The 57,671-nt window shown below is 54.5% G+C and carries 46 protein-coding genes and 1 pseudogene (2 of these 47 cut by a window edge); 34 read left to right on the forward strand and 13 right to left on the reverse strand.

Annotated elements, in window-relative coordinates:
• Together AB1S56_RS05130 and AB1S56_RS05135 are read left to right on the forward strand one after the other, a co-directional pair.
• Positions 1-423: the 3' end of an ABC transporter ATP-binding protein gene (locus AB1S56_RS05130; protein WP_340873203.1), read on the forward strand. It extends 1,335 nt beyond the left edge of the window; 423 of the gene's 1,758 nt are visible here — the last part of the coding sequence; its start codon lies off the left edge, out of view; the stop codon is at positions 421-423.
• Positions 420-2,183, forward strand: a complete 1,764-nt coding sequence (locus tag AB1S56_RS05135) for an ABC transporter ATP-binding protein (RefSeq protein WP_340873205.1) — start codon at positions 420-422, stop codon at positions 2,181-2,183. Before AB1S56_RS05130 ends, AB1S56_RS05135 begins: the two co-directional genes overlap by 4 nt.
• 8 nt (positions 2,184-2,191) lie before the next feature.
• Here AB1S56_RS05135 and spoVB read toward each other — a convergent pair whose 3' ends face one another.
• Entirely contained in the window at positions 2,192-3,748 is a 1,557-nt protein-coding gene (spoVB, locus tag AB1S56_RS05140) for a stage V sporulation protein B (RefSeq protein ID WP_340873206.1), read from the reverse strand.
• Positions 3,749-3,981: 233 nt separating this feature from the next.
• Here spoVB and AB1S56_RS05145 point away from each other — a divergent pair, with 233 nt between their 5' ends.
• Both AB1S56_RS05145 and AB1S56_RS05150 read left to right on the forward strand, forming a co-directional pair.
• Positions 3,982-5,871 (forward strand): LTA synthase family protein, encoded by a 1,890-nt coding sequence (locus AB1S56_RS05145; protein ID WP_340873207.1) that lies wholly within the window; start codon positions 3,982-3,984, stop codon positions 5,869-5,871.
• A 16-nt stretch (positions 5,872-5,887) separates the two neighbouring features.
• Entirely contained in the window at positions 5,888-7,288 is a 1,401-nt protein-coding gene (locus AB1S56_RS05150) for an aldehyde dehydrogenase (protein ID WP_340873208.1), read from the forward strand.
• A gap of 84 nt (positions 7,289-7,372) precedes the next feature.
• Here AB1S56_RS05150 and AB1S56_RS05155 read toward each other — a convergent pair whose 3' ends face one another.
• Together AB1S56_RS05155 and AB1S56_RS05160 are read right to left on the reverse strand one after the other, a co-directional pair.
• Complete coding sequence (locus tag AB1S56_RS05155; RefSeq protein ID WP_340873210.1) at positions 7,373-7,666, reverse strand: Dabb family protein; 294 nt, start codon at positions 7,664-7,666, stop codon at positions 7,373-7,375.
• Positions 7,667-7,669: 3 nt separating this feature from the next.
• Positions 7,670-8,848, reverse strand: coding sequence for a sensor domain-containing diguanylate cyclase (locus AB1S56_RS05160; protein WP_340873213.1), 1,179 nt, complete (start codon positions 8,846-8,848; stop codon positions 7,670-7,672).
• Positions 8,849-9,053: 205 nt separating this feature from the next.
• On the opposite strand from AB1S56_RS05160, the gene AB1S56_RS05165 reads away from it, so the two are divergent.
• The 7 genes from AB1S56_RS05165 (at position 9,054) to AB1S56_RS05195 (ending at position 18,473) form a co-directional block, all read left to right on the forward strand.
• Complete coding sequence (locus AB1S56_RS05165; RefSeq protein WP_340873215.1) at positions 9,054-10,820, forward strand: histidine kinase; 1,767 nt, start codon at positions 9,054-9,056, stop codon at positions 10,818-10,820.
• A complete protein-coding gene (locus tag AB1S56_RS05170) occupies positions 10,817-12,430 on the forward strand; it encodes a response regulator (RefSeq protein WP_340873217.1) in 1,614 nt (537 codons plus the stop codon). The genes AB1S56_RS05165 and AB1S56_RS05170 overlap by 4 nt, the downstream gene beginning before the upstream one ends.
• Before the next feature lie 125 nt (positions 12,431-12,555).
• A complete protein-coding gene (locus AB1S56_RS05175) occupies positions 12,556-14,244 on the forward strand; it encodes a sugar ABC transporter (RefSeq protein WP_340873219.1) in 1,689 nt (562 codons plus the stop codon).
• A gap of 269 nt (positions 14,245-14,513) precedes the next feature.
• A complete protein-coding gene (locus AB1S56_RS05180; RefSeq protein WP_340873221.1) occupies positions 14,514-15,410 on the forward strand; it encodes an ABC transporter permease subunit in 897 nt (298 codons plus the stop codon).
• 28 nt (positions 15,411-15,438) lie between these two features.
• Complete coding sequence (locus tag AB1S56_RS05185; RefSeq protein ID WP_340873222.1) at positions 15,439-16,317, forward strand: carbohydrate ABC transporter permease; 879 nt, start codon at positions 15,439-15,441, stop codon at positions 16,315-16,317.
• Positions 16,318-17,202: 885 nt separating this feature from the next.
• Positions 17,203-17,559, forward strand: a complete 357-nt coding sequence (locus AB1S56_RS05190; RefSeq protein WP_340873818.1) for a helix-turn-helix domain-containing protein — start codon at positions 17,203-17,205, stop codon at positions 17,557-17,559.
• Positions 17,508-18,473 carry an IS3 family transposase gene (locus tag AB1S56_RS05195; RefSeq protein WP_367903355.1) on the forward strand — a complete coding sequence of 322 codons (966 nt, stop codon included), beginning with the start codon at positions 17,508-17,510 and terminating at the stop codon, positions 18,471-18,473. The genes AB1S56_RS05190 and AB1S56_RS05195 overlap by 52 nt, the downstream gene beginning before the upstream one ends.
• A gap of 218 nt (positions 18,474-18,691) precedes the next feature.
• On the opposite strand, the gene AB1S56_RS05200 is transcribed toward AB1S56_RS05195, so the two are convergent.
• Complete coding sequence (locus tag AB1S56_RS05200; protein ID WP_340872174.1) at positions 18,692-19,351, reverse strand: hypothetical protein; 660 nt, start codon at positions 19,349-19,351, stop codon at positions 18,692-18,694.
• 791 nt (positions 19,352-20,142) lie between these two features.
• Here AB1S56_RS05200 and AB1S56_RS05205 point away from each other — a divergent pair.
• The 8 genes from AB1S56_RS05205 (at position 20,143) to AB1S56_RS05240 (ending at position 28,569) form a co-directional block, all read left to right on the forward strand.
• A complete protein-coding gene (locus AB1S56_RS05205) occupies positions 20,143-21,348 on the forward strand; it encodes an ornithine--oxo-acid transaminase (RefSeq protein ID WP_340872172.1) in 1,206 nt (401 codons plus the stop codon).
• An 80-nt stretch (positions 21,349-21,428) separates the two neighbouring features.
• Complete coding sequence (gene rocF / locus AB1S56_RS05210) at positions 21,429-22,361, forward strand: arginase (RefSeq protein ID WP_340872171.1); 933 nt, start codon at positions 21,429-21,431, stop codon at positions 22,359-22,361.
• Between the two features lie 49 nt (positions 22,362-22,410).
• On the forward strand, positions 22,411-23,337 hold the full coding sequence (locus AB1S56_RS05215) for a proline dehydrogenase family protein (protein WP_340872169.1): 927 nt from the start codon (positions 22,411-22,413) through the stop codon (positions 23,335-23,337).
• Between the two features lie 32 nt (positions 23,338-23,369).
• Positions 23,370-24,917, forward strand: a complete 1,548-nt coding sequence (locus AB1S56_RS05220; protein WP_340872168.1) for a spore germination protein — start codon at positions 23,370-23,372, stop codon at positions 24,915-24,917.
• Complete coding sequence (locus AB1S56_RS05225; RefSeq protein WP_340872167.1) at positions 24,914-26,089, forward strand: Ger(x)C family spore germination protein; 1,176 nt, start codon at positions 24,914-24,916, stop codon at positions 26,087-26,089. Before AB1S56_RS05220 ends, AB1S56_RS05225 begins: the two co-directional genes overlap by 4 nt.
• 23 nt (positions 26,090-26,112) lie before the next feature.
• Positions 26,113-26,313 carry a hypothetical protein gene (locus AB1S56_RS05230; RefSeq protein WP_340872166.1) on the forward strand — a complete coding sequence of 67 codons (201 nt, stop codon included), beginning with the start codon at positions 26,113-26,115 and terminating at the stop codon, positions 26,311-26,313.
• Positions 26,314-26,329: 16 nt separating this feature from the next.
• Positions 26,330-27,439 (forward strand): GerAB/ArcD/ProY family transporter, encoded by a 1,110-nt coding sequence (locus tag AB1S56_RS05235; RefSeq protein ID WP_340872165.1) that lies wholly within the window; start codon positions 26,330-26,332, stop codon positions 27,437-27,439.
• Positions 27,436-28,569, forward strand: a complete 1,134-nt coding sequence (locus AB1S56_RS05240; protein ID WP_340872164.1) for a GerAB/ArcD/ProY family transporter — start codon at positions 27,436-27,438, stop codon at positions 28,567-28,569. Before AB1S56_RS05235 ends, AB1S56_RS05240 begins: the two co-directional genes overlap by 4 nt.
• Positions 28,570-28,720: 151 nt before the next feature.
• Here AB1S56_RS05240 and AB1S56_RS05245 read toward each other — a convergent pair whose 3' ends face one another.
• Entirely contained in the window at positions 28,721-29,623 is a 903-nt protein-coding gene (locus tag AB1S56_RS05245; RefSeq protein ID WP_340872162.1) for a 3'-5' exonuclease, read from the reverse strand.
• Between the two features lie 132 nt (positions 29,624-29,755).
• Here AB1S56_RS05245 and AB1S56_RS05250 point away from each other — a divergent pair.
• The 4 genes and pseudogenes from AB1S56_RS05250 (at position 29,756) to fumC (ending at position 33,748) form a co-directional block, all read left to right on the forward strand.
• Positions 29,756-31,008, forward strand: a pseudogene (locus AB1S56_RS05250) (multidrug effflux MFS transporter).
• 62 nt (positions 31,009-31,070) lie between these two features.
• Positions 31,071-31,382 carry a Dabb family protein gene (locus tag AB1S56_RS05255; protein WP_340872160.1) on the forward strand — a complete coding sequence of 104 codons (312 nt, stop codon included), beginning with the start codon at positions 31,071-31,073 and terminating at the stop codon, positions 31,380-31,382.
• Positions 31,383-31,499: 117 nt separating this feature from the next.
• Entirely contained in the window at positions 31,500-32,168 is a 669-nt protein-coding gene (locus AB1S56_RS05260; protein ID WP_340872159.1) for a bifunctional 2-keto-4-hydroxyglutarate aldolase/2-keto-3-deoxy-6-phosphogluconate aldolase, read from the forward strand.
• A 194-nt stretch (positions 32,169-32,362) separates the two neighbouring features.
• Complete coding sequence (fumC, locus tag AB1S56_RS05265; protein ID WP_340872158.1) at positions 32,363-33,748, forward strand: class II fumarate hydratase; 1,386 nt, start codon at positions 32,363-32,365, stop codon at positions 33,746-33,748.
• Between the two features lie 96 nt (positions 33,749-33,844).
• Here the strand turns inward: fumC and AB1S56_RS05270 are convergent, their stop codons facing one another.
• The gene (locus AB1S56_RS05270; RefSeq protein WP_340872156.1) at positions 33,845-34,411 is read right to left on the reverse strand and encodes a guanylate kinase; all 567 of its coding nucleotides are present in this window, start codon (positions 34,409-34,411) and stop codon (positions 33,845-33,847) included.
• A gap of 156 nt (positions 34,412-34,567) precedes the next feature.
• Between AB1S56_RS05270 and AB1S56_RS05275 the strand changes: the two genes are divergently transcribed.
• From AB1S56_RS05275 to AB1S56_RS05285, 3 genes are read left to right on the forward strand one after another with little or no spacing between them, the layout of a single operon-like run.
• Positions 34,568-36,487 (forward strand): ABC-F family ATP-binding cassette domain-containing protein, encoded by a 1,920-nt coding sequence (locus tag AB1S56_RS05275; protein ID WP_340872155.1) that lies wholly within the window; start codon positions 34,568-34,570, stop codon positions 36,485-36,487.
• Positions 36,488-36,540: 53 nt separating this feature from the next.
• A complete protein-coding gene (locus AB1S56_RS05280; RefSeq protein ID WP_340872154.1) occupies positions 36,541-36,762 on the forward strand; it encodes a hypothetical protein in 222 nt (73 codons plus the stop codon).
• Positions 36,763-36,785: 23 nt separating this feature from the next.
• On the forward strand, positions 36,786-37,421 hold the full coding sequence (locus AB1S56_RS05285; protein ID WP_340872153.1) for a fumarylacetoacetate hydrolase family protein: 636 nt from the start codon (positions 36,786-36,788) through the stop codon (positions 37,419-37,421).
• 155 nt (positions 37,422-37,576) lie between these two features.
• On the opposite strand, the gene AB1S56_RS05290 is transcribed toward AB1S56_RS05285, so the two are convergent.
• The 3 genes from AB1S56_RS05290 to AB1S56_RS05300 form a co-directional block, all read right to left on the reverse strand.
• Positions 37,577-38,023, reverse strand: coding sequence for a Dps family protein (locus AB1S56_RS05290; RefSeq protein WP_340872175.1), 447 nt, complete (start codon positions 38,021-38,023; stop codon positions 37,577-37,579).
• Positions 38,024-38,536: 513 nt separating this feature from the next.
• Complete coding sequence (locus AB1S56_RS05295) at positions 38,537-40,495, reverse strand: glycoside hydrolase family 15 protein (RefSeq protein ID WP_340872152.1); 1,959 nt, start codon at positions 40,493-40,495, stop codon at positions 38,537-38,539.
• A 4-nt stretch (positions 40,496-40,499) separates the two neighbouring features.
• A complete protein-coding gene (locus tag AB1S56_RS05300; RefSeq protein ID WP_340872151.1) occupies positions 40,500-41,528 on the reverse strand; it encodes a LacI family DNA-binding transcriptional regulator in 1,029 nt (342 codons plus the stop codon).
• Between the two features lie 549 nt (positions 41,529-42,077).
• Between AB1S56_RS05300 and AB1S56_RS05305 the strand changes: the two genes are divergently transcribed.
• The 4 genes from AB1S56_RS05305 (at position 42,078) to AB1S56_RS05320 (ending at position 47,282) form a co-directional block, all read left to right on the forward strand.
• Positions 42,078-43,388, forward strand: a complete 1,311-nt coding sequence (locus AB1S56_RS05305) for a maltose ABC transporter substrate-binding protein (protein WP_340872150.1) — start codon at positions 42,078-42,080, stop codon at positions 43,386-43,388.
• A 90-nt stretch (positions 43,389-43,478) separates the two neighbouring features.
• The gene (locus tag AB1S56_RS05310; RefSeq protein ID WP_340872149.1) at positions 43,479-44,792 is read left to right on the forward strand and encodes a sugar ABC transporter permease; all 1,314 of its coding nucleotides are present in this window, start codon (positions 43,479-43,481) and stop codon (positions 44,790-44,792) included.
• Positions 44,789-45,634: a sugar ABC transporter permease gene (locus AB1S56_RS05315; RefSeq protein WP_340872148.1), complete on the forward strand. Its 846-nt coding sequence runs from the start codon at positions 44,789-44,791 to the stop codon at positions 45,632-45,634. The genes AB1S56_RS05310 and AB1S56_RS05315 overlap by 4 nt, the downstream gene beginning before the upstream one ends.
• A 10-nt stretch (positions 45,635-45,644) precedes the next feature.
• A complete protein-coding gene (locus tag AB1S56_RS05320) occupies positions 45,645-47,282 on the forward strand; it encodes an alpha-amylase family glycosyl hydrolase (RefSeq protein ID WP_340872146.1) in 1,638 nt (545 codons plus the stop codon).
• Between the two features lie 98 nt (positions 47,283-47,380).
• Here AB1S56_RS05320 and AB1S56_RS05325 read toward each other — a convergent pair whose 3' ends face one another.
• The 3 genes from AB1S56_RS05325 to trxB all read right to left on the reverse strand — a co-directional run bounded on the left by AB1S56_RS05325 (position 47,381) and on the right by trxB (position 51,747).
• Positions 47,381-48,634 carry an MFS transporter gene (locus AB1S56_RS05325; protein ID WP_340872145.1) on the reverse strand — a complete coding sequence of 418 codons (1,254 nt, stop codon included), beginning with the start codon at positions 48,632-48,634 and terminating at the stop codon, positions 47,381-47,383.
• A 16-nt stretch (positions 48,635-48,650) separates the two neighbouring features.
• Positions 48,651-50,606 carry a glycoside hydrolase family 13 protein gene (locus AB1S56_RS05330; RefSeq protein WP_340872144.1) on the reverse strand — a complete coding sequence of 652 codons (1,956 nt, stop codon included), beginning with the start codon at positions 50,604-50,606 and terminating at the stop codon, positions 48,651-48,653.
• A 193-nt stretch (positions 50,607-50,799) separates the two neighbouring features.
• Entirely contained in the window at positions 50,800-51,747 is a 948-nt protein-coding gene (trxB, locus tag AB1S56_RS05335; RefSeq protein ID WP_340872143.1) for a thioredoxin-disulfide reductase, read from the reverse strand.
• Between the two features lie 184 nt (positions 51,748-51,931).
• Here trxB and galU point away from each other — a divergent pair, with 184 nt between their 5' ends.
• From galU to AB1S56_RS05350, 3 genes are all read left to right on the forward strand, one after another.
• Positions 51,932-52,813 carry a UTP--glucose-1-phosphate uridylyltransferase GalU gene (gene galU, locus AB1S56_RS05340; RefSeq protein ID WP_340872141.1) on the forward strand — a complete coding sequence of 294 codons (882 nt, stop codon included), beginning with the start codon at positions 51,932-51,934 and terminating at the stop codon, positions 52,811-52,813.
• A 221-nt stretch (positions 52,814-53,034) separates the two neighbouring features.
• Positions 53,035-54,291 carry an FxLYD domain-containing protein gene (locus AB1S56_RS05345; protein WP_340872139.1) on the forward strand — a complete coding sequence of 419 codons (1,257 nt, stop codon included), beginning with the start codon at positions 53,035-53,037 and terminating at the stop codon, positions 54,289-54,291.
• Between the two features lie 14 nt (positions 54,292-54,305).
• A complete protein-coding gene (locus AB1S56_RS05350) occupies positions 54,306-55,418 on the forward strand; it encodes a trypsin-like peptidase domain-containing protein (RefSeq protein WP_340872138.1) in 1,113 nt (370 codons plus the stop codon).
• Between the two features lie 88 nt (positions 55,419-55,506).
• On the opposite strand, the gene AB1S56_RS05355 is transcribed toward AB1S56_RS05350, so the two are convergent.
• A complete protein-coding gene (locus AB1S56_RS05355; protein ID WP_340872137.1) occupies positions 55,507-56,391 on the reverse strand; it encodes a hypothetical protein in 885 nt (294 codons plus the stop codon).
• Positions 56,392-56,590: 199 nt separating this feature from the next.
• On the opposite strand from AB1S56_RS05355, the gene AB1S56_RS05360 reads away from it, so the two are divergent.
• On the forward strand, positions 56,591-57,671 hold the 5' portion of the coding sequence (locus AB1S56_RS05360; RefSeq protein WP_340872136.1) for an extracellular solute-binding protein. 263 nt of this gene lie beyond the right edge of the window; 1,081 of the gene's 1,344 nt are visible here — the first part of the coding sequence; the start codon lies at positions 56,591-56,593; the stop codon falls past the right edge of the window.

Consider the following 57,671-nt stretch of genomic DNA (forward strand, 5'->3'; position numbering starts at 1 on the left):
GATTCTACCATTGTGGGGGTGCTCCGGGAGCTTGGCCTGCGAGAATGGTATGAGTCCTTGCCGCATGGCCTGGATACAAGGCTGGACTCCGGCGGGGGCAGCCTCTCGGCCGGCGAGGCGCAGCTGCTGGCGTTCGCCAGGGTGTTCCTGAACAACCCGGGACTTGTTGTGCTGGATGAAGCGTCCTCCCGGCTGGACCCGCTGACCGAGCATCGGCTTGAGCAGGCGGTGGACAGGCTGCTGGAGAGCAGAACCTGCGTCATCATCGCGCACCGTCTGGCGACGATCCAGGGGGCAGACCGTATCGTCATTCTGGAGCAGGGACGAATTGTGGAAGCTGGAGAACGAACGAAGCTCGCAAGCGATCCTGAATCAAGGTTCAGCCGTATGCTGGCGGCCGGCTTGGAGGAGGTGAAGGCATGAATACCTTTCAATTTATGCTGCGGTTGATCGGGTACCGCAAGGTCTGGTATACCGCCAACGCCATCGTGTGGACGATCATTTATTTGATGCCTATTGTCCCTGGCCTGATTACCAAAGCATTCTTCGATTCGCTTGAGCTGAACGGGGCCGTTGGCCTCGGAACCGGCATGCTTGTGGCGCTGCTCATAGGCGCGGCGCTGGCACGCAGCGCGACGATATGGATAGGCTTTATTACCGACGTTAACTTTCGGTTCCGTATGGGCATGCTTCTGCGTCGCAATCTGCTGGAGCATGTTCTCAAGGAGCCTGGCGCCAAAGCGATTCCGTGCTCTCCGGGCGAAGCGATCAGCTACTTCCGCGACGACGTCGACCAATCGGAGGAGGCGGTCAGCTGGTCAGTGGACGTGTTCGGCATGACCTGCTTCGCGGTGGTGTCCTGTATCATTCTGATTCGCATCGACGCGCAGATGACACTTCTGGTGTTCCTGCCGCTGGTCCTCGTCGTCATCGCGGCTCAGCTCGCGACGACGAGGCTGCAGAAGTATCGTACGGCCAGCAGGGAGGCGACAGCACAGGTCACCGGCGCGATCAGCGATATGTTCGGCAACGTGCAGGCGATTCAGGTTGCGGGCGCGGAGAAGCGAGTGGTGGGGCGGTTCCGGGAGCTTAACGACAATCGCCGCAAAACCATGCTGAAGGATAAGCTGATGACGGAAGGGCTGGACTCCATCTTTTCCAACACGGTGAATTTGGGGACAGGGCTCATCCTGCTGCTTGCGGGCTCCAAGATGCGGGGCGGCGAATTTGCGGTGGGGGATTTCGCGTTGTTCGTTTATTATCTGACGTTTGTGACACAATTCATCTCCAACTTCGGCAAGTTCCTGACCTATTATAAGCAGATGGGCGTGGCCTTCACCCGTCTAACGGAGCTGCTGCAGGGCGCTCCCGCGCGTGTGCTGACTGTGTTCAAGCCGCTCTACCTGAAGAACAAAGCGGCTGTGACTCCGGAGCAGGGGGCCCCGCTAGCAGCGGAGGAGCGTCTTCAGCAGCTTGAAGCATCGGGCTTGACCTACCGCTACCCCGAGACGGGCAGAGGCGTTACGAACATTGATTTGTCGCTTCGCCGCGGCTCCTTCACCGTTATTACAGGACCTATCGGCTCTGGCAAAACAACGCTTGTGCGAACGCTGCTCGGCCTGCTGCCGAAGGACGCCGGTACGGTGCGCTGGAATGGCGAGACGGTGATGGACGCCGGCTCCTTCTTCGTGCCGCCAAGAAGCGCCTATACGGCGCAGGTGCCGAGACTGTACAGCGACAGCTTGCGCGAGAATATATTGCTTGGGCGCGAGGACTCGGAGGAGGAGCTGCGCCAGGCGATCCACACGGCCGTGATGGATGAGGACCTGAAGCAGCTCCCGCAGGGGCTGGAGACGGTTATCGGCCCTCGCGGGGTGAAGCTGTCCGGCGGCCAGGCGCAGCGTACGGCGGCGGCGCGTATGCTGGTGCGCGACGCGGAGCTGTATGTGTTCGACGATTTGTCGAGCGCGCTTGACGTGGAGACGGAGCAGAAGCTCTGGACGCGATTGTTCCAGGAGCGGGGCGACGCGACCTGCCTCGTTGTCTCCCACCGCAAAGCGGCGCTCGCCAAAGCCGATCATATCCTCCTGCTCAAGGATGGGCGTGTAGAGGCGGAGGGCACATGGGAATCGCTGCTGGCAAGGAGCGAATCGTTCCGCCGGCTCTGGCAGGGTGACGAATAACGATTCATCTACCACGGAATAGAGAGCTTATGCCGTCTCTGGCTCCAAGTCAACGTCCCGGTGATGATGAGCGCAGCGATATACAGGACCAGGGAGCTGGCGATGGCGGCGATGACGCTCCAGTTCGGATGCCAAGTATGATTGTTGAGCAGATAATGATACATCCAGTGTCCGCCTATTCCCATCAGCATGGTGCAGATGCCTACCTTGATGAACGGTCGAATGCTGGAGTAGAAGCCAATGGAGCCTGCAATGGAGAAGAAATTAAGCGCCGTCTGAATCGCGATGCCGATACCGATGCCGTACGCTACGCCGCTTATGCCGAGCTGGCTGCCTAAGATGAAGATCAATACGCACTTGCAGGCGGTGGCGATCACATAATTCCACAGCATCGCCCGCGCGCGGCCGAGGCCAAGCAGAATCGCGTGCAGCGGCGCGTCGAAATAATGAAGGAAGAAGATAGGCGCCAATATTTGGAGCAGGATGCCCGCCTCCGGCGAAGCATAGATTAATGTCGTTAACGGAGTGGCCCATTCGTACAGGATAAGAGTCGCCGGCGCTCCGATCACCAGCCCCAGGAGAATGGCTTGATTCATTCGCTCATGAATGAGCAGGCTGTTCTTGTTCGCTGCCGCTTCCCCAATCGCGGGAATAAGCGCGGTGGACAAGGAGTGCGTAATAAAGCTCGGCATGAACAGCAGAGGGAAGGTATACCCGGCAAGCAGGCCGAATTGCTGCGTTGCCGCTGCTGTGCCAATGCCGGCCAGCGCCAGGCTGGTTGTAATCATAAGCGGCTGGAAGGCGTTGTAGAGCGAATGGATGACGCCATGCCCGGTCGTGGGCAGTCCAATCTGCAGCAGCTCCCCGAGCGTGCTTCTGCCTTGCCGCAGGTGGCTCGCCCATGTCTCGCCAGGGAGCTTCGCTTCGCCGTTCAGCTTGTAGCTCGCCATCAGGAACAGCAGGCTGATCGCTTCGCTCGCGACGGACGCCGCCATGGCTCCGGCAGCCGCGTAGGCGACGCCATAAGGCAGCAGGAGGTGGACTAGCGCGAGCACACAGGCGATCTGTACGGTATGCTCCAGCACATCGGAGGCGGCTATCGTCTTCATCCGCTGCATCCCGCGGAAATAGCCCTTCAATACGGCGGATATGGCAATAATGGGGGCGATGGGCGTAATCGCCAGCATGGCGTAATAAGCGCGCTGATCGCTTAACAGAATGGAGGCGATCCACTCTGAGCCGATTAGCGACAAGGTTGTAAGCGCCACGCTCAGCACGCTGGTGACGGCGAGAGACACATGAAGAATTCGCCGCACCTTCTGGCGTTCGCCGCGAGCATGGGCCTCCGCGACCAGCTTGGAGATGGCGACAGGCAAGCCAAGCTCTGTAAGGGTAATAACGAGCGGGACGAGGGGATGCGCCATCATCAAGAGGCCGATCCCCTCCGCACCCAGCGCGCGGGCGATGTACATGCCGCTGATAAATCCTAGAATTCGGTTGATGAAGGCAGCAATAGACAAGACAAGCGTGCCTCTCATGAACGTTTGCCCTTGTTGTGGCATCATTCGTGTCCTCCTGTTTGTTGAATACTTAAGTGTATTCAGCAAACGCCAAACGATGCGAACAAGCCGGTGACTTCACAGGAATGACTTTTGTTCCCTATTTATTTCTTACACAGAATACGTTAATATGGACTTAACATTTGTCCTGTGCGCTGCCGTCGCTCGTCGACGGTTTTTCTTATGGGATGGGATGATTAATAGAGTGAAGCTTGTTTAAGCAAGGAGTGAATCCGAAGATGAATATAATAATGAATGCATATCGCAAATCGCCGTTCTGGGCGACTTTTATTCTCCTCATGGTAAAGATGGCCTTATTCCGTCAATTTACATTCGAAACGGTGCAAATCAGCAGGCTGCTGAGCGACGCCGCAGCTGTGCTGGTCGTGCTCTGCGTGCTGGAGCTGATCACATCCTCGCGCTGGAAGACAGCCGTGATGACTGCAGGCAATGCGATTGTATCGCTTATCCTGTTCGCTTGCTGCGTATACTTCTCGTTTTTTGGCAGCATTCCATCCTATACGGCGCTCCATGGCCTGGATCAGGTGGGGCAAGTGAAGGAAAGCGTGGAGTCGGCGATTCATGTCAAATTCTATGCGCTGTTCGCGGATTTCGTGGTATTGCTCGGCTTGTATTTGGCTACAATGGTGGCGTCGCGTAATAATACGGACAAGCCGAAGAGCCAGCCAGCCGCCAAGCCGCTTTATGTTGGCATCGCGCTTGCGGTGTCGCTGGCCGCGTCGTTCCTGTACATCCGTGCGGATCTGGATATACCGAATGAGCTCGTGAAGGCGGAGCGCCTTGGTGTGCTGAATTATCAGGTCGCGATCGCCATTAACGAGAGACAAGAGAACAGCGCCATCAAGCATGGCTCTGCCGATGACACCAGGGAAACGCTTGAGGAGCTGGAGGAAGGCTTTATTGGAGAGGATGGCGTTGTGGAAGCCGGCACTCCGAATTTCTTTGGCGTGGCGGAAGGCCGGAATGTCATTGTCATCCAGCTGGAGTCGTTCCAAAACCTGATGCTTGGACTTGAGGTGGACGGCCAGGAGGTGACGCCGGTGCTCAACGATCTTATTGAACAGGGAAGCTTCTACTTCCCGAAGGTGTTCCAGCAGATCGGCCAAGGCAACACCTCCGATGCCGAATTCATCAGCAATACGGGCATCTATCCAACGGGCACGATCGCCATGTCCAAGGGGTACGGCGACCGCGAAATTCCATCGCTGCCGCGCCTGCTGGGAGAGCAAGGCTATGTGTCGAACACCTTCCATGTGAATGATGTGACGTTCTGGGACCGCAACATCCTTTATCCTGCCCTTGGTTTTACAAAATATTACGACAAGCCTGCGTTCGTCGATGACGAATTTAATGGCTTTGGTGCCTCGGACGGGGAGATGTACCGTGTGGGCCTGGAGAAGCTGACGGAGCTTCATCAGGAAGGCAAGCCGTTCTACGCGCAGTTTGTGACGACCTCCAGCCATCATCCCTTCTGGGTGAAGAAGGAGTTCTTGAACATCAACGTTCCGCAGCGCTTGAGCGGCACGCAGCTCGGCCACTATGTGGCGGCTACCAACTATACCGACAAAGCGCTGGGAGATTTCATTGACAATCTGAAGGCGAACGGCATGTGGGACAATACGATCCTCGTTGTATATGGCGATCATATGGGCTTGCAGCAGAAGGAGAACGATCCAGCCTGGGTCGAGGAGGTTCTCGGCGTTCCGTATCATGAAACGATCAGCCGCTTCAACATTCCGTTCCTCGTGCACGTGCCGGGTGTGGAAGGGAAAACGATGAAGGGCGTCGGCGGCCAGGTCGATATGATGCCGACTGTGGCGAATTTGATGGGCATCTCGCTGGAGCAGGAGGGCTATACGGTCTTCGGCAGAGATCTGCTTAACACTAAGAAAAACGTGATTGGCATGCGCTATTACATGCCGACGGGCTCGTTCTTCAACAACGATGTGATGTTTGTGCCGGGCAAGGGCTTCGAGGACGGCACGGCGTATGATCTGGACACGTTCGAGCAGGTAGAGGACTTCAGCATGTACCGCGAGGATTACGACTATATTCTGGAGCTGATGAAGCTCTCGGATAATTATATGAAGCTATTGCCGAAGCGTTAAGCGGAGGGAAACGACAATGACAACCCATGAATCGGTTCATCGTATGCTGGAGGAGCACAGGGCCTTCTTCCGGAATGGGCGTACGGCGGAGGCGGCGTTCCGAATCCAGCAGCTGACCAAGCTAAAGCAAGCGATTGTAAGCTATGAGAGAGAGCTGCTGGATGCCCTGTATCAGGATTTGCGCAAGAACGAGGCGGAGGCTTACGGCTCAGAGATCGGCATCGTCCTCAGCAGTATCACGCATATGACGAAGAAGCTGAGGGGCTGGATGAAGCCGCGCAGAATAAGAACGCCGCTGCAGCTGTTCGGAACGAGCAGCAGGGTGATGATGGAGCCTTACGGGACTGTGCTGATTATCGGTCCCTTCAACTATCCTGTCCAGCTGGTGCTGGAGCCGCTGGTTGGCGCGATCGCGGCAGGCAATTGCGCGATCGTCAAGCCATCGGAGAGCACGCCCCGCGTGTCGGCGGTGCTGGCAAGGCTTGTTGCGGATACGTTCGATCCCGGTTATATTCGGGTCGTGGAAGGGGAGAAGGAGATTACCTCCGCTCTCATACACGCCCCATTCGATTATATCTTTTTTACAGGGAGTACTGCCGTAGGGAAGCTCGTGATGGAGGCCGCTGCGCAGAACCTGGTGCCGGTGACGCTGGAGCTTGGGGGCAAAAGTCCCGTTATCGTGGATCGTACGGCCAATGTGGCGCTCGCCGCTAAACGGATTGCGTGGGGTAAGCTGATGAATGCGGGGCAAACCTGCATAGCGCCGGATTATGTGCTTGTCGAGAAGTCCGTGAAGGAGGCGCTTCTGAAGGAGCTGCGGGAGACCATCCGGACCTTCTACGGCGACAATCCGCAGGAAAGCGGCGACTATGGCCGAATGGTCAACGCGAGGCAATACGACAGGCTGGCAGCTATTCTGGATGCGGATCGGGATATGATCGTATCCGGAGGACGAACAAGCCGTGGGGATCTGTATATGGAGCCAACGCTGCTGGATCTGGGTGACGCGTCGGGGAAAGCGGCGGACGCGGCTTCGATGGCTGATGAGCTGTTCGGTCCGATCTTGCCGGTCATAAGCTATACACATCTGGATGAGGCGCTGGACTGGGTGCGCAATCGAAGCAAGCCGCTGGCGCTATACGTATTCTCGGAGGACCGCGCCGTCCAGGATCGTGTGCTCGGCTCGCTGTCCTTCGGGGGCGGATGCGTGAACGATACGATCTCGCATATCATTAATCCCAGCCTGCCATTCGGAGGTGTCGGCGCGTCCGGCATGGGAGCCTATCACGGCAAGCATAGCTTCGAGCTGTTCTCCCATCGGAAGAGTGTATTGAAGCGCAGCACGCGTTTCGAGACGGGCATTCTGTTCCCGCCGTATGGCGATAAGCTGAAGTGGATACGCAAGGTGCTTAAGTGATAGACGAGATATACGCGCCAAAAGATAAAGGTACAGGCTCTTCCATGAGAGGGGAGAGCCTGTACCTTTTGCGTATGCATGCAGCTACACCAACATATTGGCGGCGATGCTGTCTTCCCGGCCGTATTCGCGGATAAGCGCGGCGACGGCTTGATGCTCCGGATTGGGGCCGTAAGCCTCCAATGCAGCTTGGTCCTCGAAACGGACGCGAAGCACGAGCTGATAGCCCTTGTTGTTGTCCGAGAAATTAATGCCGGCGTTAATCTCAATGACACCGGACAAATGCTGCTTCAGCGCCTTGAACCGATCCACGATTTCTTGCAGCTGCTCCTCTGTTGTGTGCTCCCCGAATTTAACGAGAATGATACGATCAATCATGTGTTAATCCCTCTCTCTGTTCTTATCGTTGGCCTTGGCTTGTTTTTTGGCCCGGTACATCTCATTATCCGCTATTTTGACCAGCTGATCCAGTGTGCTGCCATCCTCAGGCGTTACGGCGATGCCGATACTTCCCGTCACGTGAAGCGTATGCCCCCCTATGAAGTAAGGCTGGGCGATGGCCTCCTGCAGCTTCCGCATCAACGCCTTCGCCTCCGACCTGCTCCGGATGCCCGCTTGCAGAATAGTAAATTCGTCGCCGCCCCACCGAGCCACCACGTCCTGATGCCCCACGACCGTCTTCAGCCTGCTCGCCGTTTCCATCAGAAGCAGATCGCCGACATCATGCCCATAGGTGTCGTTCACTCCCTTGAACCCGTCCAGGTCCATCAGCATCAAGCCAAGCTGCTGCCCGGAATCAAGCTGCTCCAGCAGCTCGATAGTGCGCTGCTTGAACAGCCTACGGTTGGGGAGATCGGTTAAGCTGTCGTGGAGCGCTTGGTGCCGAATGGTCTCCTCCGCCTCCATGCGCTCTGTGATGTCACGCCCCACACCGATCGTTTGCACAATTTGTCCAGCTTCGTCACGGATATATTCAATTGCCGTCTCATACCAGCGGTAATAGCCTTCTTTGTGCCGCACCTGACCGGTGAACCGCATCGTATTCTGATCAATGAACAAGGCGCTCCGGTGCTCCTGCAGCTTCTTGTTCGTGTCCGGGTGATTGAAGAGGAGCGCAGGCTGTCCGATGACTTCATGCTGCTCGTAGCCCAGCAGAGGCTTCACCGAGGGGGAAATATAGGTGAATAATCCCTCAGCCGATATAGACGAAATAATGTTCTCGGATTTCTCCGATATAAACGCGAACATCTCCAGCACGTTGGAAATCTCTTTGCTGGGATTGCGCTGCTCGGTGAGATCCTCCAGCCGAACGAGACTTCCCGAGGGCTGTTCCCCTGCTCCAAGCGGAATGGTGGTCAGACGTACAGGGCGACGTGAGCTGTTAAGCAGCTTGTCCAGCGTCGTGTGCGCCAGCTCCTCCTGCGCCAGACCGAACATGGACAGGAGTTTGTCGTTTCCATATAACAAATAACCGCAAGCATTTACGACGCCTATTCCGTCCGGATGGCTGCCGAATAGCTGCGGCAAGGACTGCTCGAGCAAATGGTTGTCATGCTTCATATAGGAGTCCACCTTTTACACCGCGGTTAGTCCCATTATATCCTCTATCGGGATGAATCTAAAGCATTGTTTTTAGGAAAAAAGACCCGCACTTGTCGACAAATAGCTTCAAAAAGTGCAGAAATATTGCCATACTAACATATGGCTATCTGTGCGAGAGCTTTAAAATAGATATGCTTAACGCCACGGCGGGGAGAGGTGCGATATGCCCAGATCCAATTTGTTCAAAAAAATGATGGCACTCATTATCGTGATGCTGATTCCTATTATGGGTCTGTATGTGTATTCCAACCAGACCAGCACGGATGTGCTGCGCGAGGAGCTTCATGAATCCAGCCGCAATCAGCTGCAGTTTTTCCAGCATCAGGTAGATACAATGATTCAGTCCATCAGCCTGTGGCCCAATCTGCTGCTCCATGATCCCGATATATCCAATCTAAAGGATATGAATGCGACTGGGGGAGCCTATCTGGACCTGGATACGATGACGCTGGTAAAGCGGATTCAGCAGAAGATCAGCATTCAGGAAAATTCGCTGAACTGGGAAAGCTCTCTAATGATCTATTCGCCGTCCCTGCAGCGCGTCATTACGGCAAGCGATGTATCGAGCTATGACCATGCGGAGCTGAAGAGCAGGCTTAAGCAGGGGTGGCAGGTGAAGCCGCTGGAATCGGCGGGAGGGGCGGCCGATTATGTATTTTCGCTAATAACCGTATCGCCTTATTCCTCCTTCCATCGGCCGGAGAACGCCAACCTCATTATCGAGGTGCAGTTCAAGAGCGCGAACATCCAGCGTATGCTGGATACGTTCAAGGGTGATGGACAGCGGAATCCGTTCTATTACAAGGCTGATGCTGGCATTATTTTCAACAGAGCATCCGACCAGCCGTTTGCCGAGGAGCTTGTAGCGCATCTGGATGATGAGAGCCTTGTGCCGGGGGGACATAAGGTCGTCGAGCTCAACGGACAATCCTATCTTGTGAACGATGAGGTGTCCAGCACAACAGGCTGGACGCTTGTCGATTATTTGCCGCTGTCAGAGGTGATGTCGCCGATCGAGAAGTCGAACCGGCTGTTCTATACATCGGTTGTTGGGCTGCTCCTTATGGGCTTGATTGTGGTGTACATGCTCTATGCTCAAGTGCAGGTGCCCATGCGCCAACTGGTCACCAGCTTCCAGAAGCTGAAGAATGAAGATTATTCCGTCAGGCTTCAGCCCAAAGGAAACAGCGAATTCAGCTTTCTGTTCACGCGCTTCAACTCCATGGTGGCGCAGATTCAGGATTTATTCGGACGTGTTTATTTGGAGAAGATACATGTGCGAGAGGCTAAGCTGAAGCAGCTTCAGTCGCAGATTAATCCGCATTTTTTCTACAACTGCTTCTCCTTTATATCCAGTATGGCCAAGCTCAAAAATTATGAGGCGATTATTGCCATGTCGCAAAATTTGTCTCATTACTACAGGTACACGACGAGGCAGGAGAGGGAATTCGTTGCGTTGTCGGAGGAAATGGATTTGATCGTCCATTATTTGGATATCCAGCAGATGCGCATGAAACGGCTCAGCTTCGAGATGCATCTGCCGCCATGGCTGAAGCATAAGCAGGTGCCGCCGCTTGTGATACAGCCGCTTGTCGAGAATGCGGTGCTGCACGGCATAGAGCCGAGCTTGGAGGCAGGGCGCGTGATCGTGCGAGCGGAGGAGGAGGACGGCGTGATGACCGTCACGGTCGATGACGACGGAGCGGGCATGACGGAGCAAGAGCTTGCGGCGCTGACGAAGAAGCTGTCGCTGCCGATGGATGAAGAGATGAGCTGCGGGCTGTGGAATGTGCATCAGCGGCTTCATCTGCGATATGGAGAAGGCGCGGGATTGACGCTTGCCAGGTCTCCGCTGGGAGGCCTGAGGGCGACACTTACGTGGCTGGATTCGGACCATGCCAAGAAACGGGAGCAGGAGGAGCTAACATGATAGAAGTATTGCTGGTCGACGATGAAACCTATGTAACGGAAAGCTTGAAAGCTACCATCCCCTGGTCGGAGCTGGGGGTCGAATACGTATACCAGGCGGCCTCGCCATCTGAAGCCATTGCTATTATGGAGGAGCAGTCCATTGATATACTGGTGACCGACATTCGAATGCCGGAGATGAACGGACTCCAGCTCATTGAGCTGGTGGCGGAGCGCTGGCCGGATACGAGATGTATGCTGCTTACGGGCCATTCCGATTTCGATTACGCCAAAAAGGCGATTCAGCTGCACGCGGTCGATTATTTGCTCAAGCCTGTGAACGATGACGATATGGTGAAAAGCCTATCGGCTTGCATTGCTTCGCTCAAGGAGGAGTGGGAGCGGGACGACCAATTGAATCAGCTCGTCTATACGATGAAATCGGACTACTCCGTGCTGAAGCAAAACCTGCTGCAGGAGCTGCTGCTCGGCAGGCAGCTGTCCGCCTCGTCGATTAAGGCGAAGCTGGAGCAATACGAGGTGAAGGTGCGTCCGGAGGATACGGCTATGCTGCTTGCCGTGCAGCTTGGGGCCTATTTCCAAGGAATGGACGAGGGGTCCGTTGCCTTGATGGAATATGCGATCGGGAACATTGCAGAGGATATTTTTGCCCAGCCCTATCGGGTATGGCATGGCAAGGCCCCTCATGATTGTGTGGCGATCATCGTATCCGCGCCATCCCACGGCGATTCCTCCGTGTTCCGCAAGGAGCGTATTCGCTCACTGGGCTTATGGTTCCAGGAGACGGTCAACGACTTCCTGAAGGGCAATATCTCCATTGTGTTCTCGGATTGGTTCCATTTCCCCCAGGAGGTTGCGGGGATGTACCGCAGCGTGCAGGCGGCGATGTACCGGATGAATCAAGAGGACGAATATTTGGTGTTCCTTGACGATCTGCCGGAGCGGAGAATAACGAGCCTCAAGGTGATCGAGGAGCTGTACAAGCCGCCGACTCTGCTGCAGCTGCTGGAATCGGGACAATGGGAGGGCGTCGAGGAGAAGCTTCGCGTCCTGTTCCTGGCGTTGTCCAGCTCACAGGTATCGCGTGAGCAGCTTTACGAGGTATTTTTGTCCATATCCAATGCCTATCTGTATGTTGCCCACAAGCGAGGTGTCGATTTGTATAGTGTGAAGGCCGGCGGCGTTGATCTGGTGCTGGACCGCAGCATGCTGCAATCTACGGACAAGCTGGAGGCATGGTCAAGCGGCGTGCTGGGCATTCTTCGGCAGGAGTGGGCGGATGATGAGAAGTACAACAAAAACCATATTATCAAGCAGGTGCAGGAGCTGGTGCTCTCCGATCTTGGCGGTGAAACCTCGGTGAAGACAATCGCGGACAAGGTGTATTTGCATCCCGTCTACTTATCCAAAATTTATAAGAGCGAGACAGGGGAGAGCCTCGGCGACTACATTATCCGGATGCGGATGGAGAAGGCTGTCTATATGCTGAAGTCGACGAACAAAAAAATATACGAAATCACCGCAGAGCTGGGCTATCAGAATCCGCAATATTTCAGCAAGGTGTTCAAGAAGCATTACGGCATGACGCCCAACGAATTCAGGGATCAATAAGGGCTTCCTAAGCAACAGATTGGGAAAGGTGCAGAAATGTTCTCATAGTGTCATAGGCTGCGCTATGGGACGCCCCTATAATGAGAAGTGTAGCAACTATAACCGCAAGGGGGAACGATAGACATATGAAAGCCTTTACGAAAAAAGGATTCGTGCTCGCTTTGGCTTGTATGATGAGCGTCTCGCTGCTTGGCGCGTGCGGGAAAGCGAATAACGATGGCAATACGGCTGATAACCCGGGCAACGCTGGCAGCACATCGAACGAGAACGCGTACCAGGACAAATACGATCCACCGGTAACCATCTCCACTGTATGGGGCATTGACCCCGAGCTGAAATTCAAGAACGGCGAAACGATCGAAAATAACGTGGCAACGCAATGGGCAAAGGATACACTCGGCATTGATATCCAATCGATCTGGTCCGTCACGGACTCCAATAACGCGTTTGCGACCAAAATGCGTCTTGCGCTGACGTCCGGCGAACAAATTCCCGACGTTGTTACCATCGGGGACGCTCAGCTGGCGCAGGACTTGATCGATTCCGGCCTGTTCCGCGAGGTAGGCTCCTTGTTCGATCAATATGCGAGCGACACGTGGAAGGCCGCTATGGCAATCGACGACAATGTATGGAATCCCTACACTCGCAATGGCGAGCGTATGGGTATCCCGGTGCTGGATTACGCGTATAACCATGACTACCTGCTGTGGATTCGCCAGGACTGGCTCGACAAGCTGAACCTTAAGGCGCCTGCCACGCTGGCAGAGCTGGAGACGGTCATGGAGAAGTTCAAAAACGCCAATCCGGACGGCCTGAGCCCGGATCAAGTAACGCCTCTCAGCATCGGCTTCAAGAATAAGCTGAGCTCATGGATGGGTGACCCGTCCTGGATCTTCGGAGCTTACGGCACGCTGCCTGAGCAGTGGAATCTGAGCGCGGACGGCACGCTGGAGTACGGCTCTGTGAATCCTGCAATGAAGCAAGGCCTGGCAACGATGAAGAGCTGGCTGGAGAAGGGCTACATTCCTGCCGAGACGGCGCTGTGGGATGAGAACAAGACATCCGAGCCCGCTGTAGCAGGTACGGCTGGCATTATTCCTGGCCCGTACTGGATGAGCGGCTGGCCGCTGTCCGACACCGTGAAGAACGCTCCCAATGCGGTATGGAAGCCTTATGCGATTCCTGCAGGCCCAGAAGGCAAAGCGATGCGCCATGGCACTCATTTCACGAACGGCGTCACGCTGATCAGCAAGGATATGAAAAACCCAGAGGCTTTGTTCACGTACCAGAACTATATGTTCGAGAACTATGCAGATCCCAAGCCGGGTGGCGTGTTCGACAACGGCCTGTTCAAAAACTACGACTACGACATTGCAGAGGATGGCAAGCTGCTTCGTTGGGATGACATTCCTGGCGGTTATGTGAACGCCGTTCGTTACCTGCTGGTTCGTGACGGCGCGCGTATTCCGGACGCTCAGATGAAAGCTCTCTTGAATCTGGCGGATGGCAAGGAAGCGACTACCCGTCTGGAGAAGGAAGTGCAAAGCGCTTATGGCGCCGAGACGCCTGCGGCAGCGAAGGTGCTGCTGTCTCAGGAGGACATTTCGTTCAAAAACCTGTATACAGGTCCTCCAACGGAGACGATGAGCTCCAAGCTGGACTACCTGAACAAAATCGAGCTTCAAACGTTTAATGAAATTATTTATGGCAAAAAACCGATTGAAGCGTTCGACGAGTTCGTCTCTACCTGGAAAGCGGGCGGCGGCGACAAGATCTCGGAAGAGGTTAACGCTTGGTATAATTCCGTCAAATAATGGAATGAGATAGCAGCCCTCCGTTCGGCCTCATGGCCGAGCGGGGGGGCTTTTTGCAGATTTTTTGCAACAAAAAAGGATAGGGAATAAGCGTTCTCCATAGCAGGCTTCTATAGTAACGGTAACGTCTGCTGCGCGCTAGGCAAAGATGTTGCAAACGTGCCATGAATGTTGGTTTTGTGAGCTACCTGAGGATAGAGTCTGCTCGGTATACTTGATGTAATACTTGAAGCAGATCAGCTGCTGCGGACAATTAAGGGGGTTCAAGAATGAGAGGCTTAAGACGCAATTGGCAGTTTCACCTTATGATATTGCCGTCTCTTCTTTTTCTAATTGTGTTTGCATATTTGCCCATGGCGGGCATCATCATGGCGTTTCAGGACTTTAAGCCTTGGGATGGCATATTCGGTTCCGACTGGATCGGCCTGGAGAACTTCCGCACGATGTTCGAGAGGGATGACAGCATCCAGGTCATCTGGAATACGTTTATCATCGCCGCGCTCAAAATCATATTCAACCTCGTGGCGCCGTTCACGTTCGCCATTCTGCTGAATGAGATCCGCAAGGCGTTAATCAGTCGTACCATTCAGACGTTAGTGTATTTGCCGCATTTCCTTTCCTGGGTTATTCTTGGCGGCATTCTGCTGAACATTCTGTCCACGGATGGCGGACTGGTCAATCGAATGCTGAGCTCCTGGTTTGGCATTCAGCCTATCTTTTTCCTTGGGGACGGAGAATGGTTCCGCTTTACGGTGATCGCTTCGGAGGTATGGAAGGAATTTGGCTATGGCACGATTGTTTTCCTAGCGGCGCTGGCGAACATTAACCCTTCGCTGTACGAAGCGGCCGAGGTGGACGGCGCGTCCCGCTGGAAGCAGACGCTTCACATTACGGTTCCATCGCTTATCCCAATGGCGATTGTAGTGGGTACCTTGTCGCTGGGCAATATTCTGAATGCGGGCTTTGACCAAATCTTCAACCTGTACAATCCGCTTGTTTACGAGAAAGGCGATATTCTGGACACCTTCGTATACCGCACGGCGATCGAGGACGGCAAGTTCGGATTTGCGACGGCAGTTGGGCTGTTCAAGTCAGTGGTCAGTATGGTATTGATTGTTGTCTCTTATCGGATCACCTACAAGCTTGCGAATTACCGCGTGTTCTAGACTCGAAGCGGAAATGGAGTGAACCATCATGTATCATAAAACAACGTCCTATCGGGTGTTCAACGTATTCAATACCGTATTTCTTCTTGTGCTTGGCCTCATCTGCGTGCTGCCGCTCCTTCACGTGCTGGCGGTATCGTTCAGCGCCAAATCGGCGGCCGACGCCAATCTGGTCAACCTGTGGCCGGTTGATTTCACAACCGTCGCTTATGAGAAAACGATCAACAATCCCGTGTTTTTGAGCTCGGTATGGGTATCTGTGAAGCGGACCGTCATCGGCACCCTTCTGACGCTCGCGCTGGCTTGCCTGGCGGCTTATCCCATGTCCAAGGAGAGCTCGACGTTCAAGGCGCGAAATATATATGCCTGGATTTTTGTGTTCACGATGATCTTCCAGGGCGGCTTGGTGCCGTTCTATGTCGTGATTCAGAAGCTGCATCTGATGAATAACTTCTGGGTGCTTGTGCTGCCGGGCGCGGTCAATGTCTGGCTGACGATTCTGCTGCTGAACTTCTTCCGCGGCGTGCCGAAGGAGCTGGAGGAAGCCGCGTTAATAGACGGAGCGGGCCATTTCCGCACACTGGTCAGCATTTATTTGCCGGTATCGCTGCCGGCGCTGGCGACGCTGGGATTGTTCAGCATGGTGTTCCATTGGAACTCCTGGTTCGACGGCTTGCTCTACTTGAGCAACAAAACGGATTATCCGCTGGCCACCTTCTTGCAGACGGTTATCGTGCAGCGCGACATGAGCTCGATGTCGTTTAATCCGAAGGAGATGGAGCTGCTGTCGCAGAAGACGGTGAACGCGGCCCAAATTTTTTTAGGCGCCTTGCCGGTGCTCGTTGTATATCCGTTCCTGCAGAAGTTTTTTGTCAAAGGTCTTGTGCTGGGCTCGGTCAAGGAATAGTAAGAATGGGAAAGCGCAGCCTCAGGCTGCGCTTTATCTATGTTTGGGGGGCGATAGTGATCTCACGTGTCGTTATGGCGCCGCCCTAGCCCTCTCTATGTCCGATAGCCACACGTCAGATTGTTGTTGAAGTAATTAGCTGTGTTTGAGGGGGCGATAGTGATCTCACGTGTCGTTATGGCGCCGCCCCAGCCCTCTCTATGTCCGATAGCCACACGTCAGATTGTTGTTGAAGTAATTAGCTGTGTTTGAGGGGCAATAGCGATCTCGCGTGTCGTTATGGCGCCGCCCCAGCCCTCTCTATGTCCGATAGCCACACGTCAGATCGTTGTTGAAGTAATTAGCTGTGTTTGAGGGGCGATAGCGATCTCACGTGTCGTTATGGAACCGCCTCAGCCCTCGCTATGTCCGATAGCCACACGAGGTGTCGTTGTTGAAGTAATTAGCTGTGTTTGAGGCGCGATAGCGATCTCACGTGTCGTTATGGCGCCGCCCCAGCCCTCTCTGTGTCCGATAGCCACACGAGGTGTCGTTGTTGAAGTAATTAGCTGTGTTTGAGGCGCGATAGCGATCTCACGTGTCGTTATGGCGCCGCCCTAGCCCTCTCTGTGTCCGATAGCCACACGAGGTGTCGTTGTTGAAGTAATTAGCTGTGTTTGAGGCGCGATAGCGATCTCACGTGTCGTTATGGCGCCGCCCCAGCCCTCTCTATGTCCGATAGCCACACGAGGTGTCGTTGTTGAAGTAATTAGCTGTGTTTGAGGCGCGATAGCGATCTCACGTGTCGTTATGGCGCCGCCCCAGCCCTCTCTCTATCAAGCCCCCTAATTAAGTTGGAGAATACCTAGGGAAATAAGGTACCATTTAGATAGGGGGCTGGAGGAAATGAGGCAGCGTAACAATACGTTCAAAGAAGTACGTTACAAGGTAGCGCAAGAGGCATTGGCTGGCATCAAGGTGGGAGTACTCGCCCGGAAATATGAGGTTTCCCCAAAGACGATTCGGAACTGGGTGAAGGAGTTTCAAGAGACGTTTGGTGAAGATGCAGTACCGACCATTGATGAGCGCCTGGACGAGTCGAAGCGGTTGGCCGAAATGGAAGAAAAGTATAACCGGGCATTGAAAGCCTTAGGGGAAAAGGAACTAGAAAACGAAGTGCTTCGAGAGCTCGTAAAAAAGGTGAACCCTGCTTGGAAGACCGACTCCACGTCGCACAGACGTTCATCGGGCAGGGACACGTAGCGGCCACCGTGCTCGCGTTTACAGGAGTTTCATCTTCCACCTACTACGAGCGCAAGGAGCGCTATGGGAAAGCGGTGAACGAAGGGACCGTAGTATCAGTCCCTCGCCCAGGCCGTCCGCTAAGCACGCACTCGCGCACCCAATCTGGGCAGATCGTCAGCGATGCTCAAATTGAGGAGTGGCTGATGGAGCTGGCAGCTGGCGAGGAGCATGGATACGGGTATCTTCTGTTGAACGAGTGCCTGCGCAACCAGCACGCCTTGGTAATCAACAAGAAGAAGACGTACCGTCTCTGTAAGAAGCTGGGCCTTCTTCACCCGCAGCGCCGAAAAATAACGCACTACCCACGTCGCTTGGCACGTAACGCGGAAGTGACGGCATCCAATGAGCAGTGGCAGTTAGATATTAAATACGGTTACGTTGCAGGGTACGACCAATTCTTTTACATTGCGGATATGATCGACGTCTTCGACCGTACGCTTGTAGGCTACCACATTGGCTCCTGTTGCGAGGCGAAGGATGTTTGCCGAATGGTTCGGGCAGCGCTGGACGCTCGTCTGGGGCCTATGGCAAAGCCGCCGGTAATCCGCACAGACAACGGGCCGCAGTTCGTCAGCAAGGCCTTTGGAGAGCTGTGCGAAGAGCGGCAGATTACCCACGAGCGCATACCGCCGAAGACACCAAACATGAACGCGTACATCGAATCGTTCCATGCGACACTTGAGCGTGACCTGCTCAGCAAAGAAACTTTTGATACGTTCCAGGATGCGTACAAGGCTGTAGAAAACTATATCGAGTTTTACAACAACCGGCGGATGCACAGAAGCCTCGGGAAACGCTCTCCTGCTTTGTTCATGGCATGGGCCAAGACAAAGACGCGGGAAGAGCTGGAACCGTTCAAGCGAACGGTGTAAATGAAGCAAACGAGAGTAAAATGGCGAAATATGCAGCTGTGTTACGCCAACTCAGTTTTACATAGGTAATACTCCGGAATTAGGGGGTCTGACCGCTCTGTGTCCGATAGCCACACGAGGTGTCGTTGTTGAAGTAATTAGCTGTGTTTGAGGGGCAATAGCGATCTCGCGTGTCGTTATGGCGCCGTCTCAGCCCTCGCTATGTCAGATGATCTTAGCTAAGTCTGCACTAAATTATTGGCTCCAAGCTCGGCTAATACATAGGTGTAGTTTCGTTTTTTATTTGGTTTTACTGGTACGATTTTTGATTTGGAATAGAGAGATTTTAATACTTTTCTTGAAAAAACTTCACCTTTACCTATACACGACATGACGTCAGATATATGAATGGGACGGTTTATGTATGCCGCATATCGCAAGACTGCTCTTTCATACACGTTTAGCTCCTCTTGATTTGAGACTTGCAGTCTCCCAAATAATTCAAACAAACTCGTTCTGCATTTATCAGGCTTTTTGTTCATCTCGTCCCAAGTGAAAGGGTAATATAGGTATCCTTTGTTTGCTAATGTTCGAACTCTAAATCGCTCGAAGTCGAATCGGTCTCGTGTGATACCCTCCGAATGTGCAACGAAGCCTTCACTTTCGAATGCAATCCCCAAAGGCATATAAAAGATATCCACAAAAATAGTGATTCCAGTGAAAGTGATAATTTCATATTGCAAAATAAACCCCTTAAATGACTGAAACGTTGGCCAAAGTATTTCCTTAAACAGTTTCTTTTCGGCTGTCATATCTTGAGAAAGCATCTCAAGACGTCTTCCGGATGCATTTTTTAGCTGTTCTCTAAAAAACTGATCGTAAGCTTCCTCGAAAGTCATATTCAACCTCTCCCGTCTGATAATAAAAAAACGCCGTTTATCCCAAATTGGGACAAACGGCGTGTGCTTCACGCATAAAAAACAGATTGCTTTTATTATATTAAATTTTCAAAAATCTGCAACTGGAAATATAGGAATCATTACATTCTATGACGACGCGAGGTGTCGGTAATGCCCCGATCGGAGGATGAAAGCGTGCGTTAACCACACGAGGTGTCGTTGTTGAGTCGCGAGAGCGGTTCGTATGCTCAATAGCGACACGAGGTGTCGTTGTTGGGCCTCGAGAGCGGTTGGTAGGCTCAATAGCCACACGAGGTGTCGTTGTTGGGCCGTGAGAGTGGTTGGTAGGCTCAATAGCGACACGAGGTGTCGTTGTTGGGCCGTGAGAGCGGTTGGTAGGCTCAATAGCGGCACGAGGTGTCGTTGTTGGGCCGTGAGAGCGGTTGGTAGGCTCAATAGCGGCACGAGGTGTCGTTGTTGGGCCGTGAGAGCGGTTGGTAGGCTCAATAGCGGCACGAGGTGTCGTTGTTGGGCCGCGAGAGCGGTTGGTAGGCTCAATAGCCACACGAGGTGTCGTTGTTGAGTCGCGAGAGGGGTTCCTATGCTCAATAGCGGCACGAGGTGTCGTTGTTGAGTAGCGAGAGCGTTTTGTATGTCCGATAGCCACACGAGGTGTCGTTGCTGCGCCGCAGGAGGAGCTCCTAGTGCGATCGTGACACACGAACCAGAGGGTTACCGCTTGGGCCGCTGCTGAATACAATGTAGTATTCCAGCGCGAGGAGGTCATGCGGATGAAGGGCGACGACATGCAGCCGGCGATCCAGTTGGCGGAACGTTACGGAGCGCATAATTATAATCCGTTGCCGATTGTGATTGCGGAGGCGGAGGGTGTGTGGGTAAGCGATCCCTCGGGGAGACGTTACCTGGATATGCTGAGCGCTTATTCGGCGCTAAACCAGGGGCATCGTCATCCCTCCATCATCAAGGCGCTGAAGGAGCAGGCCGATAAGGTCACTTTGACTTCGCGAGCGTTCCACAACGAGCCCAGCGGTTCCTTATACGCCAAGCTGGCCCACTATACAGGCAAATCGCGAATATTGGCGATGAATACGGGGGCTGAGGCGGTGGAGACAGCGCTGAAGGCGGCCAGAAGATGGGCATACCGCACGAAGGGGATCCCCCAGAACAAAGCGGAGATTATCGTCTGCGAGGGTAATTTCCACGGCCGCACGATTACCGTTACCTCCTTCTCATCGACGGAGACGTATAAGCGGGACTTTGGTCCGTTCACGCCTGGGTTCAAGATTGTGCCATACGGGGACGCGTCCAAAATAAAGGAAGCGATTACACCCCATACGGCGGCGCTTCTCCTGGAGCCTATTCAAGGCGAAGCGGGCATTGTCATCCCGCCGGACGGCTACTTGGCAGATGCTGCGAGGCTGTGCCGAGAGCATAACCTGTTGCTGCTGGCCGACGAAATCCAGACAGGCTTCGGCAGAACAGGCAGACGGTTTGCGTCGGACTGGGAGCGAGTAACGCCAGATGTATACATCCTGGGCAAAGCTCTGGGCGGAGGCGTATTGCCCGTATCGGCCATTGCGGCGAACGACGACGTGATCGGCCTGTTCGAGCCCGGCTCGCATGGATCGACATTCGGCGGCAACCCGCTTGCGTGCGCGGTAGCCGAGGCGGCTCTCGATGTGACGATACAGGAGCGGCTGGCGCAGCGTTCCGATGAGCTTGGACGCTACTTGATGGAGCATCTCCGGCACATGCATTCACCACATATTCGGGCCCTCAGGGGAAGAGGGCTGTTTATCGGCATAGAGCTGACGAGACCAGCCAGACCCTTCTGCGAGGCGCTGATGGATAGAGGACTTCTGTGCAAAGAAACACATGAGCACACGATACGGCTTGCCCCGCCCCTTACGATTAGCCGAGAGGAGCTGGATTGGGCGATTCCGCGAATCGCATCGGTTCTATGCTCAACAAGCTAGCAGTCTAAGCCTGCGAGTCTTGAACACGGTTCTATAGCCGAGATGGGGGAACGGCGTTTACGGCAGAAAGGAGAGTCATCATGAGACGTAAGGAACGGCAGCCCATTGGCATCATCAGCGCTCCTTTTGGTAGAGGAGGAGCGGTGCCTGGAGCGGAATACGGACCCGCTGCGCTGCTCCAGGCGGGTTTGGAGGAGAGACTTAAGGCGTTGGGCAGGTCCGTTCAACGGTCGGAGGCCAGCATTCTGGCCAGCATTCCGCATATCGACACTCCAGCGGCGCAAGCCCCGGCCCAAACACAAGCGATGAAGCACGAGGCGCAAATCTTGCAAATGAGCCGCAGCGTGGCCGCGAGCACGCGCGAAGTGGCTTCCTCCGGCGCATTCCCGCTCCTGCTTGGCGGGGATCACAGCGCAGCGCTGGGCTCGCTCGCCGGGCTGTCGCGGGGCGGCAGGCGGCTAGGCGTCATATGGCTGGATGCCCATGGCGACATCAATACGGAGCTGACCTCGCCCTCCGGCAACGCCCATGGCATGGTGCTTGCGGCGTCCGTGGGATTGTCACGCTTCACCCTGCGCGACATTGATCCGCGCTGTGAGCTTGTTCAGGCCCATCGTATCGTCATCGTCGGCGCCAGAGATCTGGATGAAGGAGAGAAGCGTCTACTGGCGCAGCATGGCATTCGCTGCTACACGATGACCGATGTGGACCGTCTGGGCGTGGGCAGCGTCGTCCGAATGGCGATCGCGGCGGCTAGCAATGGAACGGACGGCATCCATGTCAGCTTGGACTTGGATGTGCTTGATCCGCTCGAAGCGCCGGGCGTCGGCACCCCTGTTGAAGGAGGCTTAACCTACAGGGAGGCCCGTTACGCGATGGAGCTGCTGAATGCTTCCGGCGCAGTCACCTCTATGGATATCGTCGAGGTGAACCCAAAGCTCGATCCCTCAGGACGAACAGCGAAGCTCGCAGTGTCGCTGGCGGAGACTATGTTCGGCAAATGTCTGAGGTAGCACGGCTGCAGCTGGTCAAGTCAACAAGAGAAAGGAGTGAACGGATGCCATGCTTAGAAGCTTATTGCTGGCGATTGGACGGAACAAAGCGGCAGCCCGCTTCATGCGCCGATATGGTGCCAGGCTGGGAGCAGCCCGATTTGTAGCAGGCACGGAGCTGCGGGATGCAGTAGCTGTAGTGAAGCGGCTGAATGCGGAGGGACTGGAGGCGACGCTTGACCACCTGGGCGAATTCGTCAGCTCGGAGCGGGATGCCAAGCACGCAGCCGGCATGAGCCTGAAGACGCTGGAGAGCATTCACGCCGAGGGGCTTAGGGCCAATCTCTCACTGAAGCTTACGAGTCTCGGACTGGATGTGGATCCGCGCTTGTGCGAGCGTTATATGAGAACGATCCTGTCGAGAGCGCGCGAGCTTCAGCTGTTTGTTCGCATCGATATGGAGGATTATGCGCATTGCCAGCCAGCGCTTGATCTATATCGCAGGCTTAGAAGGGATTATCCCAATGTGGGCATTGTGCTGCAAGCCTATCTGCGCAGAACAGAACGGGATGTGAGAGAGCTGGGGCGGGATGGAGCTAACCTTCGATTGGTCAAAGGCGCGTATCGCGAATCCCCGCAGGTTGCGTTTCCCGACAAAAGGGAGGTGGACGCCAGCTTCACCAAGCTGATTCGCCGTCAGCTCAGACAAGGGTATGCCGCCATTGCAACGCATGACGAAGACATCATTCAGGATACGCTGCACTGGATCGGCCAGAACGGCATAGCCCGTGAGCGGTTTGAGTTCCAGATGCTGTACGGCATACGGGAAGACCTGCAGCGGCTGTTGGTTGAAGGGGGCTATAGGGTTCGAGTCTATGTGCCGTATGGGCAGGACTGGTTCGGCTACTTCATGCGGCGCCTGGCGGAGCGTCCCGCAAATGTCTGGTTTCTGATCAAAAATATGAAGAGACATAAAATGGGGGCTATTGGCAAATAATGAGTTCATCCGTTTATTGGGAGATGAACGTCATGTTTCGTACAATATTTCAGACTGGCGCTGCAAAAGCGAATAGCGAGCATTACGAGGTGCCCGAGCCGGATATCGGCTTTTCGCTGGATGCCAGAATAAGCTGGCTGCATGAACGCATGCAGCCAGCCTTCGATCTTGTCATTCACGAATTTACAGTGCTGGACAATATGCGGGCTTCCGTTATTTATATTTCCAGTATGATTGACATGGTGACGCTTCAGGATCATATCTTGCAGGAGCTTACAAGCTCAGATTTTGCATCGACCCGCGAAGAGCTTCTGCAGCATGTATTCGAGACGAATAAGCTCAGCGTGGGAGCCTGTGTCGTAGATTCCAGCATGGTCCAAGCTCTGCAAGCCGTCCTGGAAGGCCATATTGTGCTGCTTATAGATGGAGAGCCGCGAGTTGCGATGTATCCGCTGGCCTCCTTCGAGAAGCGCCAGATCAGCGAATCGAAGAACGAAAGCGTCATTAGAGGCCCGCAGGAAGCGTTTGTGGAAGACATCAGCACGAATATTACAATGATACGGCGCAGAATCAAGCGGTCGGAGCTGAAATTTGTTCAGCTGCAAGTAGGGGAATATACCAAAACAGATGTGATTGTCGCCTATATTGACGGCCTGTGCAAGCCAGAGCTGGTCGAGAATGTGAAGGCTCGCATAGAGAGCATCAAGATCGACAGCGTCATCGGAAGCAGCTACATTGAGGAGTTTATTGAAGACAATCCCTTTTCGTTTTTTCCTCAGCTGCAAAATACGGAGCGAGTCGATACCGCCTCATCCGCGCTCATGGAGGGGCGTGTCGTCATTGCTGTGAACGGCACGCCGATCGTGCTGATCGCTCCGGCGACCTTCTTCGTATTTATCCAGACGGCGGAGGACTATTACCAGCGTTCATTCGTATCTACCTGGCTTCGGTGGATCCGGTTTTCGTTCCTTATTATATCGGTGCTGCTGCCGTCCCTGTATATCGCGTTGACGACCTTCCACCCGGAGATGATTCCGACGGCTCTGCTCATCAGCCTCGCGGCGGCTAGGGAGACCGTGCCATTCCCGGCGATCGTAGAAGCGTTCATTATGGAGATTACGTTCGAGGCCCTTCGAGAGGCGAGCATTCGTATACCGTCCGCTATCGGACAAGCCGTATCCATTCTGGGCGCTCTTGTTCTGGGAGACGCGGCGGTCAAGGCGGGAATCGTATCCGCTCCCATGGTTATCGTCGTTGCATTGTCCGGGATATCCTCCTATATCGTGCCGAACTTCAGCATGGGTCTGTCGCTGAGATTGCTGCGCTTTCCCATTATGATTCTGGCTGGTAATTTCGGCTTAATCGGAATCGGCGCGGGTCTTAGCGTCATTATGCTTCACTTCGTTTCCTTGCGCTCATTCGGCGTGCCATACTTTGCGCCGATTGCTCCGCTTAATCTGAAGGAGCTGGGCGATATCTTCTGGCGCTCGTCAAGAAGATTTATGAACCAGCGTCCCACCACCTTTGGAGGCAGAGGGGGAGCGCGGGTCCATGGCGCGCCGGAGGAGGATGGGGATTGAACAGCAAGCGAGTGGCAATGCGTCTGCTGCGATGCGCGCTTATGGCCCTTCTCTTGCTGCCGCTGGCCGGCTGCTGGTCGCGCGTGGAGGTCAATGATCGAGCGTTCGTCATGTCCATGTATATCGATGCGGCGCCCAACAACAAGGTGGAGCTGACCGTTAATTTCCCGTTGCCCAACCATTTGACGACGCAGACGAACGCAGGAGCCTCCGCAGACTCCCCGCCGTTCGCCTCCGTCAGCGCAAAGGGCATGACGCTTGCTGAGGCTTACCGGGAATTGAATTCCGATCTGTCCCGCGAAATTTATTGGGGGCAGACCAAGACGATTGTAGTCGGCAAAGCCTTCGCCGAGAGAGGCATTGCGCCGCTGCTGGAATTTATATCGCGCAATCCCCAATTCCCGATCAAAACCTTCGTCATGGTCGCTCCCGGCAAAGCCAAGGAGATTTCGACGATTAAGCCAAGACTGGAGACGCAGCCCTCCGACGTATTCCGTGAATACGCGAATCGGAGAGTCCTGCTCGACACGAGCATCCGGGATTGCATGATGGCGGAGGAATACGGCAGCAACTTCATAATCGGCATGCTGGATATTCGCAGAATCAAGGAATTTGATAAGACGGAGCCTCGTGTCATTACAGATGGGGGAGCGTATTTCAAGGGGGGCAAGCTTGCTGCAATCATTGACGAGCGAGGCATGCGCGGCGCGATGTGGCTGATGAATCGGATGGAGGATGCTGTTATCACAGTTCCTTCACCCTCTGACGGCAAGCCGGTAAGCATTATTATTTATCGGACGCATACCTCAATCAAGCCGCGTATGGAAGGGGATCGGCCTGTGTTCCATGCTGTCATGAAGCCTATCGCGCAGATTATGTCCATTGATTCGGAAGTGGATTACGGGAGCCCGGAGCGGGTGGAGGAGATCGAGCAGGCTTTTAATGAAGATATTAAAAAAAGAGTGATGACGGCATTCCAGCTTTCCAAATCCTTGGGGTCGGATGTGTTCCAGCTTGGCGCTTATTTGAATTGGCATATGCCTAGGCAATGGAAGCTGCTTGAACCAAGCTGGGAGGAGCTTTACCGGGAAGAAGCGGTCCTTGAGGTTGAAGTGCAGACGAGGCTGGAGCTGCCAGGCATGCAGGCTCGCAAATCAAGCCATCGACAATAAAGGCTGGAAGGAGGAGGGGCAGGATGCTGCTTGTTACATTGCTGTTCGCCTTGATCGCCTATATCGAATACAGGCATCTGAGGATCCATGGACGGAAGCGCAAAACTTATGTGAAGGTGTTCGGTCTGATGACAGGCGTCTACATCTACTGTGTCCTGTTCATTCTTCTGCCCGCGCCCTCCTTCACCGCTATGCTGATGGCTGTCGCGCGAATGCTGAAGTAGAGAGAGGAGGTTGGCTATGCAGCAGGGAATTACGCCTGGAGGAGTGTTCTTCTTATTGTTTGCGTACCATACGGCGAATTTGAACCGCATATTGTCGCCTCTGCTGCAAGTCTCCGGATTTGCTGCGCTTCTTGGACTGGCGGCCAGCTTTCTGGCGGGGGGCTTCTTTGTATGGGCGGCGCTAGGCCTTATGCGTCAATTGCCGACGGGGGATTGGTACGCGGACGGGGCTGCCATTGTGGGGAGATGGCCTCACCAAGCGGTTATGCTTCTTGTTCTTCTATACTTCCTGCTGCGCGGCGCGCTGGAGCTGAGGGGCATGGCCGTCCAGATCCATATGCTATATCTGCCTCAGACGCCCAGTGCCGCGCTGACGTTTGTTTATTGCGCCGTCGCGGGCATCGCAGTCCGATACGGGATTGTGAATATCACTTATTTCGCTCAATATTTTTCGCTTTACACGATACCCTTAATTGCTCTGGTCATTGGTTTATCGTTTTCGATGCCGCTGAACTTCAGCATGCTCGTCGCGTTGTTTACGCATATGGCTACGCCGCAAGCGACGGAAGCTGTGCTTGGAGGCTTTATGCAGGGACATTGGGTCGCCGAGCCCTTTTTTTTATTGTTTTTGGCTTCCGGGCTGTCGGATTTGAAGCTCACTCGGAGGGCAGTGCTGGCGAGTATGCTGCTCTTTTTTGTCCATACAGGAGCTCATCTTGTTTCCATTCTGCTGTCATTTGGTCCAGTTGTCGCCGCGAATATGTCTTACCCCGTGGTAGAGCAGCTTCGGTTCATTCGGGTCGGCGATTTTTTTGAAAATATGGATCCCGTTATCATGCTGATCCTTATGCCAATCATTATGTTAAAAATCAGCATTTACCTGTATATCGCGACCCTGACAATGGGGCATCTGCTGAAGATCAAGGATATTCGTCCGCTGGCATTTACAACCGTGACTCTGGCGGGCATGTTCTCGCTTCAATTTGTATCGCGCGCCACCGAAATTGAAATGTTCGTTCAATTGTTCTGGAGATGGTTCGCGTGGCTTGTGCTTGGTATTCCGCTTCTCTACTCCTTAATGGCGAGGTGGAGAGGGATTAGCAGACGGAAGGAGAGGGGAGCATGAATCGCTTAACGCCGAGCCAAGTGTTCTGTCTGCTGTTTATGATGAATTCTGGTAATTTGAACAGTATCATTGCGGCTCTCATTCCAACTGCCGGCTTTGCTGCTGTCCTGGGTCTCGCTGCTTGTATCGGGACTGCTCTTGTTGTCGTCTGGATGGCCTTTAAGCTTATGCGGCGCTTGCCGACAGGGGACTGGTTCGCAGACGGTGCGGCCATCGTTGGCAAGGCGCCTCATAGAACGGCGGTGGCTGTGTTCCTGCTCTATTTTCTCCTTCGATCGGCCATAGAGCTTAGGGGAGTGTCCTATCAGGTTATATCGATCTATCTTCCCAAAACGCCGGATGCGGCGATTACGGCGATGTTCGCCCTTGTGGCGGGATTTGCGATCCGATATGGCTTCATGAGCATCTCTTATTTCACGCAATATTTTGCCCTGTATTTGTTCCCGGCTTTCTTGATCGTAGTGGGCTTCTCGTTCTCCATGCCGTTGAAATATGATATGATCATTGCTCTGCTTACGCATCTGGGAACGCAGGAAGCGCCGAAGGCGGTGCTGAGCGGGATCGTGCAGGCGCATTGGCTCGCCGAATGTATATTGATTTTATTTGTGGCCGCCAAGCTCTCCGATATGAAGAAGGCGCAGAAGGCAGCTATCCTTGTGCTGGCGCTGTATTTCATTCAAGCGGGCAGCCATTTCATCTCAATTCTGCTGTCATTCGGGCCTTCAATCGTCTCCAACATGGCCTTCCCGCTGACGGAGCAGCTCCGCTTTATACGGGTAAGCGATTTTCTGGAGAACATGGACCCCTTCCTGCTTATATTATTGTTTCCGATCTTTTTGATTAAGCTCAGTGTGTATTTGTATATGGCAACCTTGATGACGGCGCAGCTTCTGAATATGAAGGACCATCGCCCTCTTGCGTTCTCCATCACGACGCTGTCGGGCGTGCTCTCCTTTCAATTCGCCTCGCGCTATGTGGAGATTGCGGCATTCATCCAGCTGTTCTGGACATGGTTCGCATGGTTCGTCGTATGCATTCCCATCGTTTATTTAATCGCGGCCAAGCTGAGAGGCATCCAGAGACGGACTGAAGCGGGCGATCAGGCGCTCACTTCACAGCCCCAGCCGTAATGCCGTCTGCTGGCTGTCAAAGCCTATTTGCTGCCAGCTGCCGGGCTTCCTGATCCATCGCCAAAAAGGCATGTCCAGCCGATTCCGGGAGGGCATGCCTTCTTGCTGTATACTTCATGTTGAACGGCTTGCGCAAGGAGGGGGCTGCCGCTTAATCAGCTTGAGCAGCGTGATCATCGGGCTCGCCTGTCGCATCTGCTGCTTTTGCCGCGCCCGGGGACAGCCCCTCGCCTTCCTCAGCTTCCGTGCCTTCCGCGCCTTCCTTCCGCTTGCTTCGCGGCTTTATTGCAGGAACCGGCTTCGTGCTTTGCTTGGCCAGCTCGGTCTGGAAATAGTCTCTCAGCTCCGCCGCCTTGCGGGGATCGTCGAGCTTCACCTTGTCCTTCAGCACATGCTCGACGAACGCTTCCCAGGTCGCTTCGAGCTTCTGGGCGCGCAGCAGCCGAATGGCGTTCTTCACAAGCCGGCGCTCCTTGGCGTTCGTGAATTGATCCTTGTAATGCGTCACGTAGCTGAAGTCGAGCGAGGCGTATACGCTCCGGAAGATGTCGGCGGTCATACGGGCATCGTCCAGCGCGCGGTGCGCGGAGCCCTCCGAGGATAAGCCAAGCTCCGTCAAAGCGGCCTCCACGCTGACGTCATTGCTTAGTCCGCGAACACGCAGGAAGCCCTTCAGCAGATCGAAGCAAGGAATGGCGAGCCAATACGCGTCGTCGAGCTTGTGCATGCGCGTATCCAATACGATCCGCTTCAGATCCTCGCCGCCCCAGGTGATGAGCATCGGCTGCTGGCTTCTTCCGAGCCAGGCGAGAAATTCACGAATGACCTTCGGGAAGCTGGCGGCGGAGTCGATGGATGCCTGCGGAATGCCTGTTTTTTTCTGAATAAAAGAGTTCAGCTTGGCGAAGTAGACCGGCTTAATAAAGTCGGTAAACTCGTCAATCACATTTAAGTTCGCGTCCAGACGCACCGCGCCGATCTCGATGACCTCCATCGGCAGCTCGCTGGCGAATTTCCGGCCGTTGAATTCAATATCTAATACAATGTAGTCCAAGTGGATAACCTCCGATTTTAAGCTCGCACCCTTTATTTTACCACATTAGAATGAATAAGCTATCCAAGCAGTCGGATTCCTTCGGCTAAGTCGTAGGCCGAGCGGTTGTCAGATGGGCGGCGGGGGTTTACAATGTTCTTTTTGCAGCAGCTATTAGGGAAGGGAGCACTATCATTGAACAGTCATTCACAGTCTTCGGCATCCGTATCTCGTTCGCGAAGGTTGACTATCGCCGCTATATTAGGAGCGTTGTCGGCGATCGGGCCGCTTAGCATTGATATGTATTTGCCTGCCCTGCCAGCGCTTGGAGAAGCTTTTGGAGCACCCGATGCCGTCGCCCAGCTCAGCTTAACCGCCTGTCTGCTTGGCATAGCGATGGGCCAATTGGTTATGGGACCGATCAGCGACGTCAGAGGCAGACGGGCGCCGCTGCTGCTCGGCATCTCGCTGTATGCAATCGTATCGCTGCTATGCGCAGCGGCGCCATCTATAGAGGCGTTTATCGCGCTTCGATTTGTTCAGGGCTTTGCCGGAGCCGCCGGCATTGTGATTGCAAGGGCAAGCGTTCGGGATCTGTATGCCGGTCCGGAGCTAACCCGTTTTTTTGCGCTGCTGATGCTTATTAACGGAGCGGCTCCAATCTCGCGCCTGTGATGGGGGCGGAAATATTAGCTTTTACCTCCTGGAGGGGCGTATTCGGAGTGCTTGGCGTATCTGGGCTGCTTATGCTGGCGGCTGTCTATTACGGCTTGGAGGAGACGCTGCCCCAGCCTAAACGGTCTGCAGGCGGCTTGCGAAATACGCTGGACACCTTCAGGGAGCTGCTGGGCCATTCGGCGTTTATGGGCTATGCCTTGACGCAAGGGCTCATTATGGCGGCGATGTTCGCGTATATATCGGGCTCGTCGTTCGTCCTGCAGGAGGTCTATGGCGTGTCGCCTAGAGAGTACGCCATGGTGTTCGCGCTGAATGGTGCAGGCATTATCGTCGCAAGCCAAATGGCTGGCAGGCTCGCCGGCAGAGTGGACGCTCGGGCCATGCTTGGAGCAGGTCTCAGCATTTCGCTTGCAGGCGCGCTGCTGCTTCTCCTCACCCTTGTGGCAGGTGGAGGGCTCGCGGGTATTATTCCGGCGTTTTTCCTCGTTGTGTCCAGCGTGGGCATCATTTCGACGACAACGGCCTCGCTCGCGCTTCAGGAGCAAGGGCAGCGGGCGGGAAGCGCGTCCGCTCTGCTCGGCATGCTGTCCTTCATCTTCGGGGGAGCGGCTGCGCCTCTGGTGGGGCTCGGCGGCGAAGGATCGGCCATGCCGCTTGCCATTGTTATTCTGTTGCTTTCTGCTGGTGCGTCGTGCTGCTTTGCGGTTCTCACGAGAAGAAGAACGTGACGGTGACGGCAACCACTCCGTTTGTTAATATAGCAATAGATGAACGTAAGGGAGCGATTAGAATGGTTAACCAGAATAGCGAGTGGATTTTGCATTCCGTCATATTTACATTGAAGCATGAGAAGGGTTCCGAGCAAGAGAGGGTGTTTCTGGAAGATGGGGAGCGGATCCTGACCTCGATTCCAGTAGTCCGCAACTTCAAGGTATACCGTCAGGTCAGCGTCAAAAACGATTTTCACTTCGGTTTTGTGATGGAGTTTGAGAACCAGCAGGATTACGACGCTTATAACGATCATCCCCTGCATGAGCAGTTTGTGAACGAACGGTGGCTAAAGGAAGTCGAGAGGTTCCTCGAGATCGACTATAAGCGCTAAGATATATTGCTGGCTGCGCCAAAAAGGGCTATAATGGGCGCTAGGAATGCGAACGAATTCGCACAAAGACGCACCTAAAGTCACCAAAAGTCACCAAAAGGGAAGAGGGACGGTTGAATGAAGAAGCTTAGAGTGTTGCAGCAGTTGTCTGAGGCAGGAGTCGTTGCGGTGCTTCGCGCGGACTCTCCGGAGGAAGTGGCGGAGATGGCAAGACGCGCCATCAAAGGCGGGATCAAAGCCATTGAGATTACAATGACCGTACCGTTCGCTTTGAAAGCGATTGAAGAGCTGTCCAAGGAATATTCCTGCGACGCAGCCAAGGACGCGGACAACTACGCTATTATTGGCGTAGGCACCGTTCTGGATCCGGAGACGGCTCGCGCGGCAATTCTTGCGGGGGCGGAATATGTGGTTGCGCCGGCGCTTAATCCCGACACGATCAGACTTTGTAACCGCTATGCGGTGCCGGTTATGCCGGGCACGATGACCATTGCGGAAATTCAGAGCGCGTTGGAGCTGGGCGTGGACGTTGTGAAGCTGTTCCCAGGCAATCTGTATTCGCCTAGCGTGATTCCTTCGATTAAAGGACCACTGCCTCAGGCGAATATTATGCCGACGGGCGGCGTGTCGCTGGACAACCTGAAGGACTGGATCAAAGCTGGCGCAGTGGCTGTTGGCATCGGCTCCGACCTTACCAAGGACGCTGTGAAGACGGGAGACTTCTCCTTGATCGAGCAGAAAGCTGCAGCGTATATCGCGGCTTACCGCGAAGCCAAGGGACAATAGGATCAGCCTCGCAAGGAAAGAGGGGAGACGCCTTTAAGCGGCATACGCTTTTAGGCGTCTTTGCCGATTATGAAGGTGCAGGCTCTAAGCCCAGGGAAGTGCTGGTTGCGGCTTGCTTCTGGGCGTGATTAGCGTTATAACAGAAAAAGGGTTGTTTCTTGGTCTAATATAAGCGTAAAGGAGTCGTTACTGTAATGGATTACCGTATTGAGAAGGATACGATGGGCGAAATCAAGGTGCCGTCTGACAAGCTGTGGGGAGCACAGACGCAGCGCAGTCTGCAGAACTTCAAGATTAGCGGAGAGAGAATGCCGATCGAGGTCGTATATGCTATGGCGATTGTCAAGAAGGCTTCCGCCTTCGCCAACCGCAAGCTAGGCGTGCTGGATGAGGAGAAGGCTGCTGTTATCGGTGAAGCGGTCGACGAGATCCTTAGCGGCAAATGGGACGAAGAATTCCCGCTTGTTGTCTGGCAGACGGGCAGCGGCACGCAGACGAACATGAACGTGAACGAGGTTGTCGCGCGGCGCGCGAACCAAATTCTGGAGTCGAGAGGCAGCGCGGCGCGTATTCACCCGAACGACGATGTCAACCGTTCCCAAAGCTCGAACGACACCTTCCCTGCAGCGATGCATATCGCTGGCGTTATTGCGGTGGAGGACCGGCTGCTGCCTGCGCTTGATCTGCTGAACGGCACTCTTCGCGCCAAAGCGGAGAAGTTCGATAATCTGGTGAAGATCGGCCGCACGCATCTGCAGGACGCGACTCCTATTACATTCGGCCAAGAAATCAGCGGCTGGTATTCCATGCTTGACAATACGCGCGCAATGCTTGTTCAGAGCGTGGATACGATGCGAGAGCTGGCGCTCGGCGGCACAGCCGTCGGCACGGGATTGAACGCGCATCCCGACTATGCGGTAGCGGTAGCAGAAGAAGTGACGGCAATCACAGGCAAGACGTTTATTACAGCGCGCAACAAATTCCATTCCCTTACGAGCCATGACCAAATGGTATATACACACGGCGCGATCAAGGCGCTTGCCGCGAATCTGATGAAGATCGCCAACGACGTGAGATGGCTGGCGAGCGGTCCTCGCTGCGGCATCGGCGAAATTACGATTCCGGAGAACGAGCCGGGCAGCTCCATTATGCCAGGCAAAGTGAACCCGACACAAAGCGAAGCGATGACGATGGCGGTATGCCAGGTCATCGGCAATGACGCGGCAATCGGCATGGCCGCAAGCCAAGGCAACTTCGAGCTGAACGTGTTCAAGCCGGTTATTCTGTACAACTTCATTCAATCGGTTGCCCTGATGGCCGACTCCATGATTTCGTTTAATGATAACTGCGCGATCGGCATCGAGCCGAACGAAGACGTCATCAAACGCAATCTGGATCAGTCCCTCATGCTCGTGACGGCGCTGAATCCGCACATTGGCTACGAGAACGCAGCCGCTATCGCGAAGAACGCTCATAAGCAAGGGCTGACGCTGAAGGAATCCGCTATCGCAAGCGGCTTGCTGACATCGGAGCAGTTCGATGAGTGGGTGCGTCCGGAGAATATGATCGGCAGACGTTAATGTTGTAGATATGACCGAAGGGCTGGAGCTTCGTCTTGGACGAGGCGCCAGCCCTTGCTTGTTGTGGCCGAAGCGTGGTGCTTGGAGAGGCGGGGGTTATTTTGAGCTTAGATAGCCGTCTATTATTGCCTTGATTTGTGTAATGGTATGTTCAATCGACACATTCACAATGACATGCTCGCAAAGCTTCCGATAGGTCACTTCGTCGTTGTAGTGGCGCAGGTAGCTGTCGATGACCTCGTAGGAGGTGCCTTTGGCCTCCAGACGCTCTTGCACGGTGGCCTTGTCCACGTACAAAAAAATGCGGACGACCCTGTTGCCGTACAGCTCGCGGATAGCATCGCTGCCTTCCCGGTTCAGGATCAGATAAACATGCTGGTTCGATTGCGCGGCCATGTCCAGATAACGTCTGCCGATGCCGTAATGATAATTGTCGATTCGTACGGTCTCCGCAAAAAAGTCGCTTCTGCGCATGAGCTCGAATTGCATTTCACTGACGTAACGATAATCGCTGTCGGGATGCTCTCTGCTCCTTGGCGGACGGTCCGTGCAAGAGGGGATGTGAACAATGCCGCTGCCTTTCAGCGCACGATGAGCGGCTGTCTTGCGACCTGAACCGCTGGTGCCGGTGAATATAAAGATGTAGGGGGATGGAGGGACCATATGAACACGCTCCTTTCTCTTACTTCTTATATCGGCGGTAACGCTTTCAAATATAAGAGCAGGGAGCTGCAGCGATGCGCCAGAACCAGCAATTATGCTATGATACATATAGCCGCGCGAGCGCGGCCTATTCTGAATCATAAAGTAGGGTAGCGAATGCATCTATTATCGGTCGAACATATATCCAAGACGTATGGGGAAAAAGTGCTGTTCCGCGATGTCACGTTTGGTGTCGAGGAAGGGGACAAAATAGGCATTATCGGCGTAAACGGAACAGGCAAATCAACGTTTCTCAAAGTCATTGCCGGCGTTGAGCCTCCAGATTCCGGCACGATTGCGGTTTCGGGCAAAGCCGTTGTGCGCATGCTTACGCAGGATCCGGTATTCCAGCCTGGCGAGACGGCGCTGGAGCATGTGCTTGGCGGAGATTCGCCGCAGCTGAGAGCCGTTCAGGCTTACGCGGCTGCAATGGAGGCGATTGCTCTGAATCCGGCAAGCGAGAGGCTGCAGCAGGAGCTGGTCGCCGCCAACGCGCGTATGGACGAGCTTGGCGCGTGGCAGCTGGAGAGCGAAGCGAAGACGGCGCTCTCCAAGCTCGGCATTCAGCAGTATGATGCCTTGGTGGATACGCTGTCTGGCGGCCAGCGCAAGCGCGTTGCGATGGCGGCGGCCCTGCTGCTGCCCAGCGATGTGCTTATTCTGGATGAGCCCACTAACCATATTGACAATGATTCTGTCGCGTGGCTGGAGGGAATGCTGCAGAAGCGGCGGGGCGCCCTTCTGATGATTACCCATGATCGGTATTTCCTGGACCGGGTGAGCAACCGCGTCATTGAGCTGGATCGGGGGGAGGCTTATTTCTATCAAGCCAACTACAGCCGATTCCTGGAGCTGAAGCTGGAGCGGGAGGAGCGAGAAGCCGCTTCCGAAGCCAAGCGTCAAAACCTGCTGCGCAACGAGCTGGCATGGATACGCCGCGGCGCGAAGGCGCGAACAACCAAGCAGAAAGCGCGTATTGACCGCTTCGAGGAGCTGAAAGCGTCGGCACCCAAGGCAGCGGACGGTAAGCTTGATGTGTCCGTCGCTTCGACACGGCTCGGCAAGAAGATTCTGGAGGCGGAGAGCGTCACGAAGAGCTATGGCGATCGAACGCTGATTCGTGATTTCAGCTACATCGCCGTTCCTGAGGATCGAGTAGGCATCGTTGGACGCAACGGCAGCGGCAAGTCGACGCTGCTGAAGCTGCTCGCGGGCAGGCTTGCGCCGGATTCCGGCCTGGTGGAGCTAGGGCCAACGGTGAAGCTGGGCTGGTTCTCGCAGGAGCGGGAAGAGATGGATGACTCATTAAGGGTCATCGAATATATACGCGAAGCGGCGGAGCAAGTGAAAACGGCGGACGGCACAACGATTTCGGCAGGGCAGATGCTGGAGCGTTTCCTGTTCTCGCCGACGATGCAGTGGACTCTGATCTCCAAGCTGTCGGGCGGGGAGAAGCGCAGGCTTCAGCTGCTCCGTGTCCTTATGGACGCTCCAAACGTGCTGTTCCTGGATGAGCCGACCAATGATCTCGACATCGCGACGTTAACGGTGCTGGAGGACTATTTGGACGATTTCCCTGGCGTTGTGTTTGTCGTCTCCCATGATCGGTATTTCCTGGACCGCACCGTGGACAAAATTGTGGCTTTCGACGGGGACGGCGGGATATCGCTGCATACAGGCAACTACTCGGAATATGCGGAGCGTCAGCCAGTACTGGCGGCTTCGGCAAAGACGTCGACGACTGTGAAGGCGGCGGAGCAGCCCTCTCTTGATGAGAAGCAGCCGGCCAAGGAGCGGTCGCTGAAGATGTCCTACAAGGATCAAAAGGATTTCGAGCAGATCGACGACTGGATTGCGGACGCGGAGGCTGGACTGACGCGTATCGCGGAAGAGATGGAAGTGGCAAGCAACGATTCCGTCAAGCTGCAGGAGCTCGCTGCGCGCCAGCAGGAGCTGGAAGTCAAGCTGGAGTCGCTGATGGACCGGTGGACCGAGCTGAATGAGCTGGCGGAGAAAATAGCGGCCCAGAAGAAATAGGGGCGGGGCAAATAGACGTGCCAGAAACGTCTAAACGTGCCGGAGCGGTGGTTTTGAAGCAAATAGAAGTGCCAGAAACGTCTAAACGTGCTGGGACGGGTGTTTTGGAGCAAATAGACGTGCTAGAAACGTCTAAACGTGCTGGAGCGGTGGTTTTGGAGCAAATAGACGTGCCAGAAACGTCTAAACGTGCTGGAGCGGTGGTTTTGGAGCAAATAGACGTGCGAGAAACGTCTAAACGTGCTGGAGCGGGTATTTGGTACCAAATAGACTGACGAGATGAAGGGCGGAATAATGGATGGCTAGTCAACCAAGCATTCAAAATATATATTGTATCGGAAGGAATTACCGGCTGCATGCGCTTGAGCTGGGTAATGAGGTGCCGGAATCGCCGATGGTGTTCACGAAGCCGACCCACGCGGTGACCCCAATGAACGGAGGGACAATTGCCATTCCCGGCGATGCTGGCGAGGTGCACTTTGAGCTGGAGATTGTGCTTCGTGTGGGAGACGGCTACAAGGTGGGTATGCCTGTGGACGCGATATTCGACGCCATGACGCTGGGGCTTGATCTGACGCTGCGGGATGTGCAGTCGAAGCTGAAGGCGAAGGGCCATCCTTGGCTTGCGGCCAAAGGCTTCAAGCATTCGGCGCCAATCGGCGAATGGATTCCATTTGTAGGCGAGGAAGCGCTGGCAGCAGGCGAGTTCAAGCTTCTGCGGAGCGGCGAAGTGGCTCAGATTGGTTATCCAAAGGACATGCTGTTCGGGGTGACGGAGCTTGTCCAACACATTGAGGCCAGCTATGGTCTCGGTCCGGGCGACCTCATCTTCACGGGAACGCCAGCCGGCGTAGCCGCGCTGCGCGATGGCGACGTACTGGAGTCGTTCTGGGGCAGCCAGAGACTGGGGCATTGTACCATTTCGATGAAATAGGGCATCCATTCAAATAGAAGAAGACCGCCATAGCTGCGGTCTGCTTCTCATTTTAACAGACAAGTCGTCACGTTAGCCTATCTATATGGAACATGCAGAACGGTAACGGACATATGGTCTCATTAGGGTCTCATTAATGAACCACTGCAGTCCGCTTACTTGCCGTTGAACGCGCTAAGCATCCATACATGCTTCTCCAGCGAAGTGTGAATAGCAAGCAGCATGTCTGCAGTCGTCTCATCGCCTGCTTCCTCCGCCGCTTCCATGCCTTCCTTCAGCTCATCGATGACTGTGGAGAAGTCCTTGATCAGCTGGTCCACCATTTGCTCGGCGGATTCCTTGCCGCTTGCTTCCTTGATGGTGGATTCCTCCAAATATTCGCTCATCGTAGCGATAGGCTTGCCTTTGACAGCAAGGAGACGCTCTGCGATCTCGTCGACATGAAGCGCGGCCTCCTCATAGAACTCCTGGAACTTGGCGTGCAGCGTGAAGAACTGGGAGCCCTTCACATACCAGTGGTAATTATGAAGCTTAATATAGAGAACGCTCCAGTTCGCAATTTGGCGGTTCAGGTGATCTTGAACGGTCATTTTTTTGGTCATTTGTTTGGTAGCCATATTCAATCTTCCTTTCGTTTATGGGGATTTATTTGATTTCTACTTACACGTGAAGCTGAGCTTTGAAACAGCAGTATGTCCATGTATTTAGATCAATTCCTTGTTTATAATTATTACAAAGTAATATCGGATTGTCAAGTCTCTACACCAACCTGGACGACGCCAAGCGTACCATTGAAGCTTCTTACGGACATAAAAAACCTTTAGCCCATTCCAATCAGTCGCCCGAAATGATAACGGACATTTTTGAACGTTAAAACGACACTTGAGAGATAGTTGGTGCTTTTACGACGGCTAAGCGTTTAATGTGACCGTTCCATGCTGGAAAGCACAAAATTGGAGCTCTAAGTGCGTTTTATGTCCGTTACGTTTTGCACATCTCAACCAGAAACTCGCTTCACCCCGAAATTTTATAAACTCTGAAAAAAACCGCACAAGGTCAATTTGACCTCTGAGCGGCTTTTTCATTCATGCTCAAATATGGATACAGCAATGAAGCTAAGAGACTTTGGAGGCTGCTTCCGCTTCCGCAATCATAAAGACGGCAAGGACGAACATGGCGTGCGACCATGTGAGCGGCACAACCCATGCGGTTTCGCCTGTCGTCTTGTCAATCTGCTCCGGCAGCAAGCCGGATTCTGTCCGATGACGAACTGCCCAATCCAGCAGCTCGCGTGCAGCGGCAGCGTCTCCGGTCGCCACACGGTAATGAGCCAGCCAAAGCGTAGTCAGAATCCAAGGGTTGCCGCCGATATAGTGGTCGTCCTCGTAGCGCTTAATGCCGCCTACGCCAGGCACCGTAAGCGAGACCTCAACCGCTTCAGCGGTCCGTTTCATCCGTTCATGCTCGGGCGCGACGGCGCCGAATGGGACGGCGATGCCCAGCAAGCTGATGTCGATAATAGGGTCGTGGCGAAGCACATGCTTGACATAACCTTTGTCCAGCTGCTGGATCCATCCCTCGGCGCCAGACGCGACAGCTCTCTCGTAATGCTCCGCGCCAACCTTCAGATTCACGCCTCTGTAGAAGCTTCCGCGATCCTCGTTCCAGCAATCCGACATAATTGAGGCTGCAATTCTCGCAGCCGCTTCACGCCAGCTTGAGGCTAGAGAGCGTTCCTCCATCAGCTCAGCGAAGCTGGCGGCGGCGGTTAAGCCGCCATATACCGCCGCAGAGGAATAAGTATGGGATGCTTCGCGCTCCTCCCATAAATCGATGCTTGGCTTCGGCAAGCCCGAGGACTCGTCGATAAAGCTTAGCAGAAAGGAGGCTCCGCGGCTTACCGCAGGCCATACTTGTCGGGCGAAATCCATGTCGCTTCTCTCCATGTAATGCTGCCACATGCCCCATATAATGGAGGAGCCTTCATCAATTTGCAAGCCCCACGAGGGAGCAAGTCCGCCGTCATGGTAATGACGCTGCTGCCAGGAGCCATCAGGCGATTGGGCCGTCAGCGTCCAAGCGTAGAAGCGGTCAGACAGCTCGGACAGCCCCGCCTTGTCCAGCGCAGTTGTAATGAAAGCCGCGTCCCTTCCCCAGCAGTAGGAGTAACCGCCGCAGCGGGAGAACGTCTCGTCGAATTCCGGCGCGGCGATAATGCTGCCCGTTTTCTCGTCGGACATCAGCTTGAACATAAGAATGGATCGCTCATACAGCGCCTTGATCTCTTCGCCCTCAAGCGGGCATGGTACCGCTGCGGCTACATAATCGGCCCAATAACGATGGGTAAACGCAGCATGCTCGTCACTGGACGCGCTTCGGGCATTCGCAAGCTCCTCCAACGCCTGCGCTTCATCGTGTCCAGCCGCGATATAGACGGGGATGGTCACGCTGGCTCCTGGAGACAGGTCATGAATAGCCCACGACAACGCGCCGTCAGGGCGCATGTCAATAGGGTTGCCATTCAGCATGCCGCCATGCTGTGCTTGCTCCCAGGGCAGTCCAGCCTGGAACTTTGCGCACACGTTTGCGCTTCCGACCGCAAAAAAATAACCGTTGCGGAAATGAATCAAGGCATCCGCATCCGAATGGAACATGGTTGTATTATATAAGCTGTTCTCGGCAATCTGGAAGGAGGAGTGGAGCAGAAAGCTGAAGCTCAGCGGCTGGCTGGAAGTATTCGTGAATGTATAAGCGCGGACGAGCAGGTTACTTCCCGGCACCGCGAAGTGCAAGCTGTCGACGGCTGCGCCTTGTTCCGCCGAGCGGGCGGTAACGCGATAGGCGTTGCTGCGTTCCACATAAGCGGCATGATGCTCCCAGCCATCCTCTTGGCTGTCGAACCAGGTGAGGCTGCCGTCCGCCCACTGCAGGGCAGTACGCATGGTGTCGACATGCTGAGGCATATCAATGTTGGGCCACCACAGACGATACAGTCTGCCTGTGCGGCCCATGGATGCTAGAAGGGCAGAGTTGCCGATAATGGCGTCTACCAGATAAGGCTTGTTGCTATTCATAGGTTCAGCTCCTTTTGGTCATGGCTTGAATCGAGGATTCTCGAACAATTAGCCGGTGGGGGATAATCATGCGCGATTGATAAATTTCTTCTTCGTTAATGTGTCTAATTAACATTTGGGAAGCGGTATAGCCCAGCTGATAGGTACCGATATCGACGGAGCTGATGGGAGGCGTCGCAAGCTCTGACAGGGCGATGTTGTTAAAGCTCACCAGGCTGATGTCATTGGGCACGGAATAGCCCAGCTCGTTCAAGCCGCGCAATACGCCGAAGCCGACGACATCGTCAATGACAACAAGACCGCTCGGACGCTCCGGCAGACCCATCATAAACGACATGGCGCGGTAGCCGGATTGCTGCAGAAACTCGCCCTCGACGATCCACTCGGCCCGAATGGGCAGACCCGCGGTTTTCATCGCTCGCCGATAGCCTTCCATTCGATCATGGGAGACGGTCAAGTCTGGCGGACCGCTGACGAAGCCGATCCGTTCATGTCCCTGAATAATCAGATGCTGTGTCGCATCGAACGCGGCTTGCTCGTTATTGTTGTCAACCGACAATATGTTGGTATGATCGTCCGATCTGCCGATTAGCACGGTCGGGAAGCTGTGCTGGCTGAGCAATTCAATTAACGGGTCGTTCTTCCTGGCGGACAGCAGAATAACGCCGTCTACACGTCTGCCGAGCACAAGCCGGGAGATCGTCTCGCTTTCGTCCTGCGGCGAGGTTGCAGCGGCAAGCAGCATGTCATAGCCCGCCCGAGTCGATTGCGTCAGTATGCCTCGCAGCAGCTCGCCGAAGAAGAAATCCTGAAACAGCTCTTCGGCTGGACGCGGCAGCATAATAGCCAGCGTCTTCGTCGTTTTGGAGACGAGGCTTTTGGCCATGATGTTGGGGTGGTAGCCCATCTCTTCCATTATTTTTTTGACCTTCTGAGTCGTAGCTTTGCTTATTCTCGGGTGATTGGATACGACCCTGGACACCGTGGAAGGCGAGACTCCCGCGGCTTTCGCTATATCTTTAATTGTAACCATGGCTTGCGTCCCCCAATGTGCAACGTAATGAGGCTGGCATATCATACAAGTTCAAAATGCTGTAAGGAATATTATGTCCATCCTAATGCAACAGTTGCCCACATGTAAATATAAATGTTCGAAGCACAAATAACAATTGCCGAAATACTGAGCCAATGAGAGAAAACTGAAGAAATAAAGAGACAGGAATCGGTTGTTGGGCAAAATTGAACTGTGCAAACGTTTTAACAAACGGATGGTCATGATGTATATTAGATTTACGAATAGAACGCTTTCAACGGTGGTTTAATCCTTTTGAAATGACGATGTCGATCCAGTTACCTGTCGATAGTCGTTTTTTTTGAGAAAAAGGTACAAACGTTTGCGCAATGCGGCGTATGCCGCTGCTCCACGATGGACTGCCTTAAGCCATCTTGCAGCAGCTGGCACACCTGCATAAAGCTCGCTTATTTAAAGCATTTTATGAAGAAGCGCGTTTGTTGCCATTTGATCGGAAGCGGGCGTCATTCGGACATGAACATCTACAGCTTAGGAAGGGGTACATCAGACATGAAGAAATGGCTTGTTATGACGATGATCGCAGCTATGTTCGTCGTTGCCGCTTGCGGCGCAAACAATAACGGAGGCAACACAGGCACTAACGCCAATACTGGCGCTACAGAGGCTCCGTCCAACAATGCGGGCACAGCGGGTGATGGAGAAGAGATTACGCCTGAAGAAGGCGCGACGCTTCTCGTATGGGAATCCAAGGAAGAGCGTCCCTTTATTGAGGCGATCGGCAAAGAGTTTACTGAAAAATACGGCATCGAAATCAAATTCGAGGAGCTTGGCGCTGCAGATCAAGTGAACAAGCTGATCTCGGACGGCCCTGCCGGCCTTGGCGCTGACGTTGTTGTCTTCCCGCATGACAATCTAGGCAAAGCGGTTTCCGCTGGTCTTGTGCTGCCGAACGACTTCTACGAGGAGCAGTCCAGAAGCGAAAACTCTGAGGTTGCGGTTAATGCAGTAACTTACGACAACATGCTGTACGGTTACCCTCGCTCGGTGGAGACGTACGCGTTGTTTTACAATAAAGCCTTGATTCCTAACGCGCCTCAAACGTTCGACGAGATTGTGGAATTCGCCAAAACGTTCAATGACCCCGCAGCTAACAAATATGCGCTGATGTGGGAAGTGGGCAACTTCTATTTCAACTATCCGTTTATCTCCACAGGCGGTTATGTATATGGCGACAATGGCCAGAACAAGGATGATATCGGCCTGAATACGGAAGGCGCTGTAGCGGGTGTCGAATATTACGGCTCCTTGAAGGACAGCATTCTGCCAATGAACTCCGGCGATATCACTTATGACATTAAGAAGGGCCTGTTCACAGGCGGCACGCTTGCTATGGATATTAACGGACCTTGGACAATCGCCGACTACAAAGCGGCAGGCATTGACTTCGGCGTCGCTCCGCTGCCAAGCATCAACGGTCAGCCGGCATCCTCCTTCTCGGGCGTCAAAGCGTTCTATGTGAACAGCTTCTCGAAATATCCCAATGCGGCTCGTTTGTTCGCGCGTTATGCGTCGACGAAGGAAGCTCAGCTCAAGGACTTCGAAATGACAGGCGCGATTCCTGCCAACAAGGAAGCGACTGCGGATCAAGCCGTGCAAGAGAACGAGATCGTTAAAGGGTTTGTTGAGCAATTCAATCAATCGACGCCAATGCCATCCATTCCGGAGATGGGCAATGTATGGAGCCCAATTGCAGCGGCATTCTCGGATGTATGGAACTCCGGGAAAAACGCGAAGGAAGCGCTCGATAACGCGGTTCAACAAATTAAGGACGCCAATAATGGCGCTGCGGCAGCTAAGTAATTCAAGCTGATGCTGCAGCAACGGAACGCACCCGCCGGTTATGCCGGCGGGTCAACCGATGTGTACATGAAAGGAAGGGAGCCGGGCGGGATGAATCGTCATCGTGGAATTGCAGCTATTTTGTCGGTCCTGGTCATGGGGCTTGGCCAACTGTATAACCGCCAGATTGTGAAAGGCTTGTTATATATGGCTGTCTATGCGGCAGCTTGGATATATTTGATCCCTCAGCTGGGCACGGCGATCTGGGGTGTTGTCACCCTCGGGGAGAAGACGCAGGGCTTTCAAAAAGTAGGAAAAGTTATGGTGCGGGTGGAAGGCGATCATTCCATCTATTTGCTTATTAGCGGATTAATTACGTTATTTGTTTTTGCTGTGTTTCTGATCCTCTACATTCTGAACATTCGCGACGCATATTGGACAGGCAAACGGCGTGATCAAGGCGAGCAGCCTGCTGGCTTCAAGCAATCCTGGGCGCATTTGACGGATAAAAAATTTCCATATCTGATGCTTTCCCTTCCTGCGGTCGGCGTGCTGTTCTTCACCATTATGCCGATCATCTTCATGATCATGCTTGCTTTCACCAACTATGCCTCGCCTAATCATATTCCTCCCAAATCATTGGTGGATTGGGTTGGCTTTGAAACCTTTACGAACCTGCTTACGCTGAAAACCTGGAGCGGCACGTTTTTTGGCGTTTTGACCTGGACGGTCATTTGGGCGATTATCGCAACTGTAACGACCTACTTTGGCGGCATGCTGGTTGCGCTGCTGGTGGAATCGAAGTCGATTCGTTTCAAAAAAATGTGGCGGACCATCTTTATTTTGCCCTATGCCATTCCACAGCTCATCTCGCTGCTTGTTATGCGGAACCTGTTCAACGGCCAATTTGGTCCCATCAACCAATATCTCAGCTACTTTGGTCTCGGCAAGCTGCCTTGGCTGACAGATCCGCTCTGGGCAAAGGTGACGGTTATTCTCGTCAATATGTGGGTTGGCATTCCGGTATCGATGGTGCTGATCATGGGGATTCTGACGGCGATTCCGAAGGATCTGTATGAGGCCGCGGACGTGGATGGCGCTTCGGGACTGCAGAAATTCCGAATCATTACGCTCCCGTTTGTGCTGTTCTCCACTGCACCGATTCTGATTATGCAGTTCGCCGGCAATATTAACAACTTCAACGTCATCTTCCTTCTGACCAACGGGGATCCCGTCAACGGCAACTATCAATACGCGGGAAGCACGGACCTCTTGGTGACATGGCTGTACAAGCTGACGCTGAACAACAGCCAATTCAATATGTCGGCCGCGATCGGCATTATCATCTTCATTATTATCGCGACGCTGTCGATCTGGAGCTACAGACGCTCCAAATCGTATAAAGAGGAGGATATGATCCAATGAAATTGGGGCAAAAATCCGCAAATGGCCTAAGCCTGATTATCCGGTATGCCATTCTGGTTGTGCTGGCCGTCTGCGCGCTATATCCAGCCATCTGGGTGCTGGTCTCCTCTCTTCGTCCAGGCACTTCGTTGTTCAGTCCAACGTTTTTCCCGGAGCAGTTCACGTTCATTCATTATAAGGAGCTGTTCACGAACGATAGGTACCAATATGGCACTTGGTATGTCAATACGCTGAAAATAGCGACGCTGTCGATGCTGTTCTCCACGATACTCATCACGCTTAGCATGTATTCGCTGTCGCGATTCCGGTTCAAGGGCAGACAGACGACATTGACGATTCTGCTTGTGCTGGGTATGTTCCCAGGCTTCATGAGTATGATTGCGATTTTTATCGTGTTGCTGCAGCTGAATTTGCTGGATACGCACGCGGCACTCATCCTGGTCTATTCAGCGGGCTCCGTCCTGGGTGGATTTATCGTCAAGGGCTTCTACGACACAATTCCAAGGAGCTTGGATGAAGCGGCGCGCATTGACGGGGCTTCCCATATGCAGGTGTTTGTAAAAATTATGCTGCCGCTGTCCAAGCCGATGCTGACTTATGTTGCGCTGACGTCTTTTACAGGCGCTTGGGTCGACTTTATATTTGCAAGGCTAGTGCTGAGAAGCAAAGAAAACTGGACGCTGGCAGTCGGTATGTGGGACTTGGTGAATACATCCCAGAACAGTAATTTCACGTTGTTCGCCGCAGGCTCCGTGCTGATCGCTATACCGATTACGCTGCTGTTCGTGTTCCTGCAGCGCTTCCTGGTGCAGGGACTGACAGCTGGCGCCTCGAAAGGATAAGGAAACCATAATGGGGAAATGGATGTTTCATGCTTTGCTGGTTACACTGCTGTGCGCGCTGTTGACGGGCTGCGCTTCCAATGACAGCGGCAGCGGGGGGGATGCGGTCAATGAGCTGGAAGACAGTGAGGGTATGCCCGCCATTCCTGCATCGTTCCAGGTTGACGAGCAGCCGTCGCGGGTGTTCTACGAAATATTTGTCCGTGCCTTCTATGATACAAATGGGGATGGCATCGGCGATCTGAATGGCGTCACGGAAAAGCTGGATTACTTGAAGGAGCTTGGCGTGGGCGGCATTTGGCTGATGCCGATTAACGCTTCACCAAGCTATCATGGCTACGATGTGACGGATTATTACGCGATTCATCCGGAGTACGGCACGCTGGAGGATCTCAAGCGGCTGCTGGACGAAGCGCACAAGCGCGATATCCAAGTTATTATGGATCTTGTGGTGAACCATTCCAGCAGCGAGCATCCTTGGTTCAAGGACGCCTTGGCCAATCCGGACAGTCCATATCGGAGCTGGTATACCATCAAATCCGCCCAGGAGCAGCTGCAGTCAGACGGAGCGGTAGACGGCAATCCATGGCACAGCTTCGGGAATCTTCGTTACCTGGGCATTTTCTGGGGCGGCATGCCGGATCTCAACTTCGAGGAGCCTGCTGTGCGCGCGGAAATGATCAAGATCGGCCAATATTGGCTGGAGCAGGGCTTGGATGGCTTCCGCCTGGATGCAGCGAAGCACATATTCGGCGATTTTAAATCGACGGTGAGCTCTCCGGAGGTGCAGGCTGCGAACAAGGCCTGGTGGCAGGAGTTCCGCAAGGGGATGACAGAAGTGAAGCCGGATGTCTATTTGATCGGCGAGGTGTGGGATTCGCTTGCGATAATCGCGCCTTACTTCGACAACGCGCTTGATTCCGCGTTTCACTTCGATCTGGCAGGCAAGCTGTTAGGCGCTGCGGGAAGCGAAAGCGATCCGGATCTTGCCTTTTCACTCAGCAGAGCCTACGGGGCTTACGAGCGCACGTCAGGAGGCAGCTTCGTGGATGCGCCGTTCCTCAGCAATCATGATCAGAATCGTGTGATGAGCGTGCTTGGAGGCAATGCCGATCACGCGAGGATGGCAGCGGCTCTGCTGCTTACGCTGCCCGGCTCGCCGTATTTGTATTACGGTGAGGAGATCGGTATGAAGGGCATGAAGCCGGATGAATTCATTCGTGAGCCGATGCTGTGGTACAGCGATGAGAAGGGTGGAGCAGGGCAGACGACCTGGATATCGTCCAAGCATAACAAAGAAGCCGGCGCTGCGTCGGTGGAGGCGCAGCTTGGCAAGGGGGGCTCGCTGCTTGAGCACTATCGCGAGCTGATTAGCTGGAGAAATGAGGAGCCGGCGCTGCGGGACGGCACGATTGGCGAATTGGAGCTGGAGCCGCGAAATATGAAGCTGAGCGCGTTCGTTCGCGTCACGCAATCGGAGCGCTTGCTGGTCGTGCATAATCTGTCTGGACAAGAGCAGAGTGCCGAGCTGACCGTATCGGATGCTTATGGAGCGTTCACGAAGCTGGCTCGCGCCACGAATAAGGACGCCAAGCTGGAAGGCAGCAAGCTGACACTGCCGCCTTATTCCACAGCTGTGCTGAAATAGACGGCATGCTTAACAGCGGTACAGGAGTCCATTCCTGTACCGCTGTTTGCTGTGCTATAAGTTTGCTAGGAGTTGCAGGGAGTGTGCTGCGAGTATGTCTAATGAAAGGCTCGAAGCTGCTTCATGAGCACAATCGCGAGCAAGCCGGCAGCCAGCATGGCGGCACCGCTCCACCCGATAATAAGCGCCGGACCAAATGCGTCCGATAACGCCGAGAATGCGGCGAGACCAATCGGCGGAGCGACGCTGGTCAGCATCCCGACGACTCCGAAGACGCGTCCCTGAAGCTCGGGTGCAATGCCGACACGCAACGCAATGGAGATAATTGTGGTGCTGAAGGAAAACAGCAAGCCGACAAGAAGGACGATAGGCAGCGCCGGAGGGGCAGAGGTCATAAGCGAGATGGCCATGAAGCAGGGTCCAATGAGCAAGACGCTGCCAAGAATCCATCTTCCCCTGTAACGCAGCCTATCATTCCATTTCATAATGGCGACAGAGCCCAAAACGTAACCGAGCGGAATACAAGCCTCCAGCAGTCCGAATACTAATGGCGATGCCTGCCATACTTGCACAGCCAGCACCTGAATCAGCATGAACGTGGATAGGAAGAAGAAGTTGACCAGCGGCAAGGATAGCACAATGCTGCGAATAAAGCCATTGCGCCATACCGCTTGGAACCCTTCCACGAAATCAGCGCGAAACGTTGGACGGCTGCCCGATGAGGCGCCCTGCTCTCTATAAGGGAATCGGCCAGCCAGCAGCAGAAGTATAGCAGACAGCAGGAACGTCAATGCGTCGATCGCCACCGCAATGGCTCCTCCGAATGCCGCGATGGCAATTCCGCCCGCAGCAAAGCCGCCGATTCGCGTCAAATTATCGGACACCGTCATCGCTGCCACTGCAGGAGTCACACCAGACTTGCCAACGATCTCGATGAGCGATGCCTGGAAGGCTGGCGTACGGAATGTCCCGATTACTGAGACAAGCGCCGTAAGCAGCAAGATCGCGTAAAACGGAATGCCCGGGACGACCATGCCAAGCGCGATAAGCCCGACCAGGACGAAGCGCGCCAGATCGCTTATCCACATGAGTCTGCGCCGGTCGATTCGATCGGCTAACGTTCCGGCGATGGAGCCAAACAGCAGACTGGAGACGAGGTGGGTAATTAAGACCATCGACATGAGCTTGGCGCTGCCCGTCGTTTGGAGCACCCACAGGTTAAGGGCGATGCTGTGGAACGTATTGCCTAGATTGCTGGCGGAGTAGCTGGCGAATACCATCACGAACGCCCGATTGCGCCAGATGGAGAGTGGCGCAGGACGGGGTTCTCCTGAAGGCGGGAGGGAACCCATGCAGGTCTCCTCTTGCCTAGACTTGACTAGCTCGATCATGCGTCTGCATCAGCACAATGTAGCTGTAGGCATCCATCTGCAGTTGCAGTCGGCCGTCGCTGTCCGCGTCCATCGTCTGGTCCACCTCATGCGCTGAAGTGTTGGTATGAAGCACCTTCCACGAGGCTGCTCCAGACGTCTCGTATGGCAGGACGGTCTGGGCAGGGGGAGGAGCAATGCCGTGCCGTTCATGAACAGCGTCCTCCTTCATCCCGGCTGCATCGGCAGTCTGAGCGAAACCGCGGAACGGGATGCTATACCGCCATGACTCCTCTACCTCGTTCGACGCCGGAACGAGGAAGCTCAGGAATGTCTCATGGCCATGAGCGTTAATCGCGATCAATAGGCGCTCCGAGCCTGTGCGGCGCTCATAGACAAGCAAGCCGTCGTTGCTGCCGGCATGGAGGAACGTCATATCGGTGCTTCGCAGCGCTTCATGTCTGTGGCGCAGAGCAATCGTGTCCTTATAGAAGCGAAGCAGCTCGTGATTCTGCCCCTCCGGCTCCCATACCATACATTTGCGGCAATCGGGATCTCCTCCGCCGTTCAGGCCGACCTCGTCGCCGTAATAGATGCAAGGCGTTCCCGGATAGGTGAGCTGGAACAGCACGGCCAGCTTCAGCTTCTGAACCTCATCTCCGCAGAGCGTAAGCAGACGCGGGGTATCGTGGCTGTCCAGCAGATTGAAGGCTGCTTCCGTCACTTGACGGGGATAAGCGGCAAGCTGTGTGCCGATTGCCCGCGCGAATGAAGCGGCATCGATAGAGCTGTAAGCGAAGAAGTCGAGCACCGCGTTCGTGAAGGGATAGTTCATAACAGCGTCGAACTGGTCGCCCTGCAGCCACATCATGGAATCATGCCAGATTTCGCCTAGAATATAGGCTTCCGGATTAACAGCCTTCACGATCTGGCGGAACTCTCTCCAGAACTGATGATCCACCTCGTTGGCGACATCCAGGCGCCAGCCGTCGATGCCAATCTCCTGGATCCAATAGCGTGCCACCTCGAACAAATAATCCTTAACCTCCGGATGCTCGGTATTCAGCTTCGGCATAAGCGGCTCGAACGCAAAGGTCTCGTAGGTTGGAACACCGTCGATGACCTGCAGCGGCCATTCTCTGACGTAGAACCAATCCGCATACCTGGAGTCCTGGCCGTTCTGCTGGGCATCCACGAAGGGAGCGAATGTGCGGCCGGAATGATTGAAGACGGCGTCAAGCAAGACACGAATGCCACGCTTATGGCACTCGTCGACAAGCTCCTTCAACTTCTCGTTTGTGCCGAACTGCGGATCAACCTTCATATAGTCCTGCGTATCATATTTGTGATTGGTGGTCGCTTCGAACAGCGGTGTGAAGTAGATAGCGTTAATGCCCAGCTCCGAGATATGATCCAGATGATCGATAACCCCTTGCAGGTCGCCGCCAAAAAAATTGCTCGGCGTGGGCTTGCCGCCCCAAGCTTCTACTCCTTCAGGATCAAGCGATGGGTCGCCGTTCGCGAAGCGCTCAGGGAATATTTGATAGAAGACAGCGTCCTTCACCCAGGCAGGCGGCTCGAACACATCAACGGGATTCAGGAACGGGAAATCGAAGAACGACGAATGTGGATTGTCGGGCAGCTCGTTCATGAACCCCTTCTCGGTAAAAACAACCGTCTCGCCGGATGCTGCGCCCAGAAAGCGGAACGCGTAGCGCAGGCGGCGGAATGGCGGCTGCACGGACGTCTCCCAATAATCGTACAGCTCGTCGGAGCTCAGGAGGCGCATAGGGACGGATACGACGGTTTGCTCCCATGCATACTTATCTCCGGCAATGACTTCAACCAGCTTGGCGTCGCCTCGTTTGGTCCGCACCCTCAGGTGCAGCGTTTGCCCGTCGTAGGCATATGCCCAGTTTTGTTTCGGGCGATGATAGATAGCTTCCAGCAGCATTCTCATTTCTCCTCTCGGATCAGGTACCGCGGCAAAACGGCAAATAAAAAAGGCACAACCTCCGCTAGCTAAGCCGAGGTTGTACCTTGATCCAACGACGTTGGTGCGCGGTAGCAGTGCCTTTATATTTTGATCGCTTTATACCTACTATTATACATAAAATAGTTCCCCGCGCCAGCATTAATCTTCGCCGTTACGCGTGAACCGCGGAGTGGACCTCCGCTTCAAGAAACCGCTCGCAGTCCAGAGCGGCCATGCAGCCGCTGCCGGCAGCCGTGATCGCTTGGCGATAGCTTTTGTCCTGTACGTCGCCGCAAGCGAAGACGCCCGGGATGTTCGTCTGGGAGGTGCCTGGCTGCACAACAATGTAGCCTTGCTCATCCGTGGTCACTTGGCCGCCAAGGAATCCGGTGTTCGGCGTATGCCCGATTGCTACGAATACGCCGTCCGCCTCCAGCAGCTCCTCCTCTCCCGTTGCGTTGTCGCGGACGCGCAAGCCCTGCAGCCCCATGCCGTCTGGGGAAGCTACGACCTCAAGAGGCGTGCGGTTCAGGCTCCAGAGAATTTTTTCGTTCTGCTTGGCGCGGTCCTGCATAATTTTTGAAGCGCGAAGCTCGTCCCTGCGGTTCACGACGCGCACCTCTGAAGCGAAGCGCGTGAGGAACGATGCTTCCTCCATAGCGGAGTCTCCGCCGCCGATGACAATAATTTTTTTGCCCCGGAAAAAAAATCCGTCGCAGGTTGCGCAGGTGCTGACTCCGCGTCCGATGTTGTCCTGCTCCCCCGGAATGCCGAGGTACTTAGCAGATGCGCCAGTGGAGATAATGACCGACTCCGCTTGCAGCTGCCCAAGTCCCTCGACCTCCAGCGTGAAGGGACGTTTGCTGAGATCAACACTGCGAACCGAGCCGGTCTTGAACGTCGCGCCGAATCGCTGCGCCTGCTTGCGCATGTTGTCCATCAGCTCGCTGCCCAGAATGCCGTCCGGGAAGCCGGGGAAATTCTCCACCTCTGTTGTAGTGGTGAGCTGGCCGCCTGGCTGCCAGCCTTCCACAACAAGCGGCTCCATGTTGGCGCGGGCCAGATAGATGGCTGCGGTTAGTCCGGCAGGTCCTGTGCCTATAATAATCGTCTTGTGCATGGTTTCTCCTCCTCATGAGCTATAACACGATGATGGTTTGCTTAGCTCTAAGCTATTACAAACTGTAATTAATGTCAATACAGTTCATCGAACCTTCATCTGGGTCCGAATGGCATTGCCTTCAATAAAATGGTATGATATTTGGCAAATGCTCCCGTCGAGGGAGAGAGGAGTATGCAGCCGCATGAACAAAAAAATTCGGAAGGCCGTCATACCGGCTGGAGGCATGGGAACAAGGTTTCTTCCCGCGACAAAAGCGCAGCCGAAGGAGATGCTTCCGCTGATCGATAAGCCCGCGATCCAGTACATTGTTGAAGAAGCCGTACAGTCGGGAATCGACAGTATCGTCATCATAAGCGGTCGGCATAAGAGGGCGATCGAGGATCATTTTGACAAATCCTATGAGCTGGAGGCTGAGCTGGAAGCCCGCAATAATGAAACCATGCTCTCGATCGTCAGGGAAATTTCGCAGCTTGCGGATATTTATTACGTCAGGCAGAAGGAGCCGCTTGGGTTGGGGCATGCGGTGCTATGCGCCCGCCGATTCATTGCCAACGAGCCGTTCGCTGTACTGCTTGGAGATGATATATTGACGTCTAATCCGCCCTGCCTGAAGCAGATGATTGATGTGTACGAGGAGACGGACTCCTCTGTTGTTGCTGTGATGGAGGTGCCGTGGGATCAGACGCACAAATACGGCATTGTGGATATTGAGCCGGGCAAGCGGGTAGCGCCGGTCCGGGATATCGTGGAGAAGCCGGCTCCGGGGCAAGCGCCGTCCAATTACGCGGTGGTAGGGCGTTATGTCCTGGACCCGTCCATATTCGGGCTGCTGGAGGCGGCGAAGCCTGGCAAGGCGGGAGAAATTCAATTGACAGACAGCTTGCAGGAGCTCAATCGCATGGCTTCGCTAACCGCTATGCGCTTTGATGGCCGGAGGCATGATGTTGGCGACAAGCTGGGCTTCGTGCAAGCGACGATCGACTTTGCCCTGAATCGGGATGACCTGTCCGAGGATGTGCGGAGCTATATGCTGGAGCGGCTTGGCTTGCAGCAGAAGGCGTAGCAGAGAGTAGCAAGGAAGAGCATCCAAGGCCGCTTGTATGGGGTGGTCGGGGTGCTCTTTTTTTTCCATACGCATAGTGTTAGTCTATGGGATCGGGGTCAATTATTCGAATACGCAGATTGGAGATTGGCTGCTACATAAGATAGAATAGAGACAACCATTTGCGGACAGGAACGTATCTATAATAGAGAGAATAGAAAGTGGCTGGGAGTTGAACGAAGGTGTATTGCCCTCATTGCGTCAGAAGCTATGCGATTGAAGCCAAATATTGCAGTCAATGCGGCAGAAGGCTGCATGCCCTTCACGTGATCGAGCACGGCATGGATTCCGTCGCGAACGCCGAAGGAGCGGCTGCGATTGAGTTTACACACAAGACGGCTTATTATCCGTCTTCTATCGAGCGCACTCAAGCGGATGGGGGGCGAGGCGACGCTATGCGATGGCCGCTGCCTCTTGTTTGGTCAGGGCTGCTCATCGCCGTTACGACCTCCCTCTATCTTTACTATAATCACGAGAATGCCGTCAATGAAACGGTGCTTCGGCTGCAGTCAGAGGCGAAGACGGCCGCGCTGTCCGGTGATTACGATAAAGCGCTGGAGCTGCTCGCGGACGCAAGTGAAGCAAGACCAGACTATGAGGCGCTTGCTGCAGATATGGGAATCATTCGGCATGTCGAGCAGCTGAAGCGCATGACGGAGGAGGTGGAGGTTAGCCTCTCTACCGGCATGACACGCGATGCGGAGAAGAGCATCCGAAGTCTGGAGTCCCAGATCGGGGGCCACAAGGAGCCGATCTATGACAAGCTGAAGATTCGATTGGACGAATTGAGCATGAACCTAACGCTGCAGAAGCTGACGCTGGAGCTGGAGACGTTAACGACGATAAGGCAGCATGGAGAGATGCTGAATCTAGTTGGCGGATTAATCGGTGAAGAGGCGGAGACGCTCAAGGAGCAAATTATAGCTCGTTTGCGCGAGCTGACCACAGGAGAGGTCGACGTCCTGCTGAACAAACGAAACTATACGGGCGCCGAGGCGGTTGTTCAGAAGTCGCTGGGCTGGCTGCAGGAGGACGAAGCGCTGCTTGCCCTGGAGAAGCGAGTAGCCAGCGAGCGCGCGGGCTATGAGAAGCTGGAGCAGCAGCGCATTGAGCAGGCGATGCAGCGGGCGGCTGAAGAGGACTTGATTAATCAGACCGCGGCGGTGGAGGTTGTTCGCATGGAGCACACGCTCGATGAATTCGGCGACCTGAGCATTCGGGGAGTGCTCCGCAATGCCGCTACGCGGCCCATCTATTCGGTGGCGGTGGAGTTTACCGTTCATGCCCTTAACGGGAATGTGCTGGGCAAAGGCACGGCGCAAGCTGCGCCAGGCTACATCGAGCCTGGAGAAGAGATGACCTTCAACACCACGGTATATGGCGCGAATACGGATGAATGTACCATTGTTGTGGATCATGCGACTTGGTACCTGGATTAAGGTGGGATAAGAGAATGAGAAATCGAATATGGGCGGGAGTTCTGGGTTCCATTCTCATCCTGGGCGCCGGAGCGGGTGTGGGATATGCCATTAAGACGGAGATGCCCAAGCAATTGAATGGAGCTCCCCTGCTTGCCGTTGGCGAAGTGAAAAAATCACTAAAGGATATTATATTTGAGACGCAGAAGCTCGTGGTGATGATTGAGACAGACACCGGCTCGCAAGGCTCCGGATTTCTCTATAATAACAGCGGCGATCTGCTGACCAATGCTCATGTTGTCTCCGGTGTGCGGCATGTCAGGGTGAAAACCTCTGACGCGCGTGTGCTGGAAGGCGAGGTAATCGGCATCAGCACGGATACGGATATCGCGGTCGTGAGGGTCAAGGAGCTGGCAGGCGTTGAGCCTCTGCCTATTGCCCGCTACGAGAAAGCGGAGGTTGGGGATGACGTGCTGGCGGTGGGCAGTCCGCTCGGGTTCCAGAATACCATCACAACCGGCATCATTAGCGGCACGGATCGAAGCTTCCAGATTGAGCCCTACAGCTACAATGGGTTATATCAAATATCAGCGCCGATTGCGCCAGGCAACAGCGGCGGTCCGCTAGTGGATCTAGCTACGGGGGCGGTTCTGGGCATTAACTCCGCAGGTCTGGAGGAAGGGTTAATCGGCTTCAGCATTCCGATATCGAACGTCATTGTCATAGTGGAGGGCTGGTCCAGACAGCCAATGACGATGCTTCCCAATCTGTCATTGACGGAGGGCACCAACGTGCTTGATGAGGATGATTCCCTGGAGCAGCTGGCGGAATACCTGGTCAACCATTTCTATGACAGCATCAATAGCCGAGATTATGTCTATGCCTACTCGCTGCTTGGAGGCGATTGGAAGGAGAGCACGAGCTACGTGAAGTTTCGGGAGGGGTATCTGACGACCCGGAACGTTGTGATCGATGACATACATGTAGCTGTAAGCGGGGAGGAAGCAACGGCAACGGCCGTGCTTTCCGTGGATGAGCGAAGGAACAGTGAAAATGTGTTGAGCAAATACCAGGTGACGTACAAGGTTGGCTACGAAAACGATCAGCTCAAGCTGCTCACCGGAAAAGGCAAAGCGATCAAAAAATAACGTTAAGCCGCAAGCAAGCTTCCTGTGGAAGGAAGCGGCTTGCGGCTTTTTGTTTTTGGACGGCGACAGCCGTTTCACCTTTTGTGCGTTAATTAACCAGGAGCTGGAGCGTCACGGTATCGCCGTTCTGAATCGGCATGCCGACCTGCGAGGCCGGCAGGGTCCGTCCGTTCAGCATCAGCTGATAGCTGACATTGCCGGCGATGGGCACTCCGCTTACAGATGTGATCCTTCCGTCCGCTCCGAAGGTTACAGCTCCCGTCTCACTCAGGGCGCTGCCAATGGTCATGCCATCACGATAAGGCAGGGTATAGCTATTCGTTATGCTAGGATAAAGGCTGCCTCCATTCGTAACAACGGTTACGAAGCCCTGCTGCGCGGGTGGATAGGGCTGCACGGGCGGGTAAGGCTGCACGGGCGGGTAAGGAAGCGGGACGGGTAGAGGCAACGGAATTGGAATGGGAAGTGGAGGCCCTGGATGAGGGTATGGTCCCGGATGCGGATAATAGCCATGCCCGCTGCCATGGTGCCCACCGCCGTGGTGTCCACCGCCGTGATGCCCGCCACCGTGGCCAGGCTGCGGTGGTCTCTGCCCATGTCCGCCGCCGTGGTGTCCACCGCCATGGTGTCCGCCGCCGTGGTGCCCGCCGCCATGGTGTCCGCCGCCATGGTGCCCACCGCCATGGTGCCCACCGCCATGGTGCCCGCCGCCATGTCCAGGTCCCCATGGTCCGAATACAGGCCCCCAGGGTCCAGGTCCCCACGGGCCTGGTGTCCAAGAGCCAGGTCCCCAAGGTCCCGGTGTCCATGGGCCTGGCCCCCATGGTCCAGGATGCCATTGACCGGCTCCCGGGCCGGGCAGAAGCGGCGGAATGGGAATAATCGTACGTTCACCGCCGCAGCCGCATCCTCCAGCGGCTGCTTTTGTTTTCGCAACAGGAGCGGTTCCATTCTTAACGTAAGTACGTGTCATACGAGCGCTCAAACTCCTTTGTCGTTCAAAATGTATCCTCCTGCATGGTATGCGGCATCAGCCTATCCCGTGAGAGGTGGGCAGCCAATAAATAGGTATAAAAATTCAACACAAGAGGTTGAATTTTTGGATGTTACATTTATTCCAAAGCGGGTAAAGTAGAACCTGTAAGCGATCACATCTTAAGGGGGATAAAAAAATGTATAAAAAACGTGCAATCAGCCTTGTAATGGCTGCAGCGCTGACGGTAGCTCTAACAGCATGCGGCAGCAATGGAGGGAACAACAATACGGGCGGCAACACAGGAACCAATGCGCCAACCGGAAACGCCTCTGAAGGCAAAAAAGTGACATTGACACTCCAGACGATTCAAACCGACAAGTCGACTCCTCAATACCAGGTCGAGGAGGAAATCGTCAATAATTATATGAAGGAATTCCCGAACGTCAAGATTGAATGGGACCGTCTGGATACGGAGCAGCAGAAGGTGAAGCTGAAGACGCAAGCGGCCTCCGGCGAAGTGGCTGACATTACGATGGTGAACCCGGGCGCTCAGCTGCAGCCTTTTGCCGATGGCAAGGTGCTTGCGCCGTTGAATGACATGCTGGACGACGCGGAGCTGAAGGATACCTTCCTGGAAGGCATCCTGGACTATTATTCCTTTGATGGCAGCCTGTACGCACTGCCGTACAACATGAACCTTGCAGGCATCTTTTACAACAAGGAGCTGTTCGAGAAAGCCGGCGTGTCCGAGCCCGCTACATTCGAAGATCTGATCGCCTCTTTCCCTAAATTCAAAGAAGCAGGCATCGCACCGATGATGCTGGGCGGCAAGGACAAATGGCCTCTTTCCTTCATGTTCACTAACGTTCTGCAGCGTGTAAACGGCGGACCAAAATTTTTGGATGAGGTAGTGGCAGGCAATAAGCAATTTACGGATCCCGTATTTGTAGAAGCGCTGCAAAAAACAAAGGATCTGATCGATGCAGGCGCCTATCAAGACGGCGCTGCGACCTACGACAACAACACAGCCTCCCAGCAATTCCGCGATGGCAAGGCGGCTATGTACTTCATGGGCACGTGGGAAATTTCCGCAATCGACGCTTCCGAAGTTGTAGGCGGCAAAGTCGGCTTCCTGCCATTCCCTACAGTCGGCGGCAAAGGCAGCGCGAAGGACTATGTGGTAGCTCCAGGCACGGCTTACGCGCTTGGCGCAAACAGCGACAACCTGGATGAAGCTAAGAAGTTCCTGAAATATTTGCTGATCAACTATCCGAAGG

It is taken from the genome of Paenibacillus sp. PL2-23, from assembly GCF_040834005.1.
Taxonomy (GTDB): domain Bacteria; phylum Bacillota; class Bacilli; order Paenibacillales; family Paenibacillaceae; genus Pristimantibacillus.

Coding starts and splice junctions, on each gene's coding strand:
- AB1S56_RS05230 (WP_340872166.1), top strand. CDS start 26,113: ATGCTGCTTGTTACATTGCTGTTCGCCTTGATCGCCTATATCGAATAC.
- AB1S56_RS05300 (WP_340872151.1), bottom strand. CDS start 41,528: ATGGTTACAATTAAAGATATAGCGAAAGCCGCGGGAGTCTCGCCTTCC.
- galU (WP_340872141.1), top strand. CDS start 51,932: ATGAACAAAAAAATTCGGAAGGCCGTCATACCGGCTGGAGGCATGGGA.
- AB1S56_RS05315 (WP_340872148.1), top strand. CDS start 44,789: ATGAAATTGGGGCAAAAATCCGCAAATGGCCTAAGCCTGATTATCCGG.
- rocF (WP_340872171.1), top strand. CDS start 21,429: ATGAGACGTAAGGAACGGCAGCCCATTGGCATCATCAGCGCTCCTTTT.
- AB1S56_RS05155 (WP_340873210.1), bottom strand. CDS start 7,666: ATGATTGATCGTATCATTCTCGTTAAATTCGGGGAGCACACAACAGAG.
- AB1S56_RS05205 (WP_340872172.1), top strand. CDS start 20,143: ATGAAGGGCGACGACATGCAGCCGGCGATCCAGTTGGCGGAACGTTAC.
- fumC (WP_340872158.1), top strand. CDS start 32,363: ATGGATTACCGTATTGAGAAGGATACGATGGGCGAAATCAAGGTGCCG.
- AB1S56_RS05275 (WP_340872155.1), top strand. CDS start 34,568: ATGCATCTATTATCGGTCGAACATATATCCAAGACGTATGGGGAAAAA.
- AB1S56_RS05240 (WP_340872164.1), top strand. CDS start 27,436: ATGAATCGCTTAACGCCGAGCCAAGTGTTCTGTCTGCTGTTTATGATG.
- AB1S56_RS05270 (WP_340872156.1), bottom strand. CDS start 34,411: ATGGTCCCTCCATCCCCCTACATCTTTATATTCACCGGCACCAGCGGT.
- AB1S56_RS05175 (WP_340873219.1), top strand. CDS start 12,556: ATGAAAGCCTTTACGAAAAAAGGATTCGTGCTCGCTTTGGCTTGTATG.
- AB1S56_RS05150 (WP_340873208.1), top strand. CDS start 5,888: ATGACAACCCATGAATCGGTTCATCGTATGCTGGAGGAGCACAGGGCC.
- AB1S56_RS05160 (WP_340873213.1), bottom strand. CDS start 8,848: ATGAAGCATGACAACCATTTGCTCGAGCAGTCCTTGCCGCAGCTATTC.
- AB1S56_RS05185 (WP_340873222.1), top strand. CDS start 15,439: ATGTATCATAAAACAACGTCCTATCGGGTGTTCAACGTATTCAATACC.
- AB1S56_RS05220 (WP_340872168.1), top strand. CDS start 23,370: ATGTTTCGTACAATATTTCAGACTGGCGCTGCAAAAGCGAATAGCGAG.
- AB1S56_RS05145 (WP_340873207.1), top strand. CDS start 3,982: ATGAATATAATAATGAATGCATATCGCAAATCGCCGTTCTGGGCGACT.
- AB1S56_RS05215 (WP_340872169.1), top strand. CDS start 22,411: ATGCTTAGAAGCTTATTGCTGGCGATTGGACGGAACAAAGCGGCAGCC.
- spoVB (WP_340873206.1), bottom strand. CDS start 3,748: ATGATGCCACAACAAGGGCAAACGTTCATGAGAGGCACGCTTGTCTTG.
- AB1S56_RS05135 (WP_340873205.1), top strand. CDS start 420: ATGAATACCTTTCAATTTATGCTGCGGTTGATCGGGTACCGCAAGGTC.
- AB1S56_RS05235 (WP_340872165.1), top strand. CDS start 26,330: ATGCAGCAGGGAATTACGCCTGGAGGAGTGTTCTTCTTATTGTTTGCG.
- AB1S56_RS05190 (WP_340873818.1), top strand. CDS start 17,203: ATGAGGCAGCGTAACAATACGTTCAAAGAAGTACGTTACAAGGTAGCG.
- AB1S56_RS05170 (WP_340873217.1), top strand. CDS start 10,817: ATGATAGAAGTATTGCTGGTCGACGATGAAACCTATGTAACGGAAAGC.
- AB1S56_RS05290 (WP_340872175.1), bottom strand. CDS start 38,023: ATGACCAAAAAAATGACCGTTCAAGATCACCTGAACCGCCAAATTGCG.
- AB1S56_RS05330 (WP_340872144.1), bottom strand. CDS start 50,606: ATGCTGCTGGAAGCTATCTATCATCGCCCGAAACAAAACTGGGCATAT.
- AB1S56_RS05180 (WP_340873221.1), top strand. CDS start 14,514: ATGAGAGGCTTAAGACGCAATTGGCAGTTTCACCTTATGATATTGCCG.
- AB1S56_RS05295 (WP_340872152.1), bottom strand. CDS start 40,495: ATGAATAGCAACAAGCCTTATCTGGTAGACGCCATTATCGGCAACTCT.
- AB1S56_RS05260 (WP_340872159.1), top strand. CDS start 31,500: ATGAAGAAGCTTAGAGTGTTGCAGCAGTTGTCTGAGGCAGGAGTCGTT.
- AB1S56_RS05255 (WP_340872160.1), top strand. CDS start 31,071: ATGGTTAACCAGAATAGCGAGTGGATTTTGCATTCCGTCATATTTACA.
- AB1S56_RS05200 (WP_340872174.1), bottom strand. CDS start 19,351: ATGACTTTCGAGGAAGCTTACGATCAGTTTTTTAGAGAACAGCTAAAA.
- AB1S56_RS05355 (WP_340872137.1), bottom strand. CDS start 56,391: ATGACACGTACTTACGTTAAGAATGGAACCGCTCCTGTTGCGAAAACA.
- AB1S56_RS05320 (WP_340872146.1), top strand. CDS start 45,645: ATGGGGAAATGGATGTTTCATGCTTTGCTGGTTACACTGCTGTGCGCG.
- AB1S56_RS05325 (WP_340872145.1), bottom strand. CDS start 48,634: ATGGGTTCCCTCCCGCCTTCAGGAGAACCCCGTCCTGCGCCACTCTCC.
- AB1S56_RS05350 (WP_340872138.1), top strand. CDS start 54,306: ATGAGAAATCGAATATGGGCGGGAGTTCTGGGTTCCATTCTCATCCTG.
- AB1S56_RS05285 (WP_340872153.1), top strand. CDS start 36,786: ATGGCTAGTCAACCAAGCATTCAAAATATATATTGTATCGGAAGGAAT.
- AB1S56_RS05165 (WP_340873215.1), top strand. CDS start 9,054: ATGCCCAGATCCAATTTGTTCAAAAAAATGATGGCACTCATTATCGTG.
- AB1S56_RS05310 (WP_340872149.1), top strand. CDS start 43,479: ATGAATCGTCATCGTGGAATTGCAGCTATTTTGTCGGTCCTGGTCATG.
- AB1S56_RS05305 (WP_340872150.1), top strand. CDS start 42,078: ATGAAGAAATGGCTTGTTATGACGATGATCGCAGCTATGTTCGTCGTT.
- trxB (WP_340872143.1), bottom strand. CDS start 51,747: ATGCACAAGACGATTATTATAGGCACAGGACCTGCCGGACTAACCGCA.